Annotated in this window: 40 protein-coding genes (2 of these 40 cut by a window edge); 15 read left to right on the plus strand and 25 right to left on the minus strand. The window is 35.1% G+C overall.

The annotated features are described in order from the left end of the window. The 4 genes from ACWA1B_RS16940 to ACWA1B_RS16955 form a co-directional block, all read right to left on the minus strand. A protein-coding gene (locus tag ACWA1B_RS16940) for a triple tyrosine motif-containing protein (protein WP_456908899.1) crosses the window boundary here: on the minus strand, positions 1 to 279 show its start. It extends 2,649 nt beyond the left edge of the window; the window shows 279 of its 2,928 coding nt (coding positions 1-279); its start codon is at positions 277 to 279; its stop codon lies off the left edge, out of view. Between the two features lie 358 nt (positions 280 to 637). Beyond that, entirely contained in the window at positions 638 to 1,285 is a 648-nt protein-coding gene (locus tag ACWA1B_RS16945; RefSeq protein WP_456908901.1) for an HAD family hydrolase, read from the minus strand. Between the two features lie 92 nt (positions 1,286 to 1,377). Beyond that, positions 1,378 to 1,842 carry an NUDIX hydrolase gene (locus tag ACWA1B_RS16950; RefSeq protein ID WP_456908903.1) on the minus strand — a complete coding sequence of 155 codons (465 nt, stop codon included), beginning with the start codon at positions 1,840 to 1,842 and terminating at the stop codon, positions 1,378 to 1,380. 48 nt (positions 1,843 to 1,890) lie between these two features. Beyond that, complete coding sequence (locus ACWA1B_RS16955) at positions 1,891 to 2,811, minus strand: YybH family protein (protein ID WP_456908905.1); 921 nt, start codon at positions 2,809 to 2,811, stop codon at positions 1,891 to 1,893. A gap of 332 nt (positions 2,812 to 3,143) precedes the next feature. Between ACWA1B_RS16955 and ACWA1B_RS16960 the strand changes: the two genes are divergently transcribed. After that, positions 3,144 to 4,313, plus strand: a complete 1,170-nt coding sequence (locus tag ACWA1B_RS16960) for a DUF4861 family protein (RefSeq protein ID WP_456908907.1) — start codon at positions 3,144 to 3,146, stop codon at positions 4,311 to 4,313. 121 nt (positions 4,314 to 4,434) lie between these two features. Here ACWA1B_RS16960 and ACWA1B_RS16965 read toward each other — a convergent pair whose 3' ends face one another. Further along, positions 4,435 to 5,556, minus strand: coding sequence for a substrate-binding domain-containing protein (locus ACWA1B_RS16965; RefSeq protein ID WP_456908909.1), 1,122 nt, complete (start codon positions 5,554 to 5,556; stop codon positions 4,435 to 4,437). Positions 5,557 to 5,991: 435 nt separating this feature from the next. On the opposite strand from ACWA1B_RS16965, the gene ACWA1B_RS16970 reads away from it, so the two are divergent. The 10 genes from ACWA1B_RS16970 to ACWA1B_RS17015 all read left to right on the plus strand — a co-directional run bounded on the left by ACWA1B_RS16970 (position 5,992) and on the right by ACWA1B_RS17015 (position 21,787). Continuing rightward, positions 5,992 to 6,441: a NanQ anomerase/TabA/YiaL family protein gene (locus tag ACWA1B_RS16970; protein WP_456908911.1), complete on the plus strand. Its 450-nt coding sequence runs from the start codon at positions 5,992 to 5,994 to the stop codon at positions 6,439 to 6,441. A 2-nt stretch (positions 6,442 to 6,443) separates the two neighbouring features. Then, positions 6,444 to 7,112 carry a bifunctional 4-hydroxy-2-oxoglutarate aldolase/2-dehydro-3-deoxy-phosphogluconate aldolase gene (locus ACWA1B_RS16975; protein ID WP_456908913.1) on the plus strand — a complete coding sequence of 223 codons (669 nt, stop codon included), beginning with the start codon at positions 6,444 to 6,446 and terminating at the stop codon, positions 7,110 to 7,112. Positions 7,113 to 7,117: 5 nt separating this feature from the next. Beyond that, positions 7,118 to 7,930, plus strand: coding sequence for an SDR family oxidoreductase (locus ACWA1B_RS16980; RefSeq protein WP_456908915.1), 813 nt, complete (start codon positions 7,118 to 7,120; stop codon positions 7,928 to 7,930). 17 nt (positions 7,931 to 7,947) lie between these two features. Then, positions 7,948 to 9,132, plus strand: a complete 1,185-nt coding sequence (gene uxuA / locus ACWA1B_RS16985; RefSeq protein ID WP_456908917.1) for a mannonate dehydratase — start codon at positions 7,948 to 7,950, stop codon at positions 9,130 to 9,132. Between the two features lie 100 nt (positions 9,133 to 9,232). Continuing rightward, the gene (locus tag ACWA1B_RS16990; RefSeq protein WP_456908919.1) at positions 9,233 to 10,864 is read left to right on the plus strand and encodes a hypothetical protein; all 1,632 of its coding nucleotides are present in this window, start codon (positions 9,233 to 9,235) and stop codon (positions 10,862 to 10,864) included. 116 nt (positions 10,865 to 10,980) lie between these two features. Beyond that, complete coding sequence (locus ACWA1B_RS16995; RefSeq protein ID WP_456908921.1) at positions 10,981 to 15,090, plus strand: two-component regulator propeller domain-containing protein; 4,110 nt, start codon at positions 10,981 to 10,983, stop codon at positions 15,088 to 15,090. Positions 15,091 to 15,487: 397 nt separating this feature from the next. After that, positions 15,488 to 16,666 carry a glycoside hydrolase family 88 protein gene (locus ACWA1B_RS17000; protein WP_456908923.1) on the plus strand — a complete coding sequence of 393 codons (1,179 nt, stop codon included), beginning with the start codon at positions 15,488 to 15,490 and terminating at the stop codon, positions 16,664 to 16,666. Positions 16,667 to 16,765: 99 nt separating this feature from the next. After that, positions 16,766 to 19,180 (plus strand): glycoside hydrolase family 2 protein, encoded by a 2,415-nt coding sequence (locus tag ACWA1B_RS17005; protein ID WP_456908925.1) that lies wholly within the window; start codon positions 16,766 to 16,768, stop codon positions 19,178 to 19,180. 115 nt (positions 19,181 to 19,295) lie between these two features. Continuing rightward, positions 19,296 to 21,128 carry a glycoside hydrolase family 2 protein gene (locus tag ACWA1B_RS17010; protein WP_456908927.1) on the plus strand — a complete coding sequence of 611 codons (1,833 nt, stop codon included), beginning with the start codon at positions 19,296 to 19,298 and terminating at the stop codon, positions 21,126 to 21,128. A gap of 95 nt (positions 21,129 to 21,223) precedes the next feature. Then, positions 21,224 to 21,787, plus strand: coding sequence for a DUF2911 domain-containing protein (locus tag ACWA1B_RS17015; RefSeq protein ID WP_456908929.1), 564 nt, complete (start codon positions 21,224 to 21,226; stop codon positions 21,785 to 21,787). A gap of 55 nt (positions 21,788 to 21,842) precedes the next feature. Here the strand turns inward: ACWA1B_RS17015 and ACWA1B_RS17020 are convergent, their stop codons facing one another. Genes ACWA1B_RS17020 through ACWA1B_RS17030 form a run of 3 tightly spaced genes read right to left on the minus strand, consistent with a single transcriptional unit; the run spans position 21,843 to position 25,667 of the window. Next, positions 21,843 to 24,044 carry a xanthine dehydrogenase family protein molybdopterin-binding subunit gene (locus tag ACWA1B_RS17020; RefSeq protein WP_456908931.1) on the minus strand — a complete coding sequence of 734 codons (2,202 nt, stop codon included), beginning with the start codon at positions 24,042 to 24,044 and terminating at the stop codon, positions 21,843 to 21,845. 7 nt (positions 24,045 to 24,051) lie between these two features. Further along, a complete protein-coding gene (locus tag ACWA1B_RS17025) occupies positions 24,052 to 25,032 on the minus strand; it encodes an FAD binding domain-containing protein (RefSeq protein WP_456908933.1) in 981 nt (326 codons plus the stop codon). Then, positions 25,029 to 25,667, minus strand: coding sequence for a (2Fe-2S)-binding protein (locus ACWA1B_RS17030; RefSeq protein WP_142452249.1), 639 nt, complete (start codon positions 25,665 to 25,667; stop codon positions 25,029 to 25,031). The genes ACWA1B_RS17025 and ACWA1B_RS17030 overlap by 4 nt, the downstream gene beginning before the upstream one ends. Before the next feature lie 324 nt (positions 25,668 to 25,991). Between ACWA1B_RS17030 and ACWA1B_RS17035 the strand changes: the two genes are divergently transcribed. Next, on the plus strand, positions 25,992 to 27,128 hold the full coding sequence (locus tag ACWA1B_RS17035) for a cysteine desulfurase family protein (RefSeq protein WP_456908935.1): 1,137 nt from the start codon (positions 25,992 to 25,994) through the stop codon (positions 27,126 to 27,128). A 108-nt stretch (positions 27,129 to 27,236) separates the two neighbouring features. On the opposite strand, the gene ACWA1B_RS17040 is transcribed toward ACWA1B_RS17035, so the two are convergent. From ACWA1B_RS17040 to ACWA1B_RS17050, 3 genes are all read right to left on the minus strand, one after another. Continuing rightward, positions 27,237 to 27,845 carry a nucleotidyltransferase family protein gene (locus ACWA1B_RS17040; protein ID WP_456908937.1) on the minus strand — a complete coding sequence of 203 codons (609 nt, stop codon included), beginning with the start codon at positions 27,843 to 27,845 and terminating at the stop codon, positions 27,237 to 27,239. Next, positions 27,835 to 28,959: an XdhC family protein gene (locus tag ACWA1B_RS17045; protein ID WP_456908939.1), complete on the minus strand. Its 1,125-nt coding sequence runs from the start codon at positions 28,957 to 28,959 to the stop codon at positions 27,835 to 27,837. Before ACWA1B_RS17045 ends, ACWA1B_RS17040 begins: the two co-directional genes overlap by 11 nt. Positions 28,960 to 29,096: 137 nt before the next feature. After that, entirely contained in the window at positions 29,097 to 29,582 is a 486-nt protein-coding gene (locus ACWA1B_RS17050; RefSeq protein ID WP_456908941.1) for a copper resistance protein NlpE, read from the minus strand. 167 nt (positions 29,583 to 29,749) lie between these two features. Between ACWA1B_RS17050 and ACWA1B_RS17055 the strand changes: the two genes are divergently transcribed. Then, positions 29,750 to 30,082, plus strand: a complete 333-nt coding sequence (locus tag ACWA1B_RS17055) for a YegP family protein (RefSeq protein WP_456908943.1) — start codon at positions 29,750 to 29,752, stop codon at positions 30,080 to 30,082. A gap of 79 nt (positions 30,083 to 30,161) precedes the next feature. Here ACWA1B_RS17055 and ACWA1B_RS17060 read toward each other — a convergent pair whose 3' ends face one another. From ACWA1B_RS17060 to ACWA1B_RS17100, 9 genes are all read right to left on the minus strand, one after another. Further along, a complete protein-coding gene (locus ACWA1B_RS17060) occupies positions 30,162 to 32,099 on the minus strand; it encodes a family 43 glycosylhydrolase (RefSeq protein ID WP_456908945.1) in 1,938 nt (645 codons plus the stop codon). Further along, the gene (locus ACWA1B_RS17065) at positions 32,100 to 33,470 is read right to left on the minus strand and encodes a glycoside hydrolase family 27 protein (protein WP_456908947.1); all 1,371 of its coding nucleotides are present in this window, start codon (positions 33,468 to 33,470) and stop codon (positions 32,100 to 32,102) included. Positions 33,471 to 33,628: 158 nt separating this feature from the next. Next, on the minus strand, positions 33,629 to 36,049 hold the full coding sequence (locus tag ACWA1B_RS17070; RefSeq protein WP_456908949.1) for a sugar-binding domain-containing protein: 2,421 nt from the start codon (positions 36,047 to 36,049) through the stop codon (positions 33,629 to 33,631). A 117-nt stretch (positions 36,050 to 36,166) separates the two neighbouring features. After that, positions 36,167 to 37,750, minus strand: coding sequence for a glycoside hydrolase (locus tag ACWA1B_RS17075; protein ID WP_456908951.1), 1,584 nt, complete (start codon positions 37,748 to 37,750; stop codon positions 36,167 to 36,169). A gap of 133 nt (positions 37,751 to 37,883) precedes the next feature. Continuing rightward, the gene (locus ACWA1B_RS17080) at positions 37,884 to 39,521 is read right to left on the minus strand and encodes a glycoside hydrolase (RefSeq protein WP_456908953.1); all 1,638 of its coding nucleotides are present in this window, start codon (positions 39,519 to 39,521) and stop codon (positions 37,884 to 37,886) included. A gap of 1 nt (position 39,522) precedes the next feature. Continuing rightward, positions 39,523 to 41,124 carry a RagB/SusD family nutrient uptake outer membrane protein gene (locus ACWA1B_RS17085; RefSeq protein WP_456908955.1) on the minus strand — a complete coding sequence of 534 codons (1,602 nt, stop codon included), beginning with the start codon at positions 41,122 to 41,124 and terminating at the stop codon, positions 39,523 to 39,525. An 11-nt stretch (positions 41,125 to 41,135) separates the two neighbouring features. After that, the gene (locus ACWA1B_RS17090; protein WP_456908957.1) at positions 41,136 to 44,147 is read right to left on the minus strand and encodes a SusC/RagA family TonB-linked outer membrane protein; all 3,012 of its coding nucleotides are present in this window, start codon (positions 44,145 to 44,147) and stop codon (positions 41,136 to 41,138) included. Positions 44,148 to 44,189: 42 nt separating this feature from the next. Further along, positions 44,190 to 45,587: a hypothetical protein gene (locus ACWA1B_RS17095; protein WP_456908959.1), complete on the minus strand. Its 1,398-nt coding sequence runs from the start codon at positions 45,585 to 45,587 to the stop codon at positions 44,190 to 44,192. A gap of 833 nt (positions 45,588 to 46,420) precedes the next feature. Then, entirely contained in the window at positions 46,421 to 50,461 is a 4,041-nt protein-coding gene (locus ACWA1B_RS17100) for a two-component regulator propeller domain-containing protein (protein ID WP_456908961.1), read from the minus strand. A 593-nt stretch (positions 50,462 to 51,054) separates the two neighbouring features. On the opposite strand from ACWA1B_RS17100, the gene ACWA1B_RS17105 reads away from it, so the two are divergent. Further along, positions 51,055 to 51,636 (plus strand): TetR/AcrR family transcriptional regulator, encoded by a 582-nt coding sequence (locus ACWA1B_RS17105; protein WP_456908963.1) that lies wholly within the window; start codon positions 51,055 to 51,057, stop codon positions 51,634 to 51,636. Positions 51,637 to 51,731: 95 nt separating this feature from the next. Beyond that, positions 51,732 to 52,946: an MFS transporter gene (locus ACWA1B_RS17110; RefSeq protein ID WP_035651417.1), complete on the plus strand. Its 1,215-nt coding sequence runs from the start codon at positions 51,732 to 51,734 to the stop codon at positions 52,944 to 52,946. Positions 52,947 to 53,035: 89 nt separating this feature from the next. Here the strand turns inward: ACWA1B_RS17110 and ACWA1B_RS17115 are convergent, their stop codons facing one another. The 5 genes from ACWA1B_RS17115 to ACWA1B_RS17135 form a co-directional block, all read right to left on the minus strand. Further along, positions 53,036 to 53,623 (minus strand): LutC/YkgG family protein, encoded by a 588-nt coding sequence (locus ACWA1B_RS17115; protein WP_456908965.1) that lies wholly within the window; start codon positions 53,621 to 53,623, stop codon positions 53,036 to 53,038. Beyond that, complete coding sequence (locus ACWA1B_RS17120) at positions 53,613 to 55,016, minus strand: lactate utilization protein B (protein WP_456908967.1); 1,404 nt, start codon at positions 55,014 to 55,016, stop codon at positions 53,613 to 53,615. Before ACWA1B_RS17120 ends, ACWA1B_RS17115 begins: the two co-directional genes overlap by 11 nt. 39 nt (positions 55,017 to 55,055) lie before the next feature. Beyond that, on the minus strand, positions 55,056 to 56,426 hold the full coding sequence (locus tag ACWA1B_RS17125; protein WP_456908969.1) for a glycoside hydrolase family 28 protein: 1,371 nt from the start codon (positions 56,424 to 56,426) through the stop codon (positions 55,056 to 55,058). An 87-nt stretch (positions 56,427 to 56,513) separates the two neighbouring features. Then, the gene (locus tag ACWA1B_RS17130) at positions 56,514 to 57,251 is read right to left on the minus strand and encodes a (Fe-S)-binding protein (protein ID WP_456908971.1); all 738 of its coding nucleotides are present in this window, start codon (positions 57,249 to 57,251) and stop codon (positions 56,514 to 56,516) included. Positions 57,252 to 57,372: 121 nt separating this feature from the next. Further along, on the minus strand, positions 57,373 to 57,671 hold the final stretch of the coding sequence (locus tag ACWA1B_RS17135) for an FGGY-family carbohydrate kinase (RefSeq protein WP_456908973.1). The gene runs 1,063 nt beyond the window's last position; only the last 299 of its 1,362 coding nucleotides appear in the window; the start codon falls outside the window, past its right edge; its stop codon occupies positions 57,373 to 57,375.

Below are 57,671 nucleotides of genomic sequence, written 5' to 3' on the forward strand. Positions count from 1 at the left end.
ATCTTTTTTATCGATGGCAAGCGAGCGAACCATACTCCTATTTTCCGGTTGTGTAACGATGCTCCAACGAACGCCATCAAATTGCATAATCCCGAAATGATTAGCAAAAAACATCATTCCTTTAGAATCCTGCAAAACATCCCAGTTTTCGGAAGCGGCCTTGTAAGTTTTCGGATTATAATTAATTATAAAAGGAGCACCAATTTTTTTAATCTGCGCATTTAAAACTGGACAAATGAGCAATATTGATAAAATTAAAATTCTTATAAATTTCGTCATTTTTGTTTCTGTCTGTAGGTTATTTGCGATTTTTGGAATCACAACTTCAAAAATAACTCTTTGGGAAAAGTCATTTTTCTTTAGGCAAAACACATTCAGTTTTTAAATGTATTAATAACAATTATTCATTATTATCAAACCAAAAAAGAGAATGTCGAAATTCAAATATATAAAAATTTATTTTAATGCAATAAATTACATTTTAATCAAACAATTTTACAATTGTAAGGGAAAAATTTCAAGTTTTAAATTCCAAATTCCGGTGGCGACCATTGTCAACTTTGTCAAAGTTTAAAACTTTGACAAAGTTCTCTACTTGTTTAACCTGAAACGAAATCTGAAATCTGAATTCTAAAATCTAAAATTCCAGCATCTCGCTCAACTCTTCAAAACTATTAAAAAGAATTGCTCCTTCTTTTTCTAAATCTGCATTATTAAAACCATTTGCAAAACCGTACACTTTAAATCCACCACTAATTCCAGCCTTTACTCCGGCTTTGCTATCTTCCAGAACAATACAGTCTTTCACATCAAAACCCATTTCTTTAGCAGCATGCAAAAATATTCCCGGTTCAGGTTTCCAACTATTGATTTGATAGGAACTAAATATTTTATTTTTGAATTTATCCAATAAACCTGCCACTTCAAGATTTAGCTTTATTTTTTCAACCGGACCGCTGGAAGCTACGCAATATGGGATTTTTAATTTTTCGATATTTTCGATAAATTCAATAACACCTTCCATTGGTTTTACTTGAGTTTTAAATGCTTCAAAGCTTTTTTGGCGGTATTCTGCTTCGAAAGAGTCGGGAAGTTTTTGATCGATTGTTTCTTCAATATGGCGAAAACAGTCTTTTAAATTTCGTCCGTTGAAATTACGATAGGCATCTTCAATATGCATTTCAAAGCCATGCTCTAATGCCATTTCAAGCAATATTCCGTTACCGATTTTTTCTGTATCTACCAAAACTCCGTCACAATCGAAAATTATACATTTAACTTCCATACTTTTTATTTACATTTTTAAAATTGTCTGATAAACCAATCAAATGAGAAAATGTAAATTACGAAAATTATCCTGTAAATCGAGAATGTTTTTTAAAGTGAAGCTGAAATTTTGGAAATCATTTGAACAATGAAATCAGCTTGTACGGGATTTATTTTCTTTAAAGCTTCGGCAGTTTGAAACCATTCGCCTTTGTCAACTTCGGGGAAACTTTCTAATTTTCCAGATTTTGGCGGCCATTCCATTTCAAAATTATTACTTTTTATTAAAGTCTCATCAAGGTCAAATTCTACCGCCCAAGCATGAACAATTTTACCCGATTTAAGTTTTACATATTCCAGTTTTATAAAATCACCATTAACTTCAAAACCAGTTTCTTCTTTAAACTCGCGGATTGCTGCAGCAAGAGGATCTTCATCTTCAGTAAATTCACCTTTTGGAATCGACCAGCTTTCTAAATCTTTGTTTTTCCAAAACGGACCGCCTGGATGTACCAAAAAGAAAAAAGTAGTTTTATCAACGAATTTATACAATACTATTCCTGCGCTCTGTTTCATCTAATTTGTTTTACATAAATATCGGGTTTCTTTTTGAATATCAACAATTTAATTATGGTTTACCATTTGGCGATAGAGCATTAAAATTCCGTTTTCGTCTCTTTTCCAGATATTTGTGCTTTTTCCGGTCACAATAGCTCTTCCCTTTTTATTATCCCACGAAACATCGACATAATAATAACCATATTCGATAACAAAATTATGAAGCGGAATCATTCTGCTAGCTTTTATGGATATCGAATCAATAGAGACTCCATTTGGTTTCTCGTGTTCTACAAAGTAAGGCTTGATATTTTCCATTCCAATGAACATTGGAGAATCGTAAGTTAGGTAAATAGCATCTTTTGTAAAAAATTCATCTGCATGTTTCTCGCCTTCTCTATTTGTTACAAGTTCGGCAATACGTTGGTTACGTTTATTGACTTCGTTTTCTAAAGATTTTTCAATTTGTGGTTTTGGAATTTCATTAGAATTTGTTTTTATAAATGAAAATTTAGAACCGTCAATTGCTTTATCTGCGCCCCAGATTTCTGATATTAAAGTTAGTTTTACATTTTTTTCAATTTTCCAGACATTCAAATATTTTCCATCGTAAACTAATGCTTCACCTTTTTTATTTACCGAATTAATATTGAAAGTTCCAATCTCAATTGCCCAATTATCAATCTGTTTCACTTCATAAATAACCTTTTTATAAGCGTTTATTTTAAAATTAGAAAACCATTGCTTATAATAGGATTTTATATCCTCTTTAGTATATAGAGCTTTGTGATATTCGGGCATGCAAACAGGTTCTTTATCATCATAATATTTGATGATAATACTGCTGTCATTACGCAAAAAAGAATCTTCAAACTGATTATTTATTGCTATGAGTTTTTCTTTTAATTGTTCCGTATTTTTAATGATTTGTCCTTGTAGGTTCACAAAAACTAAAAACAATATTATTAATAAATATCTCTTTTTCATGCTTTTACAATATTAAAATGGATTGTTAAAAGTAGAAAAAGAAATTTAAAAAAACTGCAAATCAATTCATTAAACAATGTTAGAGATATAGTGCATTGGTTTATTTCTGAAACTTTTTACCTTGTACTATTTTACTGAATTAACTTTGAAATAACATTCTTCATACTTTTGAATTAAAATATCTGGTTCTATAGTTTTGACATTCATTTTGAAAAACTCATTTCTTGGTTTCTGTACAGAATTACCCCAATTCCGTATTTACAGTTGTTTTAGAATTTGTACTTTTATAAAATACTATCAAACTAATTTCCTGAAAAATTAAATTACAAATTGTGAAAAAGCATCTTTTACTAACTACTCTTTTGGCAAGCACTTTTGCCATGCATTCTCAAAACAAAACCATTACCATTACCAATTCGCTTAAAGTTGATCGAGAATTTGAAACAGTCGAATTAACTAAAAAAATACTTGGATTACCTACCGATGCTAAACTTGAAAATTACACTATAAAGGATAAAAGTTCCAATTCATTTCTAGAAACCCAAACAGTTGATAATGACAGCGACGGAACGATGGATGTGCTTTTATTTCAGCCAAAAGTAAAGGCTTCTTCAAAACAGGATTTTGAAATTTTAGTAGGAACCAATCCGAATGCATCGCAAGTTGCAAGCTGTTATTCTAGATTTGTACCCGAAAGAATAGATGATTATGCATGGGAAAACAATAAAGTTGCTTTTAGAGCGTATGGTCCAGTGGCGCAAAAAATGGTCGAAAATAAAGTTTCTGGAGGTGCTTTGACCAGCGGTATAGACGCTTGGCTAAAAAGAGTCGATTATCCAATCATCAACAAATGGTACGACAAAATGACTACAGGAAAAGGAACTTATCATAAAGATACTGGCGAAGGTTTAGATAATTTTCAGGTTGGCGACAGTCGCGGAATTGGCGGAATTGCCGTAAATGTAGACGGAAAATATTATTTTTCGAAGAATTTTGTCAGCTGGAAAACGATTACAACGGGACCTATCAGAACGAGTTTTATTTTGACTTACGCCGACTGGGACGCAAAAGGAAGCAAAATAACAGAATCTAAATTAATCAGTTTAGATTACGGAAGTTATCTTTCTCGTTACGAAACATCAGTTACTGGAACTGCAACTATTGCTGTCGGAATAACACTTCACGATAAAAAAGGAACTATTGGAACTGATTTAAAAAATGGCTGGCTGAGTTATTGGGAACCAATCGACGATTCAGAAATCGGAATGGGATTAGTAGCTCCAAAAAACACCATCACAAGCTTTGATAATCACGTTACAGACGAAAAAGAATTAAGCAATTTGTATGGAAATATCGCTGTTAAAAACGGAAAAGCAATTTATTATACTGGTTTTGGATGGAAAAAAGGAAGTCCGTTTCAAAACAAACAAGAATGGGAAAATTACTTGACTTCTTTTGCTGCGAAAATAAACAATCCACTTGTTGTTAAAGTGAAGAAGTAATTTTATTTGGCCACGGATTATGCGGATTTTAACCGGTTGACACAGATTTTAATATTCATTGTTGAGTGAAAAATAACCTGTGATAATCTGTTAAAATCCGCATAATCTGTGGGCAAAACCATTAGTTTTTATTCGGAAAATAATTCTCTTTTAAAATAATTTCCAACGGAATATAATTTGTTGATTCCGTTTCTTCCTTAAGGACTAATTTCTTGTACAAATAATTGATTCCCATATAGCCTTGCTCCTCTGGTCTTTGATTAATCAGGAAATCAATTATGCCTTTATTCAGGTATTCAATATTATCTTTCAATAAATCGAATCCAATAATTCGGATACCTTTAATATTATTCTTTTCTAAAAATCGGGCTACAATATAAGCTCTAGAATTGGGCACAAAAACACTGTGAATGTCTTTAAACATTTCCATACACAATTGATCTGTTCCTGAATCTTTAACCGTAATTTCAGAAAACGTAAAATTCGTTAATTCATCATGATCTTTAAAATAAGAATAAAATCCATCGATTCGCTGAAGATAAACCGATGTGCTTTCAATTTCTCTTGTTATTTTAAAAACCAAAACCTTTCTTTCGTTTTTTACCGCAAAACTAATCAGTCTTCCGGCAAGATAACCGCTTTGAAAAGCATTCTGACCGACATAAGCATGTTCGTTTTCTTCAGAAATATTCGAATCGATCATAACAATCGGAATCTGTTTTTTTTGATATTCATTCAAAAACCGAACAGAATCTTCATAAAAAATGGGAGCAAAAAGTAATCCGTCGCAGTCAAAATCAATTACATTTTGAATTTGCTTTTGAAAAGATTCCTTGTTAAAATCATAGAAAAAATAATCCAGCACAACGCCAAATTTCCCAAACTCTTCTGCCGCTTTTTCTACACCTGTAATTTGGCTTTTCCAATATTCCAGATTTTCATATTTGGGCAAAAAAACAGCAAAATGAAACTTCTTGTTCAATGCTAGATTGCTCGCTAAAATATTGCGCTTATAGCCATATTCTTCAATAATGGCATTAACTCGATCTACATTTTCCTGTGCAACCTGCCCACGATTATGAATAATCCTGTCAACCGTTCCTGGCGATACATTAGCAAGTTCTGCTATTTTTTTAATTGTTATGATATTTCTGATATTTAGGTTAAAAGAATGGATTAGCTGTATAAAATTATTATTTTTTTTATCAAATATAAGTTGTTTTAGATCACTTTTTATATACATTTGCAAAACACCGTGTGCGTACACGCAAAAATACACAAATGATAAAAAGGACAATAACAATTTGTGTTTATTTTTTGAATTTAATTGTTTAAAAAGTTAAAAGTTATTTTAACAATATATAACTGTATTTAATTAATATTCAATATTTTTAATTAAATCAATTAAATAAAAGATTTTAATAAAGTAAAAAGATAAAACAATCCTTTTCAGGCAGTTAAATAATAAAAAAAACAAAACCTGACACGAAACAATAAAATACACAACAAACAACTAGAAGCCAGTGTTTTAAGCACAATCATTTAAATTAAAAATAGAAATATTTTTATAGCAAATAATTAAAGGCACTAATTTTTAATTTAACTGAAAAATGAAACCTTTGTTTTTGTGTTTCTGACAAAGAAGAATTATTCAAAACAAAATATAAAACCAAATAAAATGATAGTAGATTCATTACATAACGCAGCAAAATATTACGGCTTGCATCCCAACTTTAAAAAAGCTTTTGATTTTGTAGATCAAAATGACATCAGCAAATTGGAAGAAGGCGTTTTAGAAATTACTGAAGGATTAAAAGTAATCATAATTGCCGGCGAAGGAACAACCAAAGAAGAGAGCATCAAAGGTTTTGAATGTCACGACAAAAACATTGACATACAAATTGTAGTAAAAGGTCCGGAAACTTATGCATGGAAACCAAGAGAAAAATGTGTAAGTCCAAATGGGGATTATAGCGATGAAAAAGACGTACGTTTTTTTCATGACAAACCCGACATGTTTTTTCAATTACAGGAAAAACAGTTTACCATTTTATTTCCAGAGGATGTTCACGCTGCCATGATTGGCGACGGTTTATTGAAAAAATTGGTTTTTAAAGTAAAAATTTAGGCATGAGCTCTATTCAAAATTTAATAGAAACTATAGCAAAACAAGGTATGCTTCCGCTATATTTCAATACCGATGAAACAATCAGTATTGAGGTTCTTCGTGCTTTGTATAGTGCGGGCATAAGAGCGGTAGAATATACCAACCGCGGTGCCGAAGCTTTAGTGAATTTCAAAAAAATGGTACAAGTTAGAAATGCCGAAATGCCGGAAATGCTTTTAGGAATTGGAACAATAAAAAATAAATCACAAGCCAAAGATTTTCACGAAGCTGGTGCTGATTTTTTTATTAGTCCCGGTTTTGTTCCAGAAGTCGCTGATTTTTTAAAAAGCAAAAACTCATTTTACGCTCCTGGGTGCATGACACCAACAGAAATTATTGCAGCAGAAAACACAGGCATTACATTCATTAAACTTTTTCCAGGAAACATACTTGGACCAGATTTTATGAGTGCCATCAAAGATGTTTTTCCTTCTTTGACCTTTATGGTAACCGGAGGTGTTGACACCACATCTGCTAGCATACAAAGTTGGTTTTCGGCAGGTGTATCAGCAGTAGGATTAGGAAGCAAGCTGATTACCAAAAAACGCATGGAAGAAAGCGATTATGCAACAATTGAAAATGAAACTAAAAAAGTGCTGGACACCATTCAGGCTTTAAGAAAACAATCATAATTTATATGGATTCAATATTTAATTTAAAGGGAAAAATTGCACTTATAACTGGTGGTGCCGGAGTATTAGGAAGCAACTTCGCAAATGTTCTGGCTAAGCAGGGCGTAATTGTTGGGATTGTTTCTCAATCGCTTGAAAAAGCGGAAAAAACCGTAAAAAACATCAAAGAAAATGGCGGACAAGCTTTTGCTGTTCAAGCCAATGTTTTGAATAAAGAAGAAGTAGAAAAGGTAAGAGATTATATTGTTGAAAAATACGGTCGTCTGGATATTTTGATCAATGCTGCAGGCGGAAATATGCCAGGCGCAACAATTCAGCCTGATCAAGCGGTTTATGACATGAAAACCGAAGATCTACAACAGGTTATTGATTTGAATATCATCGGGACAATGTTGCCTTCACAGGTTTTTTCAGCACTTTTTGCTAAACAGAAATCAGGGAACATCATCAATATTTCGTCAGCATCGGCACAAAGACCTCTTACAAGAGTTGTAGGTTATTCGGCTTCAAAAGCGGCCATTGATAATTTCACACAGTGGATGGCAGTTGAATTAGCTTCAAAATATGGCGAGGGAATTCGCGTAAATGCTATTTCACCAGGGTTTTTCATTGGTGAACAAAATCGCGCTTTGTTGCTTACTCCAGAAGGAAATTTAACACCTAGAGGTGAAAAAATCATCGGACAAACTCCAATGGGAAGATTTGGAAAACCTGAAGATATTGACGGCGCACTTTTATACTTGTGCAGCGATATGTCAAAATTCGTAACAGGAACAGTATTAAAAGTAGACGGTGGTTTTGCCGCTACGAGTATTTAATTTTTTAAAACAAGAAAATGGAACAAACATTACGCTGGTTCGGACCAAATGACCCTGTTTCTTTACAAGATATAAAACAAACCGGAGCAACCGGAATTGTAACTGCATTGCACCATATTCCAAACGGACAAGTTTGGAGCATTGAAGAAATTATAAAACGAAAAGTTGAAATCGAACACGAAGACGGCGATCCTAAAAAAGGTGCTTCTGGTTTGACGTGGTCGGTTGTAGAAAGTATTCCGGTTCATGAAGACATCAAAAAACAAACTGGAAAATATCAGGAATATATTGAAAATTATAAAGAAAGCATTCGAAATTTGGCTTTATGTGGCATCAAATGTGTCTGCTATAATTTCATGCCAGTTTTAGATTGGTCACGAACCGATTTATCATTTACTGTTGAAGATGGTTCTAAAGCACTTCGTTTTGACATTAATGCTTTTGCTGCTTTTGAATTGTACATTTTGAAAAGACCAGGAGCAGAAAACGAATATTCCTCAGAACAAATTCAAAAAGCAAAAAACTATTTTGAAGCCATGACTACAGAAGATAAAGTCAAATTGCAACAAAACATTTTGGCAGGACTTCCGGGAGCTGAAGAAGCGTATACTGTTGAAGATTTCTTAGTGACTTTGAGCGCTTACAATCATATTGACAGACAAGCTTTAAAGAATAATCTTTTTCATTTCTTAAAAGAAATTATTCCGGTTGCTGAAAGTAAAGGCGTTTTAATGGCGATTCATCCCGATGATCCTCCCTACCCGATTTTAGGTTTGCCGAGAGTTGTTAGTACTGAAGAAGATTTGATTGAATTAATGAATGCGGCTCCTTCAAAATCAAACGGATTTACGATGTGTACAGGTTCATACGGTGTTCGCGCTGATAATGATTTGCCTGGAATCGTAAGACGTCATGGCGATAAAATGAATTTTATTCACTTAAGAAGCACGCAACGTGACGAAGAAGGAAGTTTCTACGAAGCAAATCATTTGGAAGGCGATGTTGATATGTACGAAGTTGTAAAAGCGATTCTCGAAGTTGAAAAAAGAAATAACAGCAAATTGCCAATGCGTCCGGATCACGGGCACCAAATGTTGGATGATTTGAAGAAAAAAACAAACCCTGGGTATTCGGCAATTGGCCGTTTGAGAGGCTTGGCAGAGTTACGCGGACTTGAATTGGGGATTAAGCGATCCGTTTAAAATTTCACCGCAAAGTCGCAAAGTATGCAAGAAATTTAAACTTTGCGTTCCTTGGGACTTTGCGGTGAAAAAAACTAACTAACCACAAAACCACAAAACCATGATTCGCCAAACCATTCTTGTATCCTGCTGCCTTTTGATGAATACTTTACTGGCGCAGGAATTACCTACCATTATTACTTCTCCAAAAACCAATTATCTTCCGGATTTTAGTTACGCTGGCTATCATTTCGGCGAAAGCCAAATTCCTGAAGCTAATGGAAAAGTAATTAATGCCGTTGATTTTGGAGTAAAAGCTAATGATGAATTAGATGATTCAAAAGCACTTTTGAAAGCTTTCAAAGCCGCTAATGCAGTTGAAGGAAATGTAATTCTTCAATTGCCTGAAGGAAGAATTATTCTTAGCGAAATTTTATACATTGAAAGAAACAATTTTGTGCTTCGCGGTGCTGGTTCTGCTGAAAACGGAACCGAAATATACTTTCCAAGGCCGATGATGTATCTTAAAGATTCTGATGCTTTGGCTGAACTCCGTGAATATCTTACGACTTTAGACAAAAGACAGCGTGAACCAGAAAACAATATTGATTTGCCTTTTTCGCAATATGCATGGTCTGGGGGTTTTATCTGGACGCAGGTTCCGGGCGAGCGCGTAAAATCGTATTTGGATAAATATGAGCCTGAATCTAATCCGTTGGCGAAAGTTAATTCAGGAAAAATGGGCGAACATATCATTACAGTTTCTGATATAAAAGGTTTGAAAGTTGGTGATGTTGTCGAATTGCAGTTGTTTAATAAAGACGGCGAAAACGGCGAAATCATTAAAGATTTGTACCAAGGAGCCAAAGTAAAACCAGGTTCACATCATTGGAATTTTCCAAAACTTCCTCTTGTGAGACAACAGGTTGAAATCACTAAAATTTCTGGTTCAAAAATCACTTTAAAAACGCCTTTGACTATTTCGATTAAACCAAGCTATCAGGCACAATTAGTCGAATGGAAACATTTAAATGAAGTTGGCATCGAGCATCTTCGTCTTACTTTTCCGGATATCCCGAGAGTCGCACATCATGTTGAACCGGGAAATAATGGAATTTTCCTAACTCGTCTTTTCAATAGTTGGGTTAAAGATGTCAAAATAACCAATGCAGACAGCGGTATTTTAGCCGAAGAAGTTGCTAATACCACGATTCAGGATATTACTACAGATGGAACGCATTTAGCACACTACACAGTGACTTTGGGCGGTGTCCATAATATTTTGGTTAAGAATCTTAAAATTTATAATTCGGCCGTTCATCCCTTAAGCTTCAACACGTTTGCGACTAAAAACGTGTATCAAAATTGTGAAATTTTTAAAGATCCGGTTTTAGATCAGCATTCGGGAGCCAATCATCAAAATTTATTTGACAATATTACGGTTCACTTCAAAGCAGATAAAAATAATAGTTATGCCCTATTTGGTGGTGGCGGAGCAGAATATTGGAAACCTTCGCACGGGCCTTACAGTACGTTTTGGAATCTGAATGTTCAGGTTGAGAATCCAGATCAATCAAAACCGGTTTTACTATACGGAATGAAAGACGGCGCCTTCGCAAGGATTATTGGCGTAAACGGAAATACAAAATTTGAAATCAAATATGACGTAGATCCCTATATAGAATTTTTAAATAAGCCAATTGAAAAAATTCCATCATTATACGATTATCAATTAAGTAAACGCATGAAATAGGGACAAAGGCCCAAAGCAACAAAGGTTCAGAGGTTTTTCTCTGTTGAAATCTTTGTCCCTTTGCAACTTTGACCCTTTCGACCTTGAATATAACTCTAACCAAAAAAATAAATGCTATGAAATACACGAGCGTCTTTCTAGTTTTACTTTTTATTTCAGGAAATTTATTTTCCCAGAATAAATACCGACTTAAAAATTTTTCAACCACTGACGGCCTTTCGCAGAATTCTGTTATTGCCATACATCAGGATAAGTTTGGGCAAATGTGGTTTGGTACGCGCGATGGCCTCAATAAATATGACGGCAGCCGATTCACTATTTTTAGGAATGATGTTGCCAACAAAACGTCTATCAGTAATGACATTTTAGCTATTGAAGAAGATAATTCCGGAAAACTATGGATTGGAACTTATAATGGTCTGAACTGTTATGACCCTGTTAGTAATACTTTCAAGCGATACTTAAACGACAAAACCAATCATACCATAAATAGTAATACTATTTGGTGTATCAAGAAAATCGGTGATGAAATGTGGTTTGGAACTTCAAAAGGATTATCTGTTTACAACAAAAAAACTGGGCAATTTTCCTCTGCTGTTCATTCTGCTACTGATATTGCATCAATTCCAAGCAATAATATTCTGAGTATTTTTAAAACCAAAAAAGGCAAGGTCTGGATTGGAACGACAAAAGGATTGTGTTTATTTACAGGTAGAAAAAACGGAAAATTTTCTTTTAAAAATTATCCGTTAAATAATATTGATATGTTAAATGTCTCGGCAATTGCGGAAGATCGCTTCAATAATATCTGGGTTGGAACAAAAAACAAAGGACTTTTAAAATTTGACACATCAACAAACAGCTTTGTTTCCTTTTTACCTGAGGAAAAACGCAAAGAAATCAACAATGAAATTCGTGCTTTGGCTATTGACCGCAAAGGCTCGATCTGGATTGGCGCTTATGACGGAATTTATATTTTAGGAGAAGATAAAAGCATTCAAAAGATAAACAATAACAATAGTTACAGTAATAGTAATCATAACAGTGGAATCGAAAAAGTAAAATCAATTTTCATTGATAAAAAAGGTTCTGTTTGGATTGGTTGTTATTACAAAGGCGTAAATATGTGGGATATTTCGAGCGTAAATTTTTTCAATTACGATCAGAATTCGAAAAAGATTCCAATGAGTTATGATGTGGTAAGTTCAATTGTTGCGGACAAAAATCAGAATATTTATTTTGGAACCGAAGGTGGCGGCATTACCGTTTACAATAAAAATACAGAAACTACGAGTTACCTGAACAACAAAATGGGACAAACGCCAATAAATGATATTAAATCAATGTGCGTTGCAGAGAATAATATTTTGTGGATGGGAACTTTTAGCAAAGGAATTTCAGCTTATAATACCCTGACTAAAAGAATTGAAAGCGACAGAATTTCGTCTCAATTAAAGGATTCGCTAAAAGATGTCGGTGTTTATTCCATCAAAACAGAAGGAAATGGTGTATTGTGGATGGGTACTTTTAGTAAAGGATTAGTTCGCTATAATACCATTTCTAAAGATTTTCAATTTATTAGAAATGATACTACAAAGGCAAATTATCTAACGAATAATTATGTGCGAACAGTCTTTGTTGACAAGCAAAAAAGGCTTTGGGTGGGAACTCTGAGTGGACTGAATCTTATTGGACTTCAAAATTTCCAATCCAATAAATATGTTGTAAAGCATTATTTTTATGATGATGTTTCTTTATCTGGGGATGATATTCTAACATTGTTTCAGGATTCTCAGAATAAAATCTGGGTAGGAACAAAAGCAAAAGGATTGCATTATTTCGATGGAAAGAAATTCAATAGAATCAACCTGAAAATTGGAAATATGGTTGTTACGTCCATCCATTCTATTTTGGAAGATGACGATAAAAACCTTTGGATTAGCAGTAATCAGGGTATTTTAAAATACAGCACTACCCGAAAAACAGTTGTTAGCTATGATCAAAAAGACGGTATCGCCAATAATGAGTTTAATGATAATGCAGCTTTAAAACTTGATAACAATACATTTTATTTTGGAAGTCCTTCCGGAGCAACTTATTTTGACTCCCAAAAAATTTCTAAAAATTTATATGCCCCTCAGGTTTTAATTACTGATTTGAAAATCAAGAATAAAACAACAAACCCAAATGATTCGTTAGGCATTTTAGAAAAAAGTATTGGATATACCAAAACCATCACGTTGGATTATGATAAAGCTAATTTCTCGATCAGTTTTGCGATTCCGAATTACATTCGATCAAAAAAGAATCAATACAGCTATCGTTTAACCGGATTGGAAAACAACTGGACCATAACCAAAAACAGCGAAGCCAACTTTGCTATTCAAAATCCGGGAACGTATACATTTGAAGTACGCGGTGCCAATAACGACGGCGTTTGGAACAAAAATCCAACAACATTGACCGTTATTGTAAATCCGGCTCCTTGGCGCAGTATTTGGGCATTTTTATTATATGGAATTATAATTGGTCTAGGATTGTACGGTCTGATTTGGATTATGAAATCAAAAGCCAGATTGAAACAAAAACTCGAACTGGAATATCTGGAAACACAGCGAATTGAAGAAAACAACAAATTAAAACTGGATTTCTTTACCAATATTTCACATGAATTCAGAACGCCTTTAACGTTGATTTTAGGTCCGTTGCAACAAATATTAGCCGATTATAACGGAACCAATGAAATGTACAAAAAGCTTTTGGTTATAGAAGGAAGCGCTAATCATCTTTTAGGTTTAATCAATCGTTTAATGGATTTCAGAAAATTGGAAAATCATCAGGTTGCTTTGGAATCAGCAAACGGAAATATTGTGAAATTTACCAAAGAAATCTTTTTATCTTTTATAGAATATGCCAAAGATGGAGGTTACGATTATACATTTGAAGCTGAAAACGAAGAAATGTTGGTGTATTTTGACCGATATAAACTCGAACGTGTTTTCTATAATTTGATTTCGAATGCTTTTAGATATACTCCAAAAGGCGGTTCTATAAACATTAAAATCAATCAAGATCAGCAGCATCTTTTTATAGCCGTTGAAGACTCAGGAGTTGGAATTTCTGAGGAACATATCGATAAGATTTTTGATTTGTTTTTTGAAGTTCCGACACATAACCAAGTTCAGAAAAACTATAATAAGGGAACCGGAATCGGGCTTTCGATTGTAAAAAATATTGTTGAGCTTCACAAAGGAAAAATTGATGTTACGAACAAACCAACTGGCGGTGTTGTTTTCAAAGTGACCTTACCGCTTGGACGCGAACATCTTTTGGACAGCGAAATTATTTCTGATTTCAAAATCAGTGATGATATTGAACAATACAACGCACAACTTGAACCTTCTGAAGCAATAGAAAATGAGGACATCGAAGATTTAATTGTAAACGAAGAAAAACAAACCATTTTAATCGTTGAAGATCACAAAGTTTTGAGAAAGTTTATGAAAAACTTACTCAAAAAAGATTACAATATTATTGAAGCCGAAAATGGTAGAATAGCTTTGGACAAAGCGTTAAAATTTGTTCCGAATTTGATTATCAGCGACGTTATTATGCCTGAAATGGTTGGAACTGAATTGTGCGCTAAAATAAAAGAAAACATTAAAACCAGTCATATTCCGGTTATTTTACTGACTTCGAGATCTTCATTGGTTTATAAATTCGAAGGACTTGAAAGTGGTGCCGATGATTACATCAGCAAACCTTTCAATTTAATGGAATTTAAACTTCGTGTCAAAAATCTTTTGAATACAACTGAGCGTTTAAAAATCAAATTTTCAAGTGAAGACAATTTTATTCCGTCAGAAATTACCGTTTCTTCAATAGATGAAGAACTGTTGAAAAAAGCATTTAAAATTGTTGAAGAGAATATTTCGAATGAACAATTTGATGTTCCGTTTTTCTGTACCGAATTAGGTGTCAGCCGAACCATGTTGTTTTTAAAAATTAAGGCTTGGACAAATTGCACACCAAACGAATTTATTCATGAAATTCGATTAAAACGTGCCGCTCAATTATTGGAACAAGACAAGTTAACTGTTTCTGAAATCAGCTATAAAGTGGGCTTCAATAATCCGAAATATTTCAGCAAATGCTTCCAGAAAAAGTACGGTGAAACGCCATCACAATATGCTGACAAATTTTACAAAACTACTGTTGTAATTTAGCAATCCCACTGTTTTAAGGACTTAAAAAAGGGTATCTGTATTTTTAGATACCCTTTTTTGTATTTCTATATCGTTTTCGGCATCTACATTTGCCATATGAAAATCAAAATACCGAACTATTTATTTCTTCAAATTTTATTTGTCGTCATCATAATCGGAATGAGTCTTTTGCTTTTCTATTTTATCTAACCTTAACCTTAAAACCAAAACAATGAATAGTCACCAACCAAAAAACAAAATCTTATACATGATGTGTTTTTGATATGTGTGTTTTTGACACATAGACACGCAAGAACTTATATAGTTTAATTACATTTAATAAAAAAATAGAAATGATCCCAAACCCAAATTTAAAACCAAGTAATTATGGTTTTTTAAAAAAGATTAATTAGTAAATATGAATAAAGTTAGTTTCATTTCTTTAATTCTAGGGTTTGCATCGCTTACAACGGCATGCAAATCCGGAATTAAGTCTCAAAAAACAATTGTCTCTCCAACGACAAAAACACTGTTGGATACACGTTATAAAATGTTGCTCGATTATCCAGTCGATTCTCTGTCGATGCCTCGCAGCATGAATGTCAAAACTAATGAAATACACAAAGTACCATCAAGGGACTGGACAAGCGGTTTTTTTGCCGGAAATCTTTGGCAGTTATACCGACTAACCGGCGATTCTAAATACAAAGAACAAGCTCAAAAATGGACCGCTTTCAGCAAAAAAGAAAGTGTCAACCGTAATTCGCACGACGTAGGTTTTAAAGTGTATTGCAGTTTTGGAGAAGCGCTGAAAGTAGAAAACAAAAAAGAATACGCAGATGTAATTATTAAAGGCGCTGAAACTTTATGCACAAGATTTGATCCAAAAGTAGGTTCGATTCGTTCGTGGGATTTTAACAAAGAAATCTGGGATTTTCCTGTAATCATTGACAATATGATGAATTTGGAATTGCTTTTCGAAGCTTCTAAGTTATCTGGAAATCCAAAATATCGTGAAGTTGCGATTCAGCATGCCAACACAACTTTAAAAAATCAATTTAGAGAAGATAACAGCTGTTATCATGTAATAGATTATGATCCGAAAACGGGCAATGTCAGAAAGAAAACTACACTTCAGGGTTATAATGATGATTCAGTTTGGGCTCGCGGTCAAGGCTGGGCAGTTTATGGATTCACAATGTCATACCGATATACAAAAGATCCTGCCTATTTAAAGCAAGCCGAAGCAACTGCAAAGTTTTTTATGACGAATAAAAACCTGCCAGAAGACGGAATTCCGTATTGGGATTTTAAAGATCCTGGCATTCCAAACGCAGCAAGAGATGTTTCTGCGGCAATGGTCATGGCATCAGGATTATATGAATTGTACGGTTACACCAAAAATGAAAGTTATTTGGCTTTCGCCGATAAACTAATGACTTCGGTACAATCTGATAAATATATTTTAAATGCCAATATCAATGCTCCTTTCCTACTCGGTCACAGCACAGGAAACTGGCCAAAACACGATGAAATTGACGAACCTATAATTTATGCCGATTATTATTTTCTAGAAGCACTGCTCAGAAAAAAGTAATAATCTAAGGTACAAAGCGACAAAGGTACAAAGTGACAGAGGTTTTCATCCTTTGCCTTTGAACCTCTGAGCCTTTGAACCTCTGAACCTTTTTAATTTATGAAAAAATACTATAACAATACATTTTCAAATTTTGCGCTTTTTGTTTTTTTTCAGATTTGTCTGAGCAGCAGTTTTGCTCAGACAAAGATGAATATTAATGACAATTGGCTTTATTTAGAAAACCATACTTCAAACTTGAATGAAGCTCAGAAAAATCAAAACTGGGTTTCCTTAAATTTGCCTCATACCTGGAACGCTGAAGATGCAACCGACTTATATCCGGGCTACAGACGTGACGCCAGCTGGTATCAAAAAAAATTAAATATTCCGCAGATTGATAAAAATCAGCGTTATTCCCTGTATTTTGAAGGTTCAAATATTACTACAAAAGTCTATGTAAACGGTCAGGAAGCCGGATCTCATATTGGCGGTTACATTGGATTTTCAATTGATATTACGAATCTTATTAAAGAAGGAAATAATGATATTTTTGTTCGTGTTGATAATAGTTATGATATCGAAATTATTCCATCTCAAAAAAGTGATTTCTATATTTATGGCGGAATTACACGCGATGTTTGGTTGGTTTCGAAATACAAAAACCATATTGAAAATTTAAAAATTACAACTCCTGAAGTTTCGGCTAAAAAAGCTTCTATACAAATTGTATCCTCAATTGTAAACCCAGATCATTCAAAAGATTTATCATTGACGGTTACTTTAAAAACTCCGAAAGGAAAAAAAGTTGCTAGCAAAACCGTTTCAGTTTCAGACAAAACATCAACTATAACTTTCGAAAACATCAAAAACCCAGAACTTTGGGATACCGATAATCCAAATTTGTATAAGCTAACAGCATCTTTATTTGAAAAAAATCAAGTAAAAGACAGCATTGCAGAAAAAGTCGGTTTTAGATGGTTTGAATTTAAAGATCATGGACCATTTTTTCTTAACGGAAAACGTTTGCTTCTTCGAGGAACGCATCGTCATGAAGAACAAGCTGGAGTTGGTGCCGCCATGACAAATGCTCAACATCGTGCTGATATGGAATCGATTAAAGAAATGGGTGCAAATTTCGTTCGTTTAGCACATTATCCTCAAGATCCGGAAGTTTATAAAGCTTGCGATGAATTAGGTTTATTGGTTTGGGACGAATTGCCTTGGTGCCGTGGCGGAATTGGAAATGAGGTTTGGAAAACCAATGCCAAAAATATACTGGCTGAAATTATCAATCAAAATTACAATCATCCGAGTATTATAATTTGGTCTTTAGGAAACGAAATGAACTGGCTTCCAGATTTTCCTGACGGCGATAACCCGGAAAAAACAAATGCTTTTTTAGCCGAATTAAATGATATTGCACATAAACTTGATCCAACAAGAAAAACGGCAATCAGAAAATATTATGAAGGCTCACATATTGTTGATGTCTTCTCCCCTTCTATCTGGTCAGGCTGGTATTCAGGAAGTTACAAAAGCTATCAAAAAGCGATTGACGTTTACAAAAAAGAATACAAACATTTTATTCATGCCGAATATGGCGGAGACAGCCATGTTGGCCGTCATAGTGAAAACCCTGTTAATGGCGAAAATGTAATTAAAGCCGAAGGCTGGGAAGAAGCTATTGTACAAACTAAAATTGCCAATATTGCACAAATTGGTGATTGGAGCGAAAATTACATTGTTGATTTGTTTGACTGGCATTTGCATATATCCGAGAATGATCCAAATTTTGTGGGAAATATTCAATGGGCATTCAAGGATTTTGCAACGCCATTACGTCCAGAAGATGATATTCCGTATATGAATCAAAAAGGGCTTACCGATCGAAACGGAAATCCTAAAGATGCTTATTATGTTTTTAAAAGCTATTGGGCCAAAAAGCCTTTTACTTACATTGAATCGCATACTTGGACAGAACGTCAAGGTCCTGAAAATACCCCAAGAACAATCAATGTTTTCAGTAACTGTGAGAAAGTAACTTTATATCACGACGGAAAATCATTGGGCGAAAAACAACGCAATCATGCACTTTATCCTGCAAATGGACTTACTTGGGATGTAAATTTCAAAAAAGGAGAAAACATTCTGATTGCCATTGGAAAAAATAAAGAAGGAATAACAGTTTCTGATACTTTAAAAGTGAATTATCGTTTTAAGAAAAATGAAGCGGCAACTTCACTCCAATTGTCTTCAGAAAAACTAAAAAACGGGAATTATCTTGTAACTGCAATTGCGATTGACAACAATAATTTACGCTGTCTGGACTACGAAGCGAGTGTTTATTTCCAATGTCTGAAAGGTGGGAAAACTTTGAAAAATCAGGGAACACCAACGGGAAGCGAATCTATCAAAATGGCAAACGGAAAAGCTTCAATTGAAGTAATCCCTGATGGTTCGAACAACCCAATCGAAATGACGGCACTCAACCAAAGTTTTAAGGGAGAGTATTTGAAGATTCCCGTGAATTAAATTTAACCATAAAGTACGCAAATACAAATTCGCCAGGTTCGCAAAGTCAATTATAAGCTTTGCGAATCTTGCATGAATCCCTGCGTTTTTTACAATAAAAAATAAATTAATAAAAATGAAAAAGCTAATTACAGTTTTGTTCCTAACCTCAACCTTATTCAGTTTTGCTCAAGGCTTGATTTCAAATGTTCCAAACCGAAATACAACCTCTTTAAATGGAGTTTGGAATTACATTATTGACCCTTACCAAACCGGATTTTACAGTTTCCATTTAGATCAATATGACAAACAGGAAAAAGCACCAAAATCGGCGTTTTATAGTAATTACCATGCTGTCAACAAACAAGAATTGGTAGAATATGATTTTGATAAATCGGCGACAATTACTATTCCGGGCGATTGGAATTCGCAAGTTCCTGAATTAAAATATTATGAAGGAAATGTATGGTTCAAAAAATCTTTTGATTATAATTTAAAAGACAAAAAACGTCTGTTTTTATATATAGGAGCTATAAATTATAAAGCTGATGTTTATTTGAACGGAAAAAAACTAGGAACACATGAAGGCGGATTTACTCCGTTTAATTATGAAGTCACTTCGATCGTAAAACCAAATGGCAATTATTTAGTCATAAAGGTTGATAATACACGCCATAAAGAAGATGTTCCGACCGTAAACACAGATTGGTGGAATTATGGTGGAATTACGCGCGACGTGACTTTAATTGAAGAAGAAGCTTCATTTATAGAAGATTATAATATTCAACTTAAGAAAGGTAATGCAAATAGTATTTCGGGTTTCATCAAAATCAATAATTTAGATAATGCAAAAAATGCGGTTGCTATTTCAATTCCTGAATTAAAAATCAATTATAAAGGAAAAGTTGCTGCTGACGGAATTTTAAATTTTGAAATTCCTGCTAAAAAAATCACCTATTGGTCGCCTGAAAATCCGAAATTATATGATGTAACGATTGATTTTAACGGACAAAAATTAAACGATAAAATTGGTTTCAGAACTATTGCAACTCAGGAAGACAAAATTCTGTTAAACGGAAAACAAATCTTTTTAAGAGGAATTTCAATTCATGAAGAAAACGCAAAAGGCGGACGTGCCAATTCGCAAGAAGATGCTTTACGTTTATTGAATTGGGCAAAAGAATTAGGGTGTAATTATGTTCGTTTGGCACATTATCCACATAACGAAAACATTATTCGCGAAGCTGACAAATTGGGATTAATGGTTTGGGAGGAAATTCCGGTTTACTGGACTGTGGATTTTGCTAATAAAAATACCTACCAAAATGCCCAAGATCAATTGACGGCAGCAATTACCAGAGATAAAAACAGAGCGAGTATTATTATTTGGTCGATGGCCAATGAAACTCCCGTTTCTGACGCCAGAAATACTTTTATCCAGAATTTAGCAACGCATACAAAATCATTAGATAATACAAGATTAATCAGTGCCGCTTTACTAACACGTCATGTAGACGGTTTTGGAGTAATTGATGATAAAATTGGTGAATCGCTTGATATTATTGCTTTTAACCAATATTTAGGCTGGTATGGTGGCAAACTTGAAGATGCAGAAAAAAATCTTTGGAAAACGCCTTATAACAAACCTGTGGTTGTTTCTGAATTTGGAGGCGATGCTAAAGCCGGCTTTCACGGAGAAAAAAACGAGCGTTGGACGGAGGAATATCAGGAATATCTATACATTCAGAATTTGAAAATGATCGAAAAAATTCCGCATTTAAGTGGTACAAGCCCTTGGATTTTAGTCGATTTCAGATCCCCAAAAAGATTATTGCCAGGTATTCAGGACGGATACAACCGTAAAGGCTTAATCTCAAATGAAGGCGAAAAGAAGAAAGCTTTTTACATTATGCAAGATTGGTACACACAGAAGAAAAAAGAGCAATTAAATTATTCTTTGGGCAAATAAACCATTATCAATTCATTAACAAAAAACAAACCGTAATTATATGATTTTTCTTCATTATTAACTTACTTTGTAGTTATTCTAAAAATTGTAATCCTATGAAAAAAATTTATTTACTGGCAGTTACATTGTTTGCTGCTTTTACAGTTCAGGCACAAGATGTGGTAAAATTTGCTCCGCTTGATGCAAGTCCGGTTGATATTTCTTATTTCCCAAACAGATCTGTTAAATTCAAAAAAACAGATACTCCAAACCCAGTTGTCAAAGTTCTTTACTCAAGACCTTCTGTAAAAGGAAGAACTATTTTTGGTGATATTGTGAAGTTTGGTGAAGTTTGGAGAGTTGGTGCTAACGAAAATACAGAAATCAAATTCTACAAAGATGTAACAATCGGTGGTAAAAAAATCCCTGCTGGATACTACAGCTTATTTGCTATTCCAGAAAAAGACAAATGGACCATCATCATCAATAAAGAATTGGATTTATGGGGCGGATATGCTTATGATGAAAGCAAAGATGTTGTAAGAGTTTCAGTTCCTGTTAAACCAGTATCTGATGTTATTGAAGCTTTATCTATTGCTTTTACAACTCAGGGTAATGTAGCTAATTTAGTTATTGGATGGGATAAAACTACGGTTGAATTGCCTATTACGGTTAAATAATTTAATTGTTTTACAGATAAAAAAAGAGACATTTTTCAATGTCTCTTTTTTTATCTTAAACTTTTACAGTTTCAATAATCTTATCCAATGTAATTGGCAAATCTCGCACTCGCTTTCCTGTTGCATTAAAAACGGCATTTGCAATTGCAGGCGCCATTCCGACTAAAGCTGTTTCTCCCAAACCTTTTGTTCCCATTGGGTTGCTGATTGGATCTTTTTTGTTTACAAAAAAGACTTCCTGTTTTTCAATATCAGCATTTACAGGAACATGATAATCGGCGAAATTATTATTGATCGGACGACCGAAACGATGATCAATTTCTAAAGCTTCCATTAATCCCATTCCGATTCCTCCTACTGCTCCACCAAACATTTGTCCTGCTGAAGTTTTTTGACTGATTACTGTTCCGATATCAGCACAAGAAACTACGTGCGCTAGTCTTATTTTTCCAATATTCGGATTAACCAAAACTTTTACAAAGTGGACAGAAAACGAATAAATTGAATATTTTTTAGCTTCTTCATTTCCTTTAGATTGGTTTTCTACTGCAAAATCTTCCAATTTATTTGCAGCCAATAATGAAGCTAAAGAAACGGTTTTTGAATTGTCTTTTGAAGAAATTACGCCATTAGCAAAAGTCAAATCTGCAATTGGAGTTCCTTTAAAAGTCGGTGTTTCGTTAGCCAAACCAAGAATTTTGCTTACTAATAAATTACAAGAATCATGAACTGCAGAACCCACAGATGAAGTTGTCGCCGATCCTCCTTGTGTAGGACCTTTCGGTAAACCACTTTTACCCATTTCTATGATTACATTTTCAACTGGCATTCCCATAATTTCTGCACCAATAGCAGTCATCATCGTTGCCGTTCCTGGTCCCATATCATTCACACTGCACTGAAGTATTAAATTCCCATCGGCAGAAAATTTAGCCTTCACTGAAGTTGGACTTCTATAACAGCCAAAAGTCCCAGTTCCCATTCCGTATCCTACTAACCAATCTCCTTCGCGAACTGATCCCGGTTTGTTTTTACGGTTTTTCCAGCCAATGCGTTCCATTCCGCCTTCATAGCATTCCAAAAGATATTTACTGCTCCAAGGTTTATTTTGTTCCAAATCTTTTTCGGCATAATTACGTTTACGAAATTCGATCGGATCCAAATCTAGTTTAAAAGCCATTTCATCCATCGCACATTCTAAAGCAAATGAACCCGTTGCCTCGCCTGGACCACGCATCCAGATTGGCGTACAAGTATCTAAAGGCACAATGCGATAACGCGTTGAAACATTGGCACAATCATAAATAAATCGGGACATGTTTACCGTTCCTTCCATGAAATCTTCGTAGCTTGAAGTCATGGCAACGGCTTCATGTGTCAAACCTGTGAGTTTTCCATCTTTCGTCGCACCAAGACCCATTTTCTGAATTGTATAAGGCCTGAAACCAACATTCGTAAACATTTGTTCACGATGCAAAACCAATTTCACTGGACGATTTAATTTTTTTGCACCAATCAAAGCCGCAATTTCATAAGGCCAGGTGTGTAATCCCATTCCGAATGCACCTCCAATATATTCTGCATGCACCTCAACATCTTCCGCAGGAACATCAAAAACTCCTGCTACACTTCTGCGCGTTCCTTCAACACCTTGACTTTTGGTATATAAAATTGGTTTATTTCCTTCCCATTTTGCGATTATATTGGCTAATTCCATTGGATTATGAACTTCCGTTGGAATCGTATATTCAGTTTCTAAAACAACTTCAGCATTCTTATAACCGTCGTGTTCACCACGGTGATAATCATTTCCTTTATCCGTTTCGACTTTCTTTTCTTTATTGGCTGCTTTTTTAAGTTCAGTTGAATGTTCTTCTTTAAGATAATCTGCCTTAATTAAACTTGCGGCATATTGCATACGCTCAAAAGTATCTGCAATTACAAGTGCAATTGGCTGATCGTAATACAATATCGAATCATCTTTAAAAATCTGCAGTGGTTGTCCAAAATTATGTTTGTCTTTTGCTTTTTGATATCCAGATGGCTTATCCACATTCAAATGTGTAATTACAGCCAAAACTCCGGGAGCCCATTCTGCTTTTTTAGTATCAATGCTTTTTATTTTTCCTTTTGCAATTGTACTTCCGACCAAACAGGCATAAACAACCCCGTCTGTTTTATATTCCGCCGAATAAGTAGCTGAACCTGTTACTTTAGCAAACCCATCTACTCTATTAATATTACTTGTCTTGCTCATAATTCAATTATTTAGATGATGCTATAGTTAATGCTTCTACAATGGCATTTGGTCCGAGAGTCAATTTGAAATCATTATCTCCATAACTTTTTGCCCCCTTCATTGCTAAATTTGCTGCTTGTCTGAAGGTTGCTTCAGAAACCGTTTTTCCTTTCAGAAATTCTTCTGCTTCTGTCAGTCTCCATGGTTTGTGTGCTACACCGCCCATTGCCAGACGAACATTACTAATCGTATTGTTTTGAATATCCAAAGCAGCAGCAACAGAAACTAATGCAAAAGCATAACTCGTTCTGTCTCGCACTTTTAAATAATGTACATTTTTATTGAAATTGTTATCTGGAATTTCGACTGAAGTAATCAATTCTTTATCTGAAAGTGTATTGTCTTTTTCAGGCGTGTTTCCTGGCAAACGATGAAAATCGGTAAATTTGATTTGTCTTTTGCCTTTTGGGCCTTCTACTAAAACTGTTGCATCCAGTGCTGCCAAAGCAATACACATATCGCTTGGGTGAACTGCAATACAACTTTCAGATGCACCAAAAATTGCCGACATTCTGTTTGAACCGCCAATTGCACCGCATCCGCTTTTTGGCGTTCTTTTGTTGCAAGGCATATCAGTGTTATAAAAATACGAACAGCGCGTGCGTTGCAACATATTTCCGCCTACGGTTGCCATGTGCCTGATTTGCTGCGATGCTCCAGCTGCAAGAGCTAAAGCCAATAAAGGATGTTTTTCTTTTATGAATTGATCCTCAGCAACCTGACTATTTTTTGCTAAGGCACCAATTGATACTTTTCCGCTTAAAAATTCTATTTTTTTTAAATCCAAAGCTGTAATATCTACCAATTTATCAGGTGCGGCGATATTTTTTTTCATCAAATCAACAAGATTTGTTCCTCCTGCAATAAACATAGCCGAATTTTCTTTGCTGATGCTTGAAACCGCAGAACCAGATGATAAAGCCTTAATTATTTGGAAATTTTTCATGACAGCATCCCTCCTTCCTTAACTTCTGTAATTGCATCAACAATATTATGATAAGCACCACATCTACAAATGTTTCCGCTCATATATTCTCTAATTTCTTCTCTGCTATTGGCATGACCTTCTTTAATACAGGCAATTCCCGACATAATTTGGCCGGGGGTGCAGTACCCACACTGAAAACCATCATGTTTAATGAAAGCTTCCTGCATTGGATGCAGTTTTTTTCCTTTCGAAAGTCCTTCGATTGTAGTAACCTGAGCATTTTGCTGCATAGTCGCCAATGTTAAACAGGACAAAATTCGGGTTCCATTTACATGAACTGTGCACGCTCCACATTGACCGTGGTCGCAGCCTTTTTTAGTTCCTGTCAAATGCAATTGTTCTCTTAGTAAATCGAGCAAAGTAGTTCTGGGCTCGATATTAAGATTATGTTTTTTACCATTTACTTCAATAGAAAGCGGAACAGTTTCTAAATATTCAGCTATTTTTTCATCCCATTTATTCTCAGATGCCATAACCAGTGAAGGCGGCGTAAAAGCGAGAGCGGTAAGAAGTCCTGATTTTTTTATAAAGTCACGGCGGGAACTTGAATTTTCCTCTGTTTCTTTACTCTGATTTGTTTTTTTAGAAGCCATTCAGTCTATTTTTAAAATTAGCAAAACATCTTAGTTATTCTAACAAATTTAACAATCTTACACCACATAAAATTATAAAATTCAAATATTAGCTTTATTTAGAATAATTACAATTTCGTGGTGTGGTTTAACCGCAAAGCACGCAAAGTTATTTTGATATTCATTATGTTAATAAACGTAAAGTTCGCAAAGATCTATTCATGCAGCTTTGCGAACTTTGCGATTTTACAAATCACTAAGGTTAAAAAACCTTGCGTTCTTTATGGTTAAAAAAACAGGGACAGCAGATTTATTTTTTTATTTTTACAAGATCAACCTAAAATTATGTCTCAACAGCCAATCATCTATCTTGATAATAATGCTACAACCCGTGTAGATGAACGAGTTTTGAATGCAATACTTCCTTATTTTACGCATTCTTATGCAAATGCCACAAGCAGTCATCTTGCAGGGCTGACTGTAAGTGAAGCTGTTGAAAATGCTACGTGGCAAACCGCAAATCTTATTGGTGCTCAGGAAGATGAAATCATTTTTACTTCTGGAGCTACAGAATCAATAAATCTTGCTATTAAAGGTTTCGCAAATCAAAACCGAAAACATATTGTTACTGTCGCAACCGAACATAAAGCAGTTTTAAAAACTTGTGAGTTTATGGAATCCATCGGTTTTGAAGTCACTTATTTGCCTGTCGCTGCTAATGGCTTTTTAGATCTTGAAGTTTTAAATCAAAGCATTACCGATAAAACAGTATTAGTCTGCATTATGATGGCTAATAATGAAACCGGTGTTTTTCAAAATATTGCAGAAATATCCAAAATTGCGCATTCAAAAGGTGCTCTTTTTATGTGTGATGCAACTCAGGCTGTCGGGAGAATTCAGATTGATGTTCAAGCTCTTGGGATTGATCTTTTGCCCTTATCGGCACATAAATTTTATGGCCCAAAAGGCATTGGCGCTCTTTATATTTCGGCGAAAGCCAAAATTAAACTGGTACCGCAATTGCACGGAGGTGATCAACAGCGAAAACTACGAAGCGGAACACTCAATGTTCCGGGAATTATCGGTTTAGGAAAGGCTAGCGAAATCGCTTTGGACGAAATGAAAGAAGATCAAAAACGAATTGAAAAATTACGAAATAAACTGGAAACTGGTTTATTGCAATTTGAAGGTTCTTTTGTAAACGGAAGTTTTACTGACCGAATTTACAATACCTCAAATATCTGTTTTCCGGGAGTAAATTCAGAACAGTTGATTTTGGCTTTGGGAAATATTTCGGTTTCCAATGGTTCTTCTTGCTCTGCAGTTACATCAGAGCCATCGCATGTTTTGAAAGCTTTGGGATTATCCGATGAAAATGCTTTGAGTTCGATTCGTTTCAGTTTAGGAAAATTTAACACCTCTGAAGAAATTGATGAAACTATTGAACGTGTTTTGGCTTTAGTTCAACAGTTAAGCCAATAGATTTTTTCAAAAAGTTATAGGCTCTCGCAGATTCTGCAGATTGTTCAGATTTACATAGATACTTTTAATAAATAATCTGTTTAATTTGCTGAATCTGCGGGAGAAAACTCAAAACTCAGACATCAATTTATTGTAATCGTCTTCGGTATCGATATCAATATTTCCTTTTTCAAACGAAACAGAAACGACATCATCTGAAAATTTACTGATTATTTTTTTTGCGCCTTCCTGCCCTTTTAATTCCAGTAATTCAGCAAAATATTTTTTATAAAAAAGAACCGGAGTTCCTAATGTTTCCGAATAAGCCGAAGCTATAATTCCTTTCTCAGTTTTATAATGTTCCTGAATCAAATTTTCAAAAATCAAACTCGAAACATAAGGTTGATCACACACTGCGAAAATGCAATTTTCATAATCAGGATATAACGTCAATAATTTTTGAAGTCCGTTCACAATAGAAGACGCCATTCCTGACTCCCAATCTGGATTGAAACTTATACTTATTTTTGACGGATCAAGCTCTTCTTCAATCAATTGATTATTTGCGCCTGTAACCACAATAATTTTTGCATTTGGAACTAAAGAAGCTTCTCCAATCGTGTTTTTCAAAAGCGTAGAATCTTTATATCCCAAAAGCTGTTTTGGCTGTCCTAATCTTGAAGAATTTCCAGCAGCCAAAATTACAATTCCTGTTTTATTTTGATTTTTATGCTCCATAATGAATTTCATCGTGTATTTTTCCCGACTTATATTTTAAGGAAGTCCCCGTTTTTCCCGAAGCAAAAGCTTTAATTTCAGAAATAATCGACAAAGCTATTTCTTCAGAAGTTTCAGCACCAATATCTAGACCTACAGGACTATGAATTCTTTTTAGCTGTTCTTCATTTACATTAATTCCTACCCTCATAAGATCATCAAGCATTCGGTTCAGTTTTGATTTTGGCCCGAGAATTCCAATATAACGGCAATCTGTATTCAATAATAATCTTAAAACTGCCAAGTCATACTTGTAGTTATGCGTCATTAAAACAAAATACGTTTGATCATCAATTGTTATAGTATCTAAAAAATCATCTGGTTTTACAACTAAAACCTGATTTGCCTTTGGAAAACGTTTTTTTGTAGCGTGAGCACTCCGTCCATCTCCAACGGTTATTTCCCAACCCAATAAAGTTGCCATTTTTACTAATGGCTGTACATCATTTCCTGCGCCGGCAATTACTAGCGAAATTGGCGGATTTATATATTCGATTAAAGCCTCGTCATCTGTGCCTTCCTGCAGTTTTTTTATAGAAGTTATTTTAGTTTCGAGCACTTCTTTCGCATCCGAAATCAAATTCAATACATTATTATGATGATGTAATGTCGGACTGTCTTTTCTAAAAAACAAGGTTGTTCCTATCTGAATTGCTCTTTTGTTCAATGAAAAAATCGTAACAACAACCGCTTCTTTTCTTTCCGCTTTTAATTGGCTCAAAAGTTGGATTGGGTTATTCTCCAATTCGTCATTAATGTATTCAAACAAAATATGCACAATTCCGTTACATCCCAACTGAAGACCAATTTCGGCATCATCTTCATTGCTTGTATTATAAGTAACTAATTTATTTTGTTTTTGATTGATGGAAAGCAGTGCTTTTCGCAATGCATCACCTTCCAGACATCCTCCGCTTATAGCGCCAGTTAGCAAACCATCTTCAGTAACCAACATGCGGGCACCCGGCTGGCGATATGATGAACCTTCAACTTTGACTACAGTTGCCAAAGCTGTTTTTTTTCCTGCTGCATTTGCTTCTGAATAAGCGTTTAAAATTTCGCTGATTTCTTTCATAAAATAATTATTCATCAGCAAAACAAACTTCTGATGATTCTTTAACAGTCTAAAAGTAAAAAATATTATAAACTTAAGCACAGGAAAATTGCTTAAGTTTATAATATTTCCAATTTAATAAAGTATTTTAGAGTGTTTTATTTTTTTAATTCCAAAAAATAATTCAACTCCGATTTAATAATTTTTTTATCGCGGTCGAGCATATAAATTTTTGATTTGTCTGTGCTCAAATAGCCGTAATAAATTTGCTTTTCGGCAGGTTTATCCCAATTTAAAATAAAAATTGTTCCGTTTGGGTCGTTTTCTAAACCACGTTCAGTGTTAAAATTGCCTTTTTCAATAAACTCTTTTTCAGGCGATTTTCCTTTGTAAATACTTGAAATCTTAAACTTTTGTGCTTCCATCGTTCCGTTTCCTAAATCAATTTTAAGAACAGTCTGGATACCGCTGCAGTCTGCACAAGGAAGTATTCCTTCATAAACTAGTACATTTTCTTTCGATTTTTCTTCGATCTTAGCATTTACTGAATCTAAAGCAATTATTTTATTTTCTTCTTGTTTTACCTTAGAATGACAAGAAATCAGCTGTATTGCAATCAGCATTAAAATGAATCCATTTTTCATAACCTTAAATTTTAGCATCCTCTCAAATATACAATATTTTCCTACTTTTTAAAAACATTACTTAACAAATACTAAACGATTATTTTTTCTTACAATATCAATTATATGATGAAGTTTTGTATTTTTATAGGAAGCAAAATAAATTAGTTAACTTAAAAATAAACTGCATGGGAAAATTTGTAATTACTAAAAGAGCCAACGGAGAATTTCAATTCAATTTAAAAGCTGGAAATGGCCAGACAATTTTAGCAAGCGAGGGTTATACTACTAAGGCTGCCGCTACTAACGGAATCGAATCTGTAAAAACAAATTCGCAAGATGACGGCCGCTACGACAGAAAAGAGTCAAGCAATGGCAAACCTTATTTTAATTTAAAAGCCAGCAACGGACAAATTATTGGATCTAGCGAAATGTACGAAAGTGTTGCCGCAAGAGAAAACGGAATCGAATCTGTAAAGAAAAATGCTCCTGACGCTGAAACTGATGATCAGACTGCTTAAGGCTAATTTTATATTATAAAAAAAAGCTGTTTCTAAATTTTATAGAAACAGCTTTTTTCTTAAAATTTACTAATGAAATTTACTTTTTCAAAGCATTTACTCCACTATGCGTCGGAACAATCTGCTTAATACTTCCATCAGCATTGAACTCTAATTTATCCATACAAACTTCGCGGTGAAAACCTCCTGCATCGCCCATTTTTATTCCTGTTGGATATGAAAAACGATGATACGTAATATACCATTCATCTTTATTTGGAATTTGTAAAACCGAATTATGTCCCGTAGCATAAATTCCCTGATCTGGAATTCCCTGAATTACAATATTGTTTTGTGGAATTTCAATTGGGCCAAGTGGCGATTTTGAAGTTCCGTATCTTACTTTATAATTCGGGCTTCTGGTATCGTCTTCGCTCCATAAAAAGTAATAAGTTCCTTTTCTGTAAAACACATACGTTCCTTCTCGGAAAGTATTATCAACTTTAATCACTTTTGTACTTCCTTCTTTAAGCGAAATCATGTCATCGTTTAATTCCGCTACAGCCATATATCCGTTGCCCCAGTATAAATAGCTTTTTCCAGTTTTTGGATCTGTAAAAACGTCTGGATCAATTTCCTGACCGCCTTTAATACCTTCTGGTCTTGTACTTACCAAAGCTTTTCCGCTGTCTGTAAATGGTCCTGCCGGGTTATCCGAAGAAGCAACTCCAATTTTCTGAGCCGCTGTGAAATAATAAAAATACTTATATTTTCCTTTTATCTTTTTCTCCACAATGCATGGCGCCCAAGCATTTCGGTTTGCCCAAGTCACATCTTTTTTAAGATCGATGATAATCCCTTCGTCTTTCCAATCTGTCAAATTATCTGATGAAAAGGTTTTGAAATAATATCCTGACCAGCCATCAAAACCATCGCTTGTTGGGTAGATGTAATATTTTTTTGTTTTGTTTGAATACAGAATTTCAGGATCAGCATAATAACCTTCTAAAACTGGATTATTATTTACTTTTGGAAGTTTCTCTGGCGTTCCCCATTTTGCTGTTAATCGTTTTAATTCAGAACGTGTAATAGGTAAAATAGTCCCGTGGCGCGGATTAAAATCCATCGAAATGTCATTATCGATAACGGTGAAATTCTCTAAATCTTTGCTTTTTGTAAACTGATATCTTCCTTTTGTATAAACGTCATACATCAAAATATAATCATCAGAATTGTTTAGTTTGAAGACACTTGAACCTTCAACGCCGTCGTTTGTCTGTTGCAGATAATTATCGTTTTCTATCCAATTTCCAGAAGTCAAATCAGTTGTTGTAGCCACTTTAATTCCTGCTTTTCCGCCTTCGGTTTTATAAAAAAGATGATACACGCCATCTTTTTCAATAATGTCGCCATCAATACAAGCTCTTTCTGATTTTGGAACAAACAATAATTTTGGTTCACTTTCTAAAGCTGTGAAATCTTTATTCGCATAAGCGTAGTAAATTTTATCTGGACCTCCGGCATGCTGTAAACTAAAATAAATTAGATATTTTCCGGCTTTTGCATCATAAATCGTCTGCGGTGCCCAAACGCGTTTTAGGTTTTCATTTCCAGAAAAAGTTGTCTGAATATTTACGACATTGCTTGTCCAGTTTACCAAATCAGTACTTTTCAGCAAAATCATGGCACGGTTGCTATCCCAGCCTTTTGACGAAGTCATATCGGTCAAAACCATATAAAAAGTTTTGCCGTCGTCACCACGCAAAATATGCGGGTCACGAACACCTCCGGTTGAACTGATTACTTTGCTGTCTAAAACGGGTTTGTTGTCATTTAAGTGATAATAATGATATCCATCGGCACTTATGGCGTAACGAACTGCTTCTTCTTCGACTTTATTTCCTGTGAAATAAACAAATAAATAGGCTGTTAAATCCTTTTCGGCGATAACGGGCGGAACTCCTTTTGCTGTATTTTGGGCTTGTATAGAAGTCGAAAGGCTTATTAATGATATCAGACAAAAAAATATTCTTTTCATTTATTTTTTACTTTTTAATTGATACAAAACAGAACTGTGAGGTTTTAATTCTAATCCTATTTCTTTTGAAGACAATTTAGATTTTTCACCTGTCCACATATTTAAAACTTCAGCTGAACCTGTAAATCCAAGATCGGAAAGATTTACTGAAACATTTTGTGACGCAACATCTGAAATATTAAACAATGCCAAATAAACACTTCCGTTTTTAGCATTTTTTGAAGTTACAGCAATTTTTCCATCTTTCTGGAAAAGCTGTTTTACTGCTGTACTTTCATTGTGCATTTTTACGACATCTTTATTCGTTAATAATGATAAAGTGAAAACGTTATTGCTTGGTAAATCTCCACCAAAAAACAAAGGCGATTTAAAAATATTAAAGAAGGTAATTAAGGTATATTGTTCGTCTTTTGTTAAACGCGTCATTCGGTCTTCACCACGTTCTCCGCGTACTGAAATACGTCCAAGCGGAATCATATCGCAGTCTGGCCATGTTCCCGGCGCAATGTACGGATACCATTTTTGAGCCACATCCATTAAATGTGTAATGTGTGGCCAAGTGTCCCAAACGTCGTCAACCATTCTCCACATATTAGCATGCGTGCTTACGTGAGGCGCTGCCGAAATTGGCGTTTCGCCCGGGGAAGTACTCAACACAATTTTGCGTCCGCATTTGTCGATTGCGTTTCTAATCAAGTTAATTTCTCCTTCGTGATACGGTCTTGACAAATCATCGATTTTAATAAAATCAACACCCCATTGTGCATATAATTCAAAAATAGAATTGTAATATTCCTGAGCTCCTGGTTTGTCAGCCACAACAGTGTAATTGTCTCTCAACCATTCGCACTGCAAGGCAGTAGAATAGATTTGATCAGCTGTAATTCCGTTTGCTCCTTTGATTGGCATTTTTTCTTCAACCGCTTTTTTAGGAACACCACGCATAATGTGAATCCCAAATTTCAAACCTTTTTTATGAATGTAATCAGCTAAAGGTTTAAAACCCTGTCCGTCTTTTGCAGAAGGAAATCTGTTAACAGCCGGCAAATATCTTCCAAATTTATCCATCACATAACGAGGATCTGTCTGGTTGTAACCGCCCGCTTTGTCATTTTCAACAAACCATCTGATATCCACAACGATATATTCCCAACCATATTTTTTAAGCTCTTTTGCCATATAATCGGCATTAGCTTTTACTTCGTGTTCTTCTACAGTTGGTCCGTAACAATCCCAGCTGTTCCATCCCATTGGCGGTGTTTGTGCCCATTGCTTAAATTCTTCTTTTCCAAATATTTTGGTCTGAGCATTGGCACAAATTGATACAAAAACAACTCCTAAAACCAGAGTAATTCTATTCTTAATTTTCATTATAATGTGGTTAGATGTTAATAAATGTAAAATTTACACTTCAAATATAATAAACTTTATTCTTAAAATGCAATTAACCTGCCTGCTAACCAAAAAAGCAGACAGGTTAATTGAAAATTTAAAATAACTAACTATTTTTTTGAACTTAGAAAATGCTTTTATTTCACGTTAATCGTCACTTCTACAGGTTTTAACCACTGACTTGTAAACGTAACTTTGATAGGCTGAGTTTCTCCAGTTGCCTGAATATAAGCAGCAATATGTCCGTGAAAAACTCTTTGAACATTGTCTGTATAATCGGTCATGTCGCTGTTGTTTCCTGCTTCAAGTCCTAACAAAGTTCCCGGTCCGCTAACTGTACAAGTTACTTCATTATCTGAAAGCATAACTGGAAGACCATTTTGATCTTTTACCTGAACCATGATTTTAGCCACACCTTTGTCTTTACTGATTGTGATTTCTTTTTCAGCAATTGTCAATTCAACCGGCTGTTGTGTCGAATTGATTGCATAACGGCTCACTTCTTTATCATTGGCATCTAAACCAATTGCTTCTAATTTTCCTGAAGCAAATGGAATATCCCAATAAATAATTCCAGTTTTTTCGTCGTAAAGTTTCGTTTCACCTACCACTTTTCCGTTTAATTCCAAACGTGTTTTTGCAGCATTTGTATAACAAACTACACGGATTTTTTGTCCCGCTTCGTAATTCCAAATTGCCCATGCATCTTTAGAAATATCTTTTTCGTTTTTTAAAGGATAAGTTCCAACATAAGCCATTGGTTTATCTGACCATAATGACTGACGGAAATATCCTCGAGGCTTGATAACACCAGCAAAATCAACTAAACCAGAGTAAAATCCTCTTGAAGGCCATCTTCCCGATTCTCCTAAATAATCGATTCCTGTCCATAAAAACTGTCCGAAAATATGTTTGTTGTTTTTAACTGCTAACCAAGGATCCATATCATGAACGTTCTCACTTCCGTAGATTACTCGGTTTGGGTATTTTTGATGATCTGTCAGGTATTTACTTTCAGTGTAATTGTATCCTGTAATGTCTAAAGCTCCTGGATATTCTGTTTCATTCGACATGGCAACACCTGCTAAACCAGCCGTTGTAGGACGCGATTTGTCGTATTTTTTAACTGTTGCAACTAAACGTTTTGCAATTACTCCAAGGCGCATTGCATCTGGCGCATCTGGCTTATAACCACCGTAGGCCGCTTGTCCGAAACCGTCTTTTCCTTTATCTAAAACTGGGTGCGAATATGGATCATTTGGATAATCAACCTCATTTCCTATACTCCATGCAAATACAGAAAGATGATTTCTGTCACGACGTACAAAATCTTCTAAATCTTTTTCAGCGTAATCTGCGAAAATATCGAATGAACCTTCAAAACCTGGAGTTCCATAGTTCCAGCCTTCTAGCCATTTACGCTTTGGGAATTCCCATTCGTCATACGCTTCGTTTAAAACCAATAAACCTAATTCGTCGCAAAGTTCGTAGAAATCTGGAGCTTGCGGATTATGGCTTGTACGGATGGCATTTACGCCAATTTCTTTCAATGTTTTTAATCTAGTTTTCCAAACTTCTCTTGGAACTGCCGAGCCTAAAACTCCGGCGTCATGATGCAAACAAACACCTTTCATTTTCATCCATTTTCCGTTTAAGGCAAAACCATTATTTGGATCGAAAGTGAAATCTCTAAAACCAGTTTTAGTTACAGTTTTGTCGATTTCTTTTCCGTCTTTTAAAACTGTTGTTTTAAGCTCATATAAATTCGGATTCTCTAAATCCCATAATTGTGGATTTTTGACATTTATTTTAGCCGAAATTTTTCCGCTTTGTTTAGCCGCAACTTCAATTTTAGAAGAAGATTTTGCTACCGATTTCCCATCTTTTGAAAACAATTCATTTACAACTGTTAACGATGATTTTGCTGATGAACCGTTCTCAACATCAACCTCAACATTTAAAATTCCCGCTCCTTTTTTCACTTCTGGATATGCATAAACGCCCCATTGCGCAATATGAACTGGGTTTGCATACACTACCCAAACATTTCTGTAAATCCCTGAACCTGTGTACCATCTTGAATCGGCGCTTTGGCTATGGTCAACACGAACAGAAATCGTATTTTCTCCGCCGAATTTCACGAATTCTGTTGCATCATAAGCGAAAGAAATATAACCGTTTGGACGTTTTCCTAATGAATGTCCGTTGATGAAAACTTCGCTTCTGTTGTAAACTCCCTCAAAATACAAATACACTTTTTCTCCTGATTTGCTTTGCGGAATGTTGATTGATTTTCTGTACCAAGCAATTCCGCCCGGCAAATAACCTTGACAACTTGCCAATGTAGGGCTTAATTGTCCTTTTACACTCCAATCGTGAGGCACGTTTACTAGTTGCCATTTGCTGTCGTCAAAAGCAGTATTTTTTGCATCTGGAGTTTCCTGAAGATTGAACTTCCAATTGTCATTGATTTTCTTTGAATCTCCAAACGATACTTGACTGCTCGCAGAAAAACATGAAAAGAGTAATACGGGGATTAAGATTTTTTTAGTTAACACTATATTTTATTTTTAGTTAATTTCCTTTTTTGTTTCAAGTTCTTTTTTAGTTCTCAGTCGCAGTCTCAGTTTGCAGTCTGGGTAACTGTGACTGAAAACTGAGACTGCAACTGAACACTAAAGTAATTCTCCCACAAACGTCACTACTGATTTTGCTGGGATTTCCAGATTATCAATTTTCTGAATATCACTTCTTTTTAAATTTGAAGTTTCAGAAGTTATGTAAGGTGTAAATTCATTATTTTTTACAGTTCCTTTAGATAAATCGAAATTGTATTTTTGAGCTGATTTTCCGCAGTTTACGGCAACTACAATCAGTTTTTTGTTTTGAACATCTTTATACGCCGTCAGCATTACATCATTTGCGGCGTCTAATTCGTTTTGATTTGGAACATCAACTCTTTGCATTCCCGGACGCACAAAAAGCGAATAATTTCCTAAAGCCCAAAGCAGTTTTGAATCGTGAAATTCTCCATCATTTCTCACATAATTCGGTTCCGTTCCACCTTTGCTTTTTCCGTCATCCAAATAAATCAAACCATCCTTGTAATCGACGCGTGTAATCGATGTCCACCATTGCCATGAAGCGGCATTGGCTACAGCAATATCATTATGAATCAAACGTGCTACAAATAAAGCAGTCTGCATTCCTAAATCTCTTCCGCCACCTGAGCCACCCGGAATTTCATTTTCTCCCGGATTTTCCAAAATGCAATATTCAGACTGCCAATATTTTAAATTTGGATTTTGTTTGATGTTTGCGGCAATTAATTTTCTACTTAAAACTTGTCTTTCAACTGGCCAAGTTGTAAAATAACTGTGACCAAGAATCACATTTTTTACATTGGAGAATTTTGAAACATTGGTTTTGGTTTTTCCGAAGAAGAAATCAATCTGATTGTCACGATTTTCTTTATTCACATTTTCATACAAATAATCAATTTGAGCAGCTTCGGCAATTACAATTTCAGTGCTCATTTTGTTAGCTTTCAGTTTTTCTGAAAGTGATTTGGTCAAATCATAAATTTCCTCATTCGTTGCCGGAGTTCCTTCCTGACTGTTCGTGTCGCCCTGTTTTGGCATCCATTCCCATTGAGGTTCATTTATCGGACTGACATAATCGAATTTTATTCCTTCTTTTTTCTCCAATCCCTGAATACTTTGAACTAAGAAATCGGCAAATTTTGGAATTGCACCATCTTTTAGATTCAGTTTATTCTTTTGAGAGGCAAAAGACAATCCGTTATTGGTCATAAAAACCGGCGGACTATTTGTAAAAATCAGGAATTTTTCGACACCACGTTTTTTAGCCGCCTGCAGAAACCATCTTTGACCTTCTTGTTTCGAGAAATCATAAGTTCCGTCAGCGTTTAAAAAACATTCGCTTCTTCTCCATTCATCAGAAACTTTGCTGTTTTCACCTTGTTCTGTACTTCCGGCACCAAGATTGAATCTCCAAATCGAAAGTCCAATTCCTTTTGGATTTCCCTGTGCATCAATCTCTTTGCTGAAAAGCAAATCGGCAATGGCATTCTTTTTTTGTTCTGGCCAATTTTTTCCCACAAACTGAGTTCTCCACGCATCAGAACCTCCAAAACCGTCCATCGTCTGAACGACTTTATCGGTACTGATAATGGCAGTTCGTTGTGCAAATGACAGCGAACTCATTACCAGAAAAAGTGAGATATATACTTTTTTCATTTATTTTGTTTTATTTAACCGCAAAGGGCGCAAGGTTTTACGCAATCCCGACAGCTATCGGGAGCCAAGTTTTGCATAAGCTTTGCGAACTTTGCGTATTTTCTTTGCGACCATTGCGGTTAATTTTTTATTCTTATTTATAATTCCCAACATACGTCACAATCGACCTAGCCGGAATTTCTAAACTCCCCGCATCAACCGCTGTTCCTTTTTTCAAACTTAAAGTTTCTGAAGTTGTGTAAGGTGTTAATTTATTATCAGCCAAAGCTCCTCCTGCAAGATTCAATTTATAGACTTTCGCCGATTTGCTGATGTTTACTGCAACAATTACCAATTTTTTAGTAGCTGCATCTTTGTAAGCGGTTACCATTACATCATTTAAAGTTGTTGCATTGTCAACGCTTGGAATTTGAACTCTTACCATTCCCGGTTTTACGAAAAAAGAAAAGTTTCCTAATGCCCACAGTGTTTTTGAATCTCTGATGTAACCGTCGTTTTTGCAATAATCAGCATTTCCAGCTCCGTTGCTTGCATTGTCATCAACATGAATCAACCCATCTTTGTAGTCGCCACGGCTAATTGCTGTCCACCATTGCCAAGAAGTTACGCCTCCAAGCGCAATATCTGTACTGATGATACGTGCTGTCCAAAGTGCAAGCGGCATTCCTAAATCTCTTCCTGCTCCTGCTCCGCCAGGTAATTCTGCTGTTCCAGGGCTTTCTAAAACACAATATTCCGAAGACCAAAGACTCACACCGCCAACAGACTGAATTCTTGAAGCTGCCTGCTGTCTTGACGAAACCATTTCGCTCAAAGGCCAAGCTTGCCAATAACTATGTCCAGAAATGGTTTTCTTTACATTGCTTAATCCAGAAATGTTTTTAGATGAATTTGCTCCAAAAAAATAATCAATTTGATTTGATCTGCTTTCTTTTCCAGAAACCGTTTTGTAAAGCGATTCATAAGATCCAGCTTCTCCAACAACAATTTGAGCGCCCAGTCCTTTTGATTGTAATTTTGGAGACAAAACATTTACAAAACTGTAAATATTTGCATTTGTAGCCGGCGAACCTTCCTGTGCAGAACCGTCCCACTCGTATTGTGGTTCGTTAAACGGACTCACATAATCGATTGTTAAACCGTGTTCTGTTTTTAGTTTGTCCAAGGAATTCACCCAGAAATCAGCTAATTCCGGCATTTTTCCATCTTTCAAATTATAAAATTCTTTGATGCTTGCGTGCGCTTTTCCGTTTTGCGTCAAATACACCGGTGCGCTGTTTGCAAAGGCTAATAATTTTTCAACTCCACGTTCTTTTGCCGCTTTCATAAACCAAACCTGACCGGCTTGTTTATTCATATTGTAGCTTACACCATCAGTTGTGAAACATTCTGTACGTCTCCATTCGTCTGTAATGTCACTTGCGTCACCTTGCTCTGTACTTCCAGCTCCAAGGTTAAAACGCCATAATGAAAGTCCGATCCCTTTTGGATTTCCATCGGCATCAACTTCTTTGCTGAATAATAAATCGGCTACTTTATTTCTTTTATCCGAAGGCCAATTTTTTCCAATAAAATTACATTGCCAAGCATCAGAAGCTCCAAAACTTTCCATTGTCTGAAGATTCATATCCAAATTCACATTCAATTCGGCAACCGAATTTTCAGAAGCTGAATTTTCTGATTTTTCAGAGTCGCAACCCACAAAAAGTGAGCTAGCGAAAAGCAAGCCTGCACACAGCAGACTTACTTTATTTTGATTAACAAATTTCATCTTAATAACCAGGATTTTGTGTGATTAAACCGCCGCTCAAGTCAATTTCCAACTGAGGAATTGGCCATAATAAATTTTTCGCAGGATTAAAATTGATTCCTTTATCCTGAGGTTCTCTTAAGTTTGTCGTTTCGTAAGGATCTGTCGAACTCAAGTTGTATTTAACAAAAGTTCCGTTTGGTCCCATTAAAGATTCGATTACAGGTCTTCCTGTTGTTGGGTCTTTTTCACGACGAATATCATATAAACGCATTCCTTCAAAAGCCAATTCCAAACGACGCTCTTTGTAAATTTGTCTCAATAAAGTTGGTCCGGAAAGTCCTGTTTTTGGATCTAATTTCACACGAGCTCTGATGATGTTGATATCTGCCAAAGCATCTCCGCCAGTATGATAGCTTGCTTCTGCTCTTGTCAGATACATTTCAGCTAAACGAATCAATGGAATATTTAATGGCAAGTGACCATCTTTTTTATCTAAAGAACGACGCGTTGCAATTGGAATATAATATTTACGGCAAATACGTCCTGATTTATTATCATTCAAACTGAATTTATGTGTTGGATTTAAAACCTCATCACCGTAAGCAGCTTCTCCCCATTTCGTAATGGTACTTCTACGACGGATAACATCATTTTCAGATAAATAAGCATTTTCTAAATCACTTGTTGGCATACACCATCCCCAACCGTCAAGAACATCAGCAGCATCATTGCTTGGGAAATTCTTTTTGTCTTCACCTCTTGCTCCAGCTAAAGTTGGCAATGCAGAACCCAAACTTTTATCTTGAACTGATGAAGATTGCGCTTCAAGAATTGACTCCACTCCGTTATGATTGTTTACATTCCAGATGTTCAAGAAATCAGCTTCAAGAGCATAAGGGCCTTCCGTAATAACTTTATTTGAGTATTGTTTTGCCTCAGCCCATTTTTCCTGGAACAAAGACACACGAGCCAATAAGGCATAAGCCGCCCATTTGTTAATTCTTCCGTTTCTGTTAACTGGAATCGTTTCTAATTTTGCAGCCGATTCTTTAAGATCCTTTTCAATTTGTGCATAAACCTCTGCTGCTGAATTGCGCTTTAAAGTCAAATCGCCAGTTCCAAGAGATTTTGTATATACCGGAACTCCTCCAAAAAGATTTACCAACTCATAGTAACAATAGGCTCTCACAAAAAGAGATTCTCCCATATATTGATTTTTTTGAGCTTCAGTAAGTGGCGATGCAGCCATTTTCTCCAAACCAAGATTAGCGGATTGGATCGTGTAAAAATGTGCCGTATAAATACTATTCATATCACCCATATTGTCAGGTGTAATGATGTATTGTGAACATGGTCTGTGCGCACCACTGTCCTGTCCCGTGTTACCCATCCAGGCATCATCAGTCGACATTTCGTTAGTAACTCTTGGCGCAACTAAAGTCCACCAGTCATTCGGAATTAATAATCTGCGTGTTAATTCGTTTGCATAATTCTCGCACTCTTGTGCTGTCTGAAAATAATTTTCTAAGGTTTGTGTTCCTCTTTCTTCTTTTTCAATAAAATCGCTGCAAGAAACTGCTAATAGAGAAAAAGTGATTAATGATACTATTATTTTTTTCATGATCGTTTTTATTAAAATGCTACATTAAGACCCATCAGGATTGTTGGCTGAACCGGATAATTCCATCCTCCAAAACCTGATCCTAAAACTCCACCTCCTACTTCAGGATCAACCCCTGTATAATTTGTCCAAGTCCATAAATTCTGACCTGATAACGAAAGTCTTAGTTTATCTAATCCGAATTTATTATAGAACGAATAACCAACCTGGAGGTTTTTCATACGTACATAAGATCCATCTTCAACATATAAAGAAGAGAATTTTGTAAAGTTTTCGTTGTTGTCATCTTTTGACAAGCGAGGAACATAATTTGAAGTTCCTTCTCCGTGCCAAGCCATTTGATCTAATCCGTTAACTTTATTTGTTAAACTTGCACCATTGTACAAATCTGAAATATTTTGGTTAACCAAATCATTTCCAATACTTGAATAGAAATTCGCTACTAAATCAAAATTTTTGTACGCAAAAGTCAAATTAAGACCTACGTTGTAATCAGCCCAAGGAGAACCAATTTTTGTTCTGTCTTTATCGTCTAATTTTCCGTCGCCGTTAATATCTTTAAAACGAACATCTCCAACTTGTGCATACGGTTGTAATTTTGTTCCGTGCTCGTCTGTATGAGAGTTTAATTCTGTTTGATTTTGGAACAAACCATCAGCAACGTATCCGTAAAAATATCCTGGCTCATTACCTTCAACAGTCAAAGTTCTGTTGCTTGAACCGTATAATTTTTCTCCGTCAGCAGATAAATTTATCATCTTCACATTTACAGTTGTAAAAGTTACATCTACACCGTATGAGAAATCTCCTTTTTTGTCTTTGTAAGAAACCAATAAATCGACACCATTTGATTTCATAGAACCTACGTTTGTCCATATTGTAGAATATCCAGGAAAACCACTATATGTTGGAAATTGTTTTAAGAACAACATATCGTTTGTTTTCTTTTGGTAATATTCTAAAGATCCAGAAAGCTTGTTTTTCCATAATCCGAAATCCAGTCCGAAAGAAACATCTTCAACAGTTTCCCATTTAATGTCTTTATTTGCCATTGTAGAAGGATAAGAAGTATCAGCAATATCATTCCCAATTGGGTAAAAACCTGTTCCTATATTAGATTGATAAACCGCGCTTGGCAAGTTTTGATTTCCTACTTTACCCCAACCTGCTCTAAATCTTAAATCACTTAAAACATCTTTTGTTGATTCCATAAAATCTTCATTCAAAATTCTCCATGAAACTGATGCAGAAGGGAAATTTGCCCATTTGTTGTTTTCCATGAATTTTGAAGAACCGTCACGTCTGAAAGTACCTGTAAAATAATATTTTCCGTCATAGTTATAAGAAAAACGAGAAATATAAGACATTAATGAACTTGACCAGCTGTTACCGCCACTGTTGCGGTTTTTTGTTGCAGCATTTAATTCTCTCATAGAATCAGAGTTGTTAGGAATTCCTTCTCCGTAACCCCAAAGATCATTTCCATTATACTCTTCCATAGTGTTACCAATCATTAAAGAGGCATTATGTTTTTCAGCAAATGTTTTAGTGTAGGTGATTGTATTTTGCCAAGTCCAATCGACATTAGTAGTGTTCCATTTTTCAACACTATTGATTTCAGCTTTTTCGTGTGCAGCATCAATCACAAAGTCAGGGCTGAATCTATTTCTTACTTTGTCGCCTACTTCAATAGAAGCTTGTGAACGAATCACTAAACCTTTGATTGGCGTGTATTGCAAATAACCATTTGTATTCAAGTTGTATTGATCTGTAAAATCATCATAACGTTTTACAGCCGCAACAGGATTCCAGATATAGGACGGAGAGCGTGCATAAATACTGTATTCATTTTCAGTTCCGTTTAATTGATCTGCTGGTTTATAGATTGGCGTAATTGGATCAATTTTATCAAAATCAGCCCAGTTTCCTGGTGAACCATACGTTTCGTAACGAGGGTTTAATGTAATTCCTGCTGAGAATTTATCAGAGAATTTAAAATCGTTTGCAATTCTCATTGTAATTCTTTCCCAACCTCCTACTTCATACATAGATTCTGAATTGTAGTAGTTTAAGCTGATTGCGAAAGTATGTTTTTCAGAACCTCCTGTAACTCCAAGAGAAGCATTCACAACTGGACTTGCTTTTCTAATTCCAGCATTCCACCAATCTGTAGTTTTTCCTTGGTATTGAGAAGGATTTGGCAAATAATCTGAATAGCCTGAATTATTATAAGCCGTATTCATAATTGTTGCATAGCTTTGTGCATCAGCCATATGATACGGATTATTCATAAACTGCATTCCTGAACTTGTATCAAAATTGAATCTTGTTTTTCCAACTTTTCCTTTTTTAGTTGTAATCAGGATAACCCCGTTTGATGCACGTGAACCGTAAATTGCACTTGCAGAAGCGTCTTTCAAAACTTCCATCGATTCAATTTCGTTGTTGCTCAAGAAGTTGATGCTTGTTCCCATCGGAATTCCGTCAACAACATAAAGCGGATCTGTACTTAAGTTTACCGTAGAAATACCACGAATCAATACTCTTGGTTGTGCACCCGGGCCTCCAGCGCCTACAACCTGTACTCCAGAAACTTTTCCCTGAAGTGATTCTGTTACATTTCCCACTGTCATAGTTTGCAACTCTTTTCCTTTTACAGAAGAAATAGAACTCGTTACATCGCTCTTTTTTACAGCAGCATAACCTACAACTACAATTTCATCCAATGCCTGACTTGATTCTTCTAAAACAATATCAAAATTAGTTTTATCACCAACTGGAACTATTTTATTGGCAAAACCAACAAAAGACAATTCAATTTGCGCATTTTTATTCGGAACCTCGATTGCGAACTTCCCATCAAAATCTGTTGACGTGTTAGTTGAAGCTCCTTTTACAACTATATTAACACCCGGAATTGGCACTGCGCCTTTATCCTTAACAGTACCTGTTATTTTTATTTGTCCAAATGATACAGCAGTACACATCAGGGCAATAAAAAATCCTATATATTTAAATTTCATATTAAGCTGTTTTATTTATTAAATGTTATAACAAAGTCATAACTATTTTTTTGTGATAAATACTCTTTCTAACTCAGTATCAAGAACTACTTTGTAAACTCCCGCAGCAGCTGGATATTTAGCATTTCCATTCTCACCTGGCGACATAGTACAGATTCCGTTTTTGATTAATCTCCAAGAAGGATCCCACCATTGGCCTGTAAAAGTGGCTTCCATAGTTCCGGTTAAAGTGTATTCACCAACTAATTGATAAGGATTTGCCGAATTGTTGCTTAGGTGTAATCCCGTCATAACCCACGCATTCCAAGTATCCCAGTTTGCGTCTTTGATTCCGCCACCGCAAACACTCACGAAAGGCCTTCTAAGTGCTGCATCATCATGCCATAATCCATTGGCAATATCAGCCCATACTTTGCTTGTTGGCGCGTATTTCGTAACTGTATACTTCAAAGTATTTGGATTCACTTTAATTTTGTAATATCCTTTTGTTGGCAAAATAATTGGTGCCGAAGCAACATCATCTGCTAATTCTCCTGCAGCATTTAAACCAAAACAATGTGGGGCAAAATCTGATTCCTGACCTAAGAAATAAACTTCTTTGTTGTCTTTATCTGCATAATATTTGAATTCAAAATCCTGTCCGCTTTTTTCGTGGAAATACATCGGAACTCCAACTGCATCAGTAGTCAGGTTTGTACCTTTTGGCTGATCACATAAATAGATTGCCGGATACTCATTTGTAGCCACAATATTTACATTCAAAGATCCAGTGTTCGGAATAGCAAATTTGTCTTTCGCAGTAATTGTCAAAACATAATCTGCAGCTGTTACTGGCAATGTATACGTTTTATTGAAGGTATAAGATTGAGGCGAACCCGTTAATTGAACAGTTTCATCAATTCCTAAAGCAGCACATTTAATTTGTACATAATCAATACCTGAATCGTCGTTCACCACAAAATTTACCGGCATTTGATTACTCGTTGACAATAAAATTACAGCTCCTTCTTTTGGAGAAACCATAGTAATAGATGGTGCAGCAAATTCTCCGTCTAAACGAAGGTTGATTTCCTCATTTACACTATTTCCAGAAACGTCTGTAATAGTCAATTTTATTTTGAAAGCTTCAGAAGTTCCTCTGTTTGCCGGAACTTCAAAAAAGTAGCTTAGATCATATGTTTTCAACAAAGGATCTGTTGCAAACGAAATTACTTTATCAAGTGATAATTCCGGAATTTGGATTTCTACACTTTTTAATCCTAAATCATCAGCAAGCGCCGCTTTGATTTCGAATTTTCTATTTGGCGCGCCATAAATCTCTTTTGTAGCTATCACTACCGTAGGATCATCAGATGGAGCGAAATCTGAATCGTTGCTTTGACATCCTGTAAACAAAACGGCAAAAAGGGCAAGAAAAAATAAAAATTTATTCTTTTTCATTTCTTTAATTTTAAGGTTAGGTTAGTTTGTTCTTTTTAAGCGTAAAGTGATTGTTTAAATAAATGAGTCGGACTCATTTTTGAAGATCTAGAATGTCTTTTCCTTCTTGGAGATGGAAACAGACAATGAAAAATCGGTGGTTTGGTTTTTGTCATGTTAGTAAAGTTTGATTAATATTTCCTTTTTTTTTTCTTTTTTCTAAAACAGTAAAGCTTTATTTTTTTGACCCGCGATTTTTGTCGCGGGCCAGATAAGTAATACGTAAAACCAACTCTTACAATCTTATTTTAAAGAAGGCTCAATTCTTTAAACTGATTAAAAACTTATCAAAAAAATAACACTTATAATTTTACACAGTAATACAACTTAATCTATTACTATCGATGCAAAGAAATGTTTAAATCACACTTCCAAGGAGGGGTAAAATGGAAAAAAAAGGAGGTCAAAATTGCAATTAATCATTATTTGGTATTAAAATTTACAGAGTATTAAAAAATATCTGGATATTTTTACATAATCTGCAATCACTGAAATATCCTTTCATTTGAGACTAAAACGTTTGAAATTTTTCAAAAAAATGCACTCTTATTTGCAAAATGCAATTAAGTCTTTAAGAAAATGTAAAGTCTGAAAATGATTTTTAACTAAAATCGTTGAGCATAATTAATTTTAACACATAGAAAAATAGTTTTAGTAACTTTAAAAAAAAAAAGCGTTTCACTAATTTAAATGCATCCCGAAGCTTCGGGACTATGTGTTAGAAGCATGTTTCTTTTCATATTCTTTTTCGTTCTTATAAATCTATGTTTCTAGTTTAAGATTGCACCAATAGATTAACCAATAATATTCAAATCAGAGTTGAAAGAGCTCTTATATTTCTTAATATATTCCGAAGGCGTCATTCCAAAAAGTTTTACAAACTGTTGTCTAAAATATTTAGGATCTTCAAAACCAACTTCCGCACTTGCTTGTGCAATATTCATGTCTTCTGTAAGCATCAACATTGCCGCTCTACGAATTCGGAGTGATCGTATAAAAGCATTTAATGTCTGTCCGGAAATAATCTTGATTTTAGTATAAAGCGTTCTGTGGCTCATTCCCATTTCCTGAGCAAAAGTCTTTATGGTAAAATCTTTTTTATGAATATTAGCTTCAACAATATCAATACACTTTTTCAGTATAAATTGATATTCGGCCGGAACTTTCTGTGTATTTTCTTTTAATGTAATACTGTCCAGAAAATAAGTACGAAGATTGCTTCTGTTCTTTAATAACGATTCTACACGCGCAACGAGAATATCATCATCAAAAGGTTTCATGATATAATCATCGGCACCGTCATTGATTCCTTGTAAATGTGTTTCAGGATTTTTTGAAGCTGTCAATAAAATAACCGGAATATGTGACAAATCATTGCTTTCCTTAATCTTTCGGCAAAGCTCTAGACCATCCATTTGCTCCATTGTAATGTCGCTGATAACCAAATCAGGCATATGTTTTTTGGTCAATTTCAAACCTTCTTCTCCATTCTCAGCGCTGTAAACCATATAATTTTCAGAAAACAATTTGATCAGATAATTTCTGATATCATCATTATCGTCAATAATTAAAATGGTTCGCTTTTCAGTCAGCATTACGGTTTGAAAATCAGTTTCTGAAATCTGATTATTAATCGAAGTATTTTCTTCAGTATCATCAATATTCAGTTCGTCAAAAAGCTGACTTCTTTGCTGAATATCATTTGTAATAACCGCATTTTCAAAATGACTACTTCCTTTTAAAAATGTCAATTTAAAAATACTTCCTTTTCCAATTTCACTGCTGCAACTTACTTTTCCTTTATGCTTGTCGACAAAATATTTCACGATAAAAAGTCCGATTCCAAAACCAGTACTTATAGAAACTTTCGAATTAATTTGTCTGAATTTCTCGAAAATAACCTCAATATCTGCTTTATCGATTCCTTCTCCGCTGTCTGAAATTTCCATTTCAACATCTGAAATTGTTTCGGTTAATTTCAAACTAATTTCACCGCCAATTGGAGTGTATTTAAAAGCATTCGACATTAAGTTAAAAAGCGAAATTTCGATTTTTTCATAATCGCCAATAATCTCAATTTCATTTTCAGGAATATCAAAATTGTAATTAATGTTTTTGTCTTTTGCCTGATTTACAAAACATTGATAAACTTCATTGCAAAGTTTGTTGACATTTATAGGCGATAATCTAAGCGAATCCGCATCATTTTCAGCTTTTCTGAAAAGCAAAAGCTGATCGACCAAACTCAATAAACGTCTAGCATTTCGGTGTGCAATTGCCAGCTCACTGCCCGAAGATCCGTTTTCGACACTTTCTTTCTGAACTGCTTTTTTCAGCGGATTTATAATCAGCGAAAGCGGCGTTCTGAATTCATGAGAGATATAGGTAAACATTGACGATTGTTTCTCAGCAATTTCCTTTTCTTTCTTGCTTTCTAGTTCGGCGATTTTGACTTTATATTTTAGTGCTTCCTTATTTTTTTCGTAATCCAGATAAACAAAAAGCGCACCCGCAATCCCAAGCAAATACAAGGTATACGCCCACCAAGTTCTGTACCAAGGCGGTAAAACTTCAATTGAAATAAGACTGACTTCTTTGTTCCAGCCTCCTTTTGCGTTTGTCGTTTTTACTTTAAACGTATATTTTCCTTCTGGAAGTCTCGAATAATTTGCTTTTCGGGCCTGACCCACATAATTCCATTGTTCGTCCCAGCCTTCAAGAAAATAGGCATAATTTATTTTATCTGCATTATTATAATCAATTGCTACAAATTCTAATGACAAAGCCGTTTGATCGTAATCTAAACTTACTTCTTTCATTTTGGTCGAATCGTCATTTGTAACTTCGACTTTACTTTCTTCTATCGATTGATTATTCACAGAAAAATCACTCAGCAATAAATTATTCTTCTGATTAAATCCTTTGATTGCCTCAGGAAAAAATATGTTGAAGCCGTTTATTCCGCCAAAAAGAAATTCCCCGGTCGATAATTCAATTCCGGCATTAAAACTAAATTGATTGCTTTGTAAACCATCATTTACAGAGAAATTGCGAAACGTCTGTCTCTTTTTATCAAATCTGCAGACTCCGTTATAGGTACTCATCCAAAGATTTCCTTCCTTATCTTCGAGCAGTCTTAAAATCGTATTTGACGGCAAGCCATCATCTGTTGTCAGCCTTTTAAACGTATTTTTCTTTCGGTCAAATAGTAAAAGTCCGCCCTCCTGAGTTCCCAGCCAGAGATTTTTGTCATTGTCTTCGTGAATGCAACGAATTGGGTTTCCAATCGAAACTTTATTGATTTTTCGTGTATTTTTTTCAATCGAAAACAAATTGGTATAATTTCCGCCCCAAAGTTTTCCATCCCTGGTTTCCGTCAAACATTGCAAGTTTGTAACCGATTTGTCAAAAAGCACAAAACTGTTTTTTGTTCTGTCGAAAAAATACAGCGAACCTTCATTTGTCGCACTCGCCCAAATATTCGATTTTGAATCTTTGTAAACAAACCAAATATTCTTTTCGATTTGTTTTGTAAAAGGATTAAAACAAGAATATTGCGTAACGGAATTGTTCTTCGGATTAATTTTATTGACACCACCCGCCCAGGTCGAAAGCCAGATTTCATTATTATTATCCCGAACAATTCCAGTAATAAAAGGACTTGAAAGTTTATTTCCGTAATTGATATACGAGTTATTTTTTCGGTTCCAATATTTTAATCCCGCGCCGTCAGTTCCCACCCAAAGATTCTTTTTTTCATCTTCACAGAAAGATAAAATGAAGTTTTCGGCAGGATCTTTAGCATTATATCGAATATTTTTAAAATACTTTGGCGAATTGCTCAGCATACTGATACCACCGCGCAAAGAACCAAACCATATGTTTCCGTCTTTATCTTCATACAAACTCCAAACCGAATTGCTTTTTGCCAGTTGATTATCGTTTACATTATTAAACGGAATCGCTTTTTTATTTGTTCCGATGACTTTGTAAATGCCACAACCGTCTGTCGTAATCCAGAGCTCTTTTTTCTTGTCGACCAAAAGATCAGTTACACTGCATTTATTTGGAAAATAATTGTCTGAAATAATTCCCGTTTTTGTGTTGAAGAGAAAAAGTCCTTCATCTGTTCCCAACCAAAGATTTCCGTCAGAAGCTAATTTCATTGCTTTAACTTCTTTTGAAAGCGAAAAAACTGCTTTTAAGGTTCTAGACGAATAACTATAACTGCAAATTCCGACATTGCGCACGTAAACCCACGAATGTTTATTTTTTTTATCTTCCTGAATCGCAATCGCATCGTAATTATTGATGCTGATTTTATTGCCCAAAACAATAAGCGGAATTTGTTTCCCTACAAATGATCCATTTTCAAAACTAACTAAGCCTAAACTCTGCGAAGCAATCAAAAACAGATTTTCAGAAACGGAGCGCATCTGATGAATAATGCCATTTAAGATTTTCTTTTTATTCGATGAAAGATATTCGGCCGGCTGAAATGTGGTCGTTGCTTTGTTGTAAATGCTGATTCCGTTTGCGCCTCCAACCCAAATGTTTTTTCTGGAATCGCCTTCGATATTGTAAATGGCATTAAAAGAAAGTGATTTTTTGTCGTTGATTCGGTTTCTAAAAACTTTAAAATTGTAACCATCGTAACGATTTAGTCCGTCATAAGTTCCAAACCAAAGATAACCGTCGCTGTCCTGAAAAATAGTCGTCACCGAATTGTTAGACAAACCGTCAGAAATATCAAGAAATTTCACCGGATTATCCTGCGCAAAACTCAGCGAAGTGAAACCAAACAGCAGTATAAAATGCAGAACAAAATACTTCAAAATAGTATGCTTTTTTGTGAATTTGTGTAGAAAGCACAATTATAAGCTTATTTATAGGTATTTTGCAAAAATCAATTCATAAAATTTTGATTTTATGGCTGATGTGTAAGAGTAAATCTTACGTTTTTATTTTTAATAAAGATTAGCTTATAAAATGATTTTGTGTTGTTTGATGGTTTGGAAAGAAAGCAAAGTCGGGAGACTTTTGGAAAGATACAATTTCCACGAAGCAAAAAAATTGCGCAAAGTCAGTCCCGAAAGTTTTCGGGATTGCGCAGCTTTTCAGTTGACCACTTTGGAGAGTTGGGACAGATTTGCAATCTGTGTCCATAAAGATTGGACATTATCGCTTTTATAATAAATTTACTTTACGAACTTTACTGTGCGGGCACAGATTGCAAATCTGCGCTAACGAGGCGGGCGGGTTCATCTATATCTTTGTTTACTCCCTTTAAAACAAATATAAATTAAAAATCAAGACTTCAAAAATCAAATAACTTTTATAAAATATCCCCCATTTTAAAATAAAAAGTTAAAATTATTGCAAATTTAGACCGAACGGTCTAAATTTGCAGTGTCAAAATAGGAATATCATGAGCAAAGCAGAAAGAACCAGACAATTTATCATAGAAGCATCGGCGCCCATTATCAATAAAAAAGGAATGGCGGGTACTTCTATCACTGATATTATGGAAGCTACAAAACTTGCAAAAGGCGGTATTTATGGCAACTTTGAAAGCAAGGAAGAAATTTGCATCGAATCATTTATCTATTTGAGAGCGCAACTGGCAAACAAATTAGATACTGCAGTTTCAAAAGGCAAAACGGCACAGGAAAAACTTTTCAATTTACTGGATGTATATGCAAATGACGAAACAATGGTTGACGGTTGTCCAATTTTAAACTTCGGAGTTGATGCAGATGATACGAATCCAACAGTGAAAGAATATGTAAAAAAAGCAATCCAATCAGCTCAAAAAAGATTTTACACCATAATTGAAGATGGAATAAATAATAATGAATTGCAGGCAGAAATTAATCCGCAACAATTTAGCATTAAAACTTTTGCCATGATTGAAGGTGCCATTTTATGCGAAAAAATAAGCGGTGATCACACACAAATGCTAATCGTTTTAGAAAGCATAAAGGATGAATTTAAAAGATATGTTCGATAACATATTTTTTTTACTATTTTTTAGACCGTTCGGTCTAATTTAAATTAAATAAGTTTCAATTGAAACACAACAAAAAACAATTAAAAAATAACAAAATGAGAATTTTACAAGAAAACCACAAGGGATTTAGTACTATACTAGCCTTGGCATTGATTCCACTATCTGGCTTTGCTACAGATATTTATTTACCTTCTTTGCCTGCAATGGCAAATGATTTGCATGTTTCGGCTTCGGCGGTACAGCTTTCGCTGGTTTTATTTATGTTTAGTGTTGGCATAAGCCAATTTTTTATTGGAAGTATTTTAGACAGTTTCGGGCGCTATAAAATCAGTTTAGCTTCACTTGCCCTATTTTCGCTTACCAGTTTTGTGATCGCATTAGTTCCCAATATTTATGTTATTTATGCTATGCGAATTATTCAGGGAATTACGATTGCGCTTATCGTAGTAGGAAAACGAGCTTATTTTGTTGACTTGTTTACGGGCGAAAAACTAAAAAGTTACATCAGTATGTTTTCCATTATTTGGGCCTGTGCTCCTATCATGGCGCCGTTTTTAGGTGGTTATCTGCAAAACAGTTTTGGATGGAGATCTAACTTTTATTTCCTTGGCGGATTATCCTTGGTTTTTCTGATTTTAGAACTTATTTACAGTGGAGAATCATTAAAACATTATCATCCATTTAAACTAAAATTGATTGCACAAACGTACAAAGGAATGCTTCAAACGGCTGATTTCACTCTAGGTTTGGTTATTATCGGTATTTCGTTTGGAATGGTTGTCGTTTACAGTTTATCAAGTCCGTTTATTATTGAACGTGTTTTAGGATATTCGGCGATTACTACGGGATACAGTTCTCTGCTATCTGGTTTTTCATTGATGACGGGCGGTATTATTGCAAAATCGATGATTAAAAAACCTTTGGCACAAAAAGTAAGTATTGCATTTGCGGTTCAGATAACTTTGGTTTTACTGATGATTTTTACCTCTTCCTTCGGAAGCAGTCTGTACACTTTAATTGGTTTTATTATCGGAATTCATATTGCTGGCGGCTTTATTTTCAATATTATTTATGGATATTGTCTAAGCCGTTTCTCCAAAAATGCCGGAATCGCAAGCGGACTTACAGGCGGTGTAATGTACATGATTAGTTCAATATTCAGCTACGGATTTGCTAATTTATTTAAAGTAAAAACGCAATTATTATTAGGCGTTGCCGATTTTGCACTGCTGGTAATCGTAACTATTATTTTTATAACTTTCAATAAATATAGAGCAAAAAGCTTAGCCGTTGAAGTGATAAAAAAATAACAATCTCATTTCAATTTAAATGGATTGTTCTAAAAAAAATCGCCACGAATTCACGGATTAGATTTAATTCGTGAATTCGTGGCGAAAAATTAGTTTAAAATAAAAACTATCAACCCTCGTGCACCATGCGCACCTAAAACCAACGACTGCTCAATATCAGCCGTTTTTGAAGGTCCGGCGATGAAAGTTCCGAAACCGTATTCCTGATTTCCTATTTTTTCATATGCCTGATGCATTGTTGGATAAATATTATTTTTATCAACAATAATCGCTAAATATTGTGCAATAAAAGGAGAAACACGTTGCCCTAGAATATCGTCTGTTACCCAAAGCGCACTGTTTTCAGCAACACCAAAATGCGCTTTTACAACCGTCAATTCAACGTCTTTAAGCGAATGCGGATCGTCATTTGTCCAGTCTAAAGTTGCAATTTCTGAAAGCTCAGGAAGCGTTGTAACTATACGTTTTTGAATATTATAATGCTCTTTGATATATGAAATTATATCTTCGTAATTTTTAACTTCTACAGCGTTTCCTCCAATGTTTTTCAGCACCGTTTTATAGGTTTCTAAAACATGGAATTGTTCAGAACCTAAAACTTTTAAGTCTGGCAAAGCGGTTACAGAATCGGGTTGATTCTGCTTTATTTTATTTAATATATCGGCTTTACTGCTCATTGTTTTTATCTTTTGCTTCTCTTGAATTTTTCTTGTACCACTCTCTAAATGATTCTTCTGGAACGGCAGGCATTTCGCGCTGATCATACCATTTATTCATTTTATTATTGACTAAACCTGGAGCATTTTTCATTACAAATCGCCCTGATTTTCCAGCGATATTAAATACCGTCGGATTCGCTAAAACCGTCGCCATTGTTTTCATTGCAATGGTTTTTGAAGTTGGCGTATGTCCTTCTTTCACCAAAACCTGACGCCATTTATACAGCTGATCATGAATATCGATTTTTACCGGACAAACATTCGTACACGAACCGCAAAGCGTACTGGCAAAAGGTAAATCGGCGTTTTTGCTCATGTCCAGATTTGGTGCCAAAATAGAACCAATTGGTCCCGCGACAGCATTGTGATAACTATGTCCGCCGCTTCTTCTGTAAACCGGACACGTATTCATACACGCACCACAACGAATACATTTTAGCGAATTTCTAAAATCTTCTCGTCCTAATTGTGTGCTTCGGCCATTATCGACAATTACAATATGAATTTCCTTGCCATCTATTGGCTTTTTAAAGTGGCTTGAAAAAGTAGTAATTGGTTGTCCCGTAGCACTTCTCGCTAATAATCTCAAGAAAACACCTAAATGTTCTCTTTTCGGAATCAGTTTTTCAAAACCCATACAGGCAATGTGAACATCGGCTAAATGTGCGCCCATATCAGCATTTCCCTCATTGGTACAAACCACAAATTCTCCAGTTTCTGCAATGGCGAAGTTAACTCCGGTCAAAGCTGCTTTTCGGGTTAAAAACGTATCACGAAGTTGTTGTCGCGCCGATTCGGTTAAATATTGTGGATCGAAATTTCCTTTTTCTGTGCCTAAATGTTCATGAAAAGTTTCACTTACATCTTCTTTTTTAAGGTGAATTGCTGGCAAAACAATATGACTCGGTGGTTCTTTACGAAGCTGCACAATATATTCTCCTAAATCGGAGTCTATAACTTCTACACCATTTTCAGCTAAATATTCATTCAGATGACATTCCTCTGTAAGCATTGATTTTGATTTCACCATTTGCTTGACATCGTGTTTTACCAAAATCGAATGCACAATTTCGTTATGTTCTTTTGCATCGGCTGCCCAATGCACTTTTATTCCGTTATTTTGTGCATTTGCTTCAAATTCAACTAAATAATCATGAATATTAGAAAGCACATTATTCTTGATTATAGAAGCTGTTTCGCGCAGTAATTCCCAGTCCTGAATTTGATGCGCCGATTTATCACGTTTTTGGCGCACAAACCAAAGCGTTTCGTCATGCCAATCCACTCGTTTAACATCTTTATTAAAACGTGCGGCGGCTTCACTATGTTCTATTGTTTTTTTTGAAGACATCTTTTAAAAAGTTTATTATAACGAGATTGGTTTTATTATTTAATTTTTGCTGACAAAATTCACTACATTTTCATGAATTGCTTTCTCTCCCTGAACATTATCAGCAGTTACATTCGTCAGAAAAATATTTTCTACCGGAAGTTCTTTCTGAGCTTCAATTCTCGAAATAAACTTCACATTTGTTGCTTTTATATTTTCTAAATGCACATTTTTTATTGGCGTCAAACGTCGTTCAATTGTTGGAACCAAATCACGCCATTGGTACAAAACATCAGTTTCTATACCGAGAATTCCTGCATCAATTTTACCCGATCTAATGTTGGTCATATAAATATTGTTTACAAAACCGCCTCTTCTTTCATTGGTTTTAATGTACAAAAGATGATTTAGTTTTGCGCCATCAACAACATTACAGTTGTCAATAAAAACATTTTCGATTCCGCCTGAAAGTTCACTTCCGATGGCCACTAATTGATGCCCATTTTTGACTGTACAATTGCGCATTACAATATTTTTTGAAGGCGTATTCAGATTCCAAGCATCGATACCACATCCTGATTTAATTGCAATAGCGTCATCGCCTTGGTCAAAAACACAATTTTCGATCAATACATTTTGTGACATCTCGGGATCAACACCATCGTTATTATGTCCATGCGCATATACTTGAAGATTTCTGATTACGACATCTTTTGATAAAAACGGATGAATGGTCCAAAAAGGACTGTTTGTGATCTTAACGCCATCCATTAAAACATTTTGGCAACGATTAAACTGAATAAAATGAGGGCGCAAATTTGCTGTGTCATTTACCATTTGTCTTTCTTCCACAGGTTTTTTATACGAAGCCAAATAATATAATCTCTTCAAGCTTTCCATATGTGCTTTTGGACGAGCAAACCATTTGGTCCAAACTTCCATTTTAGCTTTTAATTCACCGTCGCCGGTAATGGCAATATTTTTACATTGGTACGCATAAATCAGCGGTGAATAATTGTAGCATTCGTATCCTTCCCAAGTGGAACAAACTGCAGGCAGATAATCTTTTGGATCTTCAGAAAAAAGTAAAACGGCACCTTTATTCAAATGCAGATTTACATTACTTTTAAAATGAATTTTCTTCGTCAGCCATTCGCCTTCTGGAATCACAACAATTCCTCCGCCAGCTTTATTGGCTTTTGAAATGGCTTTTGAAATGGCTTCAGAAGTTTTGTTTTTATCTCCTTTTACAGCTCCAAAATCAATAATCGAAAACTCTTTGCATTTGCTAAAATCCGGAATTTTAATTACTGGCATTTCAAATGGTGCTTTTACCACAACTTCTTTCTGCGTCACAGTAGACGGATCTTTTTTGAATGATAAAAAAATGATAGAAAGAAATAAGATGGAACAAAGTACAATTTTTTTCATGATAATGTTTTTAAAAAATGGCTCGCAGATTTTACGGATTAAACCAGAGAAAATCGGTTTAATCCGTAAAATCCGTGGCCTATGTTTCTACGCCATTGTATTTAATATTTCGGCAATATGAATAGTCTTTATAGGACTATTTTGTCTTTTCAGGATGCCTTCTAAATGCATTAAACACGACATATCGCCGCCAGTAATATAATCTACATTATGATTTTCATGATCTTTGATTCGGTCTTGTCCCATTTTTACAGAAACCGCTTCTTCGGTTACACAAAAAGTTCCGCCAAAACCACAGCATTCGTCTTTTCTGGATAAAGAAACCAAATCCAGGCCTTTTATTTCAGAAAGCAATTGTTGTGGTTTTGAGAAAAATGGTGCGTTTAATTCGGTCATCTGCGAAAGCTTTAAACCACGCTGACCATGACAACTTTGGTGCATTCCGACTTTGTATGGGAAGTTTCCTTGTATGTGATCTATTTTCAGAATATCGGTAATAAACTCTGTCAGTTCAAAAACTTTTTTGCGCATTTCTGAAGCTACAAGTTCTAATTTTTCGTCGTGCAAATGGTCTTTTACATGCAAAACACAACTTCCAGAAGGACAAACGATATAATCAAATCCTGCAAAATTCGCAATAAAATTTGCATTACAGCCTTTCGTTAAATGTTCGTAACCGCTGTTTGCCATTGGCTGGCCACAACAAGTTTGCCCCATCGGAAAATGAACATCACAGCCTAATTTTTGCAAAAGCTCATAGGTTGCTATTCCAACTTTTGGGTAAAACTGATCGACATAACACGGTATAAAAAGTCCGATTTTCATTTGTTATTATTTTGTTTTTAGCCCGCAGATTTGGCAGATTAAATAGATTTTTTCTGCACAATCTGCCAAATCTGCGAGAAACAAAAATCTTTATTAAGTCTGTAATCTGTGGCTATAAATTCTAATGCTTATAAAACTTCAAGTCGATTAAATCATTTTGAATTGGTTTTGGATTCCAGTTTTCATGGATTGCCAGCGCTGCGCCTAATGCACTTGCCTGTGCCATCGATGCCGCATACACTTCAATATCAGGATACGCTTCTGCCAGCAGATTCATAAAAATGGAATTCTTACTGAAACCTCCATCTACAAAAATTTTTTTCACAGGACTATTATGTATCACTAAGTTAGTCGAAAAAACTTGTTGTTCAACCAAATCCAACATCAATTGATGATAAGCCGTTTCATAGTCTTTAAATA

This window comes from Flavobacterium xizangense (assembly GCF_054075145.1).

Excerpts from the sequence above, each read along its gene's own strand:
- ACWA1B_RS17105 (WP_456908963.1), top strand. The coding sequence starts at position 51,055 with ATGAGCAAAGCAGAAAGAACCAGACAATTTATCATAGAAGCATCGGCG.
- ACWA1B_RS16995 (WP_456908921.1), top strand. The coding sequence starts at position 10,981 with ATGAAATACACGAGCGTCTTTCTAGTTTTACTTTTTATTTCAGGAAAT.
- ACWA1B_RS17075 (WP_456908951.1), bottom strand. The coding sequence starts at position 37,750 with ATGAAAAAAGTATATATCTCACTTTTTCTGGTAATGAGTTCGCTGTCA.
- ACWA1B_RS16980 (WP_456908915.1), top strand. The coding sequence starts at position 7,118 with ATGGATTCAATATTTAATTTAAAGGGAAAAATTGCACTTATAACTGGT.
- ACWA1B_RS17025 (WP_456908933.1), bottom strand. The coding sequence starts at position 25,032 with ATGAAAAATTTCCAAATAATTAAGGCTTTATCATCTGGTTCTGCGGTT.
- ACWA1B_RS17005 (WP_456908925.1), top strand. The coding sequence starts at position 16,766 with ATGAAAAAATACTATAACAATACATTTTCAAATTTTGCGCTTTTTGTT.
- ACWA1B_RS17065 (WP_456908947.1), bottom strand. The coding sequence starts at position 33,470 with ATGAAAATTAAGAATAGAATTACTCTGGTTTTAGGAGTTGTTTTTGTA.
- ACWA1B_RS17015 (WP_456908929.1), top strand. The coding sequence starts at position 21,224 with ATGAAAAAAATTTATTTACTGGCAGTTACATTGTTTGCTGCTTTTACA.
- ACWA1B_RS17050 (WP_456908941.1), bottom strand. The coding sequence starts at position 29,582 with ATGAAAAATGGATTCATTTTAATGCTGATTGCAATACAGCTGATTTCT.
- ACWA1B_RS16945 (WP_456908901.1), bottom strand. The coding sequence starts at position 1,285 with ATGGAAGTTAAATGTATAATTTTCGATTGTGACGGAGTTTTGGTAGAT.
- ACWA1B_RS17035 (WP_456908935.1), top strand. The coding sequence starts at position 25,992 with ATGTCTCAACAGCCAATCATCTATCTTGATAATAATGCTACAACCCGT.
- ACWA1B_RS16970 (WP_456908911.1), top strand. The coding sequence starts at position 5,992 with ATGATAGTAGATTCATTACATAACGCAGCAAAATATTACGGCTTGCAT.
- ACWA1B_RS17085 (WP_456908955.1), bottom strand. The coding sequence starts at position 41,124 with ATGAAAAAAATAATAGTATCATTAATCACTTTTTCTCTATTAGCAGTT.
- ACWA1B_RS17115 (WP_456908965.1), bottom strand. The coding sequence starts at position 53,623 with ATGAGCAGTAAAGCCGATATATTAAATAAAATAAAGCAGAATCAACCC.
- ACWA1B_RS17030 (WP_142452249.1), bottom strand. The coding sequence starts at position 25,667 with ATGGCTTCTAAAAAAACAAATCAGAGTAAAGAAACAGAGGAAAATTCA.
- ACWA1B_RS17000 (WP_456908923.1), top strand. The coding sequence starts at position 15,488 with ATGAATAAAGTTAGTTTCATTTCTTTAATTCTAGGGTTTGCATCGCTT.
- ACWA1B_RS17040 (WP_456908937.1), bottom strand. The coding sequence starts at position 27,845 with ATGGAGCATAAAAATCAAAATAAAACAGGAATTGTAATTTTGGCTGCT.
- ACWA1B_RS17120 (WP_456908967.1), bottom strand. The coding sequence starts at position 55,016 with ATGTCTTCAAAAAAAACAATAGAACATAGTGAAGCCGCCGCACGTTTT.
- ACWA1B_RS17010 (WP_456908927.1), top strand. The coding sequence starts at position 19,296 with ATGAAAAAGCTAATTACAGTTTTGTTCCTAACCTCAACCTTATTCAGT.
- ACWA1B_RS17060 (WP_456908945.1), bottom strand. The coding sequence starts at position 32,099 with ATGAAAAGAATATTTTTTTGTCTGATATCATTAATAAGCCTTTCGACT.
- ACWA1B_RS16975 (WP_456908913.1), top strand. The coding sequence starts at position 6,444 with ATGAGCTCTATTCAAAATTTAATAGAAACTATAGCAAAACAAGGTATG.
- ACWA1B_RS16990 (WP_456908919.1), top strand. The coding sequence starts at position 9,233 with ATGATTCGCCAAACCATTCTTGTATCCTGCTGCCTTTTGATGAATACT.
- ACWA1B_RS16965 (WP_456908909.1), bottom strand. The coding sequence starts at position 5,556 with ATGTATATAAAAAGTGATCTAAAACAACTTATATTTGATAAAAAAAAT.
- ACWA1B_RS17110 (WP_035651417.1), top strand. The coding sequence starts at position 51,732 with ATGAGAATTTTACAAGAAAACCACAAGGGATTTAGTACTATACTAGCC.
- ACWA1B_RS17080 (WP_456908953.1), bottom strand. The coding sequence starts at position 39,521 with ATGAAATTTGTTAATCAAAATAAAGTAAGTCTGCTGTGTGCAGGCTTG.
- ACWA1B_RS17045 (WP_456908939.1), bottom strand. The coding sequence starts at position 28,959 with ATGAAAGAAATCAGCGAAATTTTAAACGCTTATTCAGAAGCAAATGCA.
- ACWA1B_RS17125 (WP_456908969.1), bottom strand. The coding sequence starts at position 56,426 with ATGAAAAAAATTGTACTTTGTTCCATCTTATTTCTTTCTATCATTTTT.
- ACWA1B_RS17090 (WP_456908957.1), bottom strand. The coding sequence starts at position 44,147 with ATGAAATTTAAATATATAGGATTTTTTATTGCCCTGATGTGTACTGCT.
- uxuA (WP_456908917.1), top strand. The coding sequence starts at position 7,948 with ATGGAACAAACATTACGCTGGTTCGGACCAAATGACCCTGTTTCTTTA.
- ACWA1B_RS17095 (WP_456908959.1), bottom strand. The coding sequence starts at position 45,587 with ATGAAAAAGAATAAATTTTTATTTTTTCTTGCCCTTTTTGCCGTTTTG.
- ACWA1B_RS16955 (WP_456908905.1), bottom strand. The coding sequence starts at position 2,811 with ATGAAAAAGAGATATTTATTAATAATATTGTTTTTAGTTTTTGTGAAC.
- ACWA1B_RS17130 (WP_456908971.1), bottom strand. The coding sequence starts at position 57,251 with ATGAAAATCGGACTTTTTATACCGTGTTATGTCGATCAGTTTTACCCA.
- ACWA1B_RS17020 (WP_456908931.1), bottom strand. The coding sequence starts at position 24,044 with ATGAGCAAGACAAGTAATATTAATAGAGTAGATGGGTTTGCTAAAGTA.
- ACWA1B_RS16950 (WP_456908903.1), bottom strand. The coding sequence starts at position 1,842 with ATGAAACAGAGCGCAGGAATAGTATTGTATAAATTCGTTGATAAAACT.
- ACWA1B_RS17055 (WP_456908943.1), top strand. The coding sequence starts at position 29,750 with ATGGGAAAATTTGTAATTACTAAAAGAGCCAACGGAGAATTTCAATTC.